This window comes from Cellulomonas taurus (genome assembly GCF_012931845.1).
GTDB lineage: Bacteria > Actinomycetota > Actinomycetes > Actinomycetales > Cellulomonadaceae > Cellulomonas > Cellulomonas taurus.
Map to the genome: position 1 here is coordinate 686450 of NZ_CP051884.1, position 56064 is coordinate 742513.

Annotated in this window: 60 protein-coding genes and 1 tRNA gene (2 of these 61 only partly in view); 28 read left to right on the top strand and 33 right to left on the bottom strand. The window is 70.7% G+C overall.

Annotation, left to right across the window (positions count from 1 at the left end; translation table 11 throughout):
• The 6 genes from HGK68_RS03100 to HGK68_RS03125 all read left to right on the top strand — a co-directional run.
• On the top strand, positions 1-792 hold the 3' portion of the coding sequence (locus tag HGK68_RS03100) for an NAD(P)/FAD-dependent oxidoreductase (RefSeq protein WP_169164636.1). The gene continues 633 nt to the left of window position 1, outside the view; the window shows 792 of its 1425 coding nt (coding positions 634-1425); its start codon lies beyond the left edge, outside the window; it ends in the stop codon at positions 790-792.
• A 72-nt stretch (positions 793-864) separates the two neighbouring features.
• Positions 865-938: transfer RNA gene (locus HGK68_RS03105), tRNA-Leu, on the top strand.
• Positions 939-1028: 90 nt separating this feature from the next.
• On the top strand, positions 1029-1367 hold the full coding sequence (locus tag HGK68_RS03110; protein WP_169164637.1) for a PadR family transcriptional regulator: 339 nt from the start codon (positions 1029-1031) through the stop codon (positions 1365-1367).
• Positions 1364-1693: a DUF1048 domain-containing protein gene (locus HGK68_RS03115; protein ID WP_169164638.1), complete on the top strand. Its 330-nt coding sequence runs from the start codon at positions 1364-1366 to the stop codon at positions 1691-1693. The genes HGK68_RS03110 and HGK68_RS03115 overlap by 4 nt, the downstream gene beginning before the upstream one ends.
• A gap of 7 nt (positions 1694-1700) precedes the next feature.
• Positions 1701-2453: an ABC transporter ATP-binding protein gene (locus HGK68_RS03120; RefSeq protein ID WP_169164639.1), complete on the top strand. Its 753-nt coding sequence runs from the start codon at positions 1701-1703 to the stop codon at positions 2451-2453.
• The gene (locus HGK68_RS03125) at positions 2450-3202 is read left to right on the top strand and encodes an ABC transporter permease (protein ID WP_169164640.1); all 753 of its coding nucleotides are present in this window, start codon (positions 2450-2452) and stop codon (positions 3200-3202) included. The genes HGK68_RS03120 and HGK68_RS03125 overlap by 4 nt, the downstream gene beginning before the upstream one ends.
• Position 3203: 1 nt before the next feature.
• Here the strand turns inward: HGK68_RS03125 and HGK68_RS03130 are convergent, their stop codons facing one another.
• Positions 3204-3506: a DUF3467 domain-containing protein gene (locus tag HGK68_RS03130; protein WP_169164641.1), complete on the bottom strand. Its 303-nt coding sequence runs from the start codon at positions 3504-3506 to the stop codon at positions 3204-3206.
• 56 nt (positions 3507-3562) lie between these two features.
• Between HGK68_RS03130 and HGK68_RS03135 the strand changes: the two genes are divergently transcribed.
• On the top strand, positions 3563-3835 hold the full coding sequence (locus HGK68_RS03135) for a sulfurtransferase TusA family protein (protein ID WP_169164642.1): 273 nt from the start codon (positions 3563-3565) through the stop codon (positions 3833-3835).
• Positions 3836-3851: 16 nt separating this feature from the next.
• Here HGK68_RS03135 and HGK68_RS03140 read toward each other — a convergent pair whose 3' ends face one another.
• Both HGK68_RS03140 and HGK68_RS03145 read right to left on the bottom strand, forming a co-directional pair.
• Positions 3852-4724: a siderophore-interacting protein gene (locus tag HGK68_RS03140; RefSeq protein ID WP_246260549.1), complete on the bottom strand. Its 873-nt coding sequence runs from the start codon at positions 4722-4724 to the stop codon at positions 3852-3854.
• A gap of 70 nt (positions 4725-4794) precedes the next feature.
• Positions 4795-5253: a MarR family winged helix-turn-helix transcriptional regulator gene (locus HGK68_RS03145; protein ID WP_169164643.1), complete on the bottom strand. Its 459-nt coding sequence runs from the start codon at positions 5251-5253 to the stop codon at positions 4795-4797.
• A gap of 112 nt (positions 5254-5365) precedes the next feature.
• Between HGK68_RS03145 and HGK68_RS03150 the strand changes: the two genes are divergently transcribed.
• Positions 5366-6604 carry an MFS transporter gene (locus tag HGK68_RS03150; protein WP_169164644.1) on the top strand — a complete coding sequence of 413 codons (1239 nt, stop codon included), beginning with the start codon at positions 5366-5368 and terminating at the stop codon, positions 6602-6604.
• Between the two features lie 7 nt (positions 6605-6611).
• On the opposite strand, the gene HGK68_RS03155 is transcribed toward HGK68_RS03150, so the two are convergent.
• The 4 genes from HGK68_RS03155 to HGK68_RS03170 are packed head-to-tail and all read right to left on the bottom strand — an operon-like array spanning position 6612 to position 10465.
• Positions 6612-7241: a response regulator gene (locus HGK68_RS03155; RefSeq protein ID WP_169166919.1), complete on the bottom strand. Its 630-nt coding sequence runs from the start codon at positions 7239-7241 to the stop codon at positions 6612-6614.
• Between the two features lie 44 nt (positions 7242-7285).
• Positions 7286-8665 (bottom strand): sensor histidine kinase, encoded by a 1380-nt coding sequence (locus HGK68_RS03160; RefSeq protein WP_169164645.1) that lies wholly within the window; start codon positions 8663-8665, stop codon positions 7286-7288.
• 10 nt (positions 8666-8675) lie between these two features.
• Entirely contained in the window at positions 8676-9527 is an 852-nt protein-coding gene (locus tag HGK68_RS03165; protein ID WP_169164646.1) for an ABC-2 transporter permease, read from the bottom strand.
• Positions 9524-10465 carry an ABC transporter ATP-binding protein gene (locus HGK68_RS03170; RefSeq protein ID WP_169164647.1) on the bottom strand — a complete coding sequence of 314 codons (942 nt, stop codon included), beginning with the start codon at positions 10463-10465 and terminating at the stop codon, positions 9524-9526. Before HGK68_RS03170 ends, HGK68_RS03165 begins: the two co-directional genes overlap by 4 nt.
• Before the next feature lie 241 nt (positions 10466-10706).
• Between HGK68_RS03170 and HGK68_RS03175 the strand changes: the two genes are divergently transcribed.
• Entirely contained in the window at positions 10707-11588 is an 882-nt protein-coding gene (locus HGK68_RS03175) for a Bax inhibitor-1/YccA family protein (protein ID WP_169164648.1), read from the top strand.
• Between the two features lie 103 nt (positions 11589-11691).
• Complete coding sequence (locus tag HGK68_RS03180; protein WP_169164649.1) at positions 11692-13089, top strand: cystathionine beta-synthase; 1398 nt, start codon at positions 11692-11694, stop codon at positions 13087-13089.
• Here HGK68_RS03180 and HGK68_RS03185 read toward each other — a convergent pair.
• Positions 13079-14317 (bottom strand): FAD-binding protein, encoded by a 1239-nt coding sequence (locus tag HGK68_RS03185; protein ID WP_169164650.1) that lies wholly within the window; start codon positions 14315-14317, stop codon positions 13079-13081. The genes HGK68_RS03180 and HGK68_RS03185 overlap by 11 nt on opposite strands.
• A 117-nt stretch (positions 14318-14434) precedes the next feature.
• Between HGK68_RS03185 and HGK68_RS03190 the strand changes: the two genes are divergently transcribed.
• The gene (locus tag HGK68_RS03190) at positions 14435-14839 is read left to right on the top strand and encodes an FKBP-type peptidyl-prolyl cis-trans isomerase (protein WP_169164651.1); all 405 of its coding nucleotides are present in this window, start codon (positions 14435-14437) and stop codon (positions 14837-14839) included.
• On the top strand, positions 14839-15552 hold the full coding sequence (gene deoD / locus HGK68_RS03195) for a purine-nucleoside phosphorylase (RefSeq protein WP_169164652.1): 714 nt from the start codon (positions 14839-14841) through the stop codon (positions 15550-15552). Before HGK68_RS03190 ends, deoD begins: the two co-directional genes overlap by 1 nt.
• A gap of 57 nt (positions 15553-15609) precedes the next feature.
• On the opposite strand, the gene msrA is transcribed toward deoD, so the two are convergent.
• Positions 15610-16290: a peptide-methionine (S)-S-oxide reductase MsrA gene (gene msrA, locus HGK68_RS03200; RefSeq protein ID WP_169164653.1), complete on the bottom strand. Its 681-nt coding sequence runs from the start codon at positions 16288-16290 to the stop codon at positions 15610-15612.
• Positions 16291-16377: 87 nt separating this feature from the next.
• Between msrA and HGK68_RS03205 the strand changes: the two genes are divergently transcribed.
• The 3 genes from HGK68_RS03205 to ilvA are packed head-to-tail and all read left to right on the top strand — an operon-like array spanning position 16378 to position 19960.
• Positions 16378-17586, top strand: a complete 1209-nt coding sequence (locus tag HGK68_RS03205; protein ID WP_169164654.1) for a cystathionine gamma-synthase — start codon at positions 16378-16380, stop codon at positions 17584-17586.
• Positions 17583-18758, top strand: coding sequence for an AI-2E family transporter (locus HGK68_RS03210; protein ID WP_425483660.1), 1176 nt, complete (start codon positions 17583-17585; stop codon positions 18756-18758). The genes HGK68_RS03205 and HGK68_RS03210 overlap by 4 nt, the downstream gene beginning before the upstream one ends.
• Positions 18755-19960 carry a threonine ammonia-lyase gene (gene ilvA / locus HGK68_RS03215; RefSeq protein ID WP_169164655.1) on the top strand — a complete coding sequence of 402 codons (1206 nt, stop codon included), beginning with the start codon at positions 18755-18757 and terminating at the stop codon, positions 19958-19960. The genes HGK68_RS03210 and ilvA overlap by 4 nt, the downstream gene beginning before the upstream one ends.
• A 51-nt stretch (positions 19961-20011) precedes the next feature.
• On the opposite strand, the gene greA is transcribed toward ilvA, so the two are convergent.
• Together greA and HGK68_RS03225 are read right to left on the bottom strand one after the other, a co-directional pair.
• Positions 20012-20500, bottom strand: coding sequence for a transcription elongation factor GreA (greA, locus tag HGK68_RS03220; RefSeq protein ID WP_169164656.1), 489 nt, complete (start codon positions 20498-20500; stop codon positions 20012-20014).
• Between the two features lie 172 nt (positions 20501-20672).
• Positions 20673-21068 carry a DUF4307 domain-containing protein gene (locus tag HGK68_RS03225; protein WP_169164657.1) on the bottom strand — a complete coding sequence of 132 codons (396 nt, stop codon included), beginning with the start codon at positions 21066-21068 and terminating at the stop codon, positions 20673-20675.
• A gap of 114 nt (positions 21069-21182) precedes the next feature.
• On the opposite strand from HGK68_RS03225, the gene mca reads away from it, so the two are divergent.
• Genes mca through HGK68_RS03240 form a run of 3 tightly spaced genes read left to right on the top strand, consistent with a single transcriptional unit; the run spans position 21183 to position 23199 of the window.
• On the top strand, positions 21183-22031 hold the full coding sequence (mca, locus tag HGK68_RS03230; protein WP_169166921.1) for a mycothiol conjugate amidase Mca: 849 nt from the start codon (positions 21183-21185) through the stop codon (positions 22029-22031).
• A complete protein-coding gene (locus HGK68_RS03235; RefSeq protein ID WP_169164658.1) occupies positions 22028-22387 on the top strand; it encodes a hypothetical protein in 360 nt (119 codons plus the stop codon). Before mca ends, HGK68_RS03235 begins: the two co-directional genes overlap by 4 nt.
• Positions 22384-23199: a carbon-nitrogen hydrolase family protein gene (locus tag HGK68_RS03240; protein WP_206155790.1), complete on the top strand. Its 816-nt coding sequence runs from the start codon at positions 22384-22386 to the stop codon at positions 23197-23199. Before HGK68_RS03235 ends, HGK68_RS03240 begins: the two co-directional genes overlap by 4 nt.
• A 31-nt stretch (positions 23200-23230) precedes the next feature.
• Here HGK68_RS03240 and trhA read toward each other — a convergent pair whose 3' ends face one another.
• On the bottom strand, positions 23231-23902 hold the full coding sequence (gene trhA, locus HGK68_RS03245) for a PAQR family membrane homeostasis protein TrhA (protein ID WP_246260551.1): 672 nt from the start codon (positions 23900-23902) through the stop codon (positions 23231-23233).
• 178 nt (positions 23903-24080) lie between these two features.
• On the opposite strand from trhA, the gene HGK68_RS03250 reads away from it, so the two are divergent.
• Positions 24081-24842 carry an isoprenyl transferase gene (locus HGK68_RS03250; protein ID WP_169164660.1) on the top strand — a complete coding sequence of 254 codons (762 nt, stop codon included), beginning with the start codon at positions 24081-24083 and terminating at the stop codon, positions 24840-24842.
• A 221-nt stretch (positions 24843-25063) separates the two neighbouring features.
• Positions 25064-26374, top strand: coding sequence for an RNA 5'-3' helicase PhoH2 (gene phoH2, locus HGK68_RS03255; protein WP_246260553.1), 1311 nt, complete (start codon positions 25064-25066; stop codon positions 26372-26374).
• Here the strand turns inward: phoH2 and HGK68_RS03260 are convergent.
• Positions 26343-27458: an FUSC family protein gene (locus HGK68_RS03260; protein ID WP_169164661.1), complete on the bottom strand. Its 1116-nt coding sequence runs from the start codon at positions 27456-27458 to the stop codon at positions 26343-26345. The genes phoH2 and HGK68_RS03260 overlap by 32 nt on opposite strands.
• 41 nt (positions 27459-27499) lie before the next feature.
• Here HGK68_RS03260 and HGK68_RS03265 point away from each other — a divergent pair, with 41 nt between their 5' ends.
• On the top strand, positions 27500-27982 hold the full coding sequence (locus tag HGK68_RS03265) for a MarR family winged helix-turn-helix transcriptional regulator (RefSeq protein ID WP_206155791.1): 483 nt from the start codon (positions 27500-27502) through the stop codon (positions 27980-27982).
• Positions 27983-28048: 66 nt separating this feature from the next.
• On the opposite strand, the gene HGK68_RS03270 is transcribed toward HGK68_RS03265, so the two are convergent.
• Both HGK68_RS03270 and HGK68_RS03275 read right to left on the bottom strand, forming a co-directional pair.
• Positions 28049-29464, bottom strand: coding sequence for a class II fumarate hydratase (locus HGK68_RS03270; RefSeq protein WP_169164662.1), 1416 nt, complete (start codon positions 29462-29464; stop codon positions 28049-28051).
• 22 nt (positions 29465-29486) lie between these two features.
• Positions 29487-30140 (bottom strand): carbonic anhydrase, encoded by a 654-nt coding sequence (locus tag HGK68_RS03275; protein WP_169164663.1) that lies wholly within the window; start codon positions 30138-30140, stop codon positions 29487-29489.
• A gap of 128 nt (positions 30141-30268) precedes the next feature.
• Between HGK68_RS03275 and HGK68_RS03280 the strand changes: the two genes are divergently transcribed.
• The 4 genes from HGK68_RS03280 to HGK68_RS03295 are packed head-to-tail and all read left to right on the top strand — an operon-like array spanning position 30269 to position 34707.
• Positions 30269-31558 carry a sugar ABC transporter substrate-binding protein gene (locus tag HGK68_RS03280; protein ID WP_169164664.1) on the top strand — a complete coding sequence of 430 codons (1290 nt, stop codon included), beginning with the start codon at positions 30269-30271 and terminating at the stop codon, positions 31556-31558.
• Entirely contained in the window at positions 31555-32502 is a 948-nt protein-coding gene (locus HGK68_RS03285) for a carbohydrate ABC transporter permease (protein WP_169164665.1), read from the top strand. Before HGK68_RS03280 ends, HGK68_RS03285 begins: the two co-directional genes overlap by 4 nt.
• Positions 32502-33353, top strand: a complete 852-nt coding sequence (locus HGK68_RS03290) for a carbohydrate ABC transporter permease (RefSeq protein ID WP_169164666.1) — start codon at positions 32502-32504, stop codon at positions 33351-33353. Before HGK68_RS03285 ends, HGK68_RS03290 begins: the two co-directional genes overlap by 1 nt.
• A gap of 34 nt (positions 33354-33387) precedes the next feature.
• Positions 33388-34707 carry an ABC transporter ATP-binding protein gene (locus HGK68_RS03295; protein ID WP_169164667.1) on the top strand — a complete coding sequence of 440 codons (1320 nt, stop codon included), beginning with the start codon at positions 33388-33390 and terminating at the stop codon, positions 34705-34707.
• 234 nt (positions 34708-34941) lie between these two features.
• On the opposite strand, the gene HGK68_RS03300 is transcribed toward HGK68_RS03295, so the two are convergent.
• The 16 genes from HGK68_RS03300 to HGK68_RS03375 form a co-directional block, all read right to left on the bottom strand.
• The gene (locus HGK68_RS03300) at positions 34942-35853 is read right to left on the bottom strand and encodes a carbohydrate kinase family protein (protein WP_169164668.1); all 912 of its coding nucleotides are present in this window, start codon (positions 35851-35853) and stop codon (positions 34942-34944) included.
• Between the two features lie 230 nt (positions 35854-36083).
• Positions 36084-36317, bottom strand: a complete 234-nt coding sequence (locus HGK68_RS03305) for an exodeoxyribonuclease VII small subunit (protein WP_169164669.1) — start codon at positions 36315-36317, stop codon at positions 36084-36086.
• Positions 36318-37721, bottom strand: a complete 1404-nt coding sequence (xseA, locus tag HGK68_RS03310; protein ID WP_169164670.1) for an exodeoxyribonuclease VII large subunit — start codon at positions 37719-37721, stop codon at positions 36318-36320.
• A gap of 72 nt (positions 37722-37793) precedes the next feature.
• Positions 37794-38573 carry a prepilin peptidase gene (locus HGK68_RS03315; RefSeq protein ID WP_169164671.1) on the bottom strand — a complete coding sequence of 260 codons (780 nt, stop codon included), beginning with the start codon at positions 38571-38573 and terminating at the stop codon, positions 37794-37796.
• Positions 38570-39238, bottom strand: coding sequence for a hypothetical protein (locus HGK68_RS03320; protein ID WP_169164672.1), 669 nt, complete (start codon positions 39236-39238; stop codon positions 38570-38572). Before HGK68_RS03320 ends, HGK68_RS03315 begins: the two co-directional genes overlap by 4 nt.
• A complete protein-coding gene (locus HGK68_RS03325; protein ID WP_169164673.1) occupies positions 39235-39921 on the bottom strand; it encodes a PilN domain-containing protein in 687 nt (228 codons plus the stop codon). Before HGK68_RS03325 ends, HGK68_RS03320 begins: the two co-directional genes overlap by 4 nt.
• Complete coding sequence (gene pilM, locus HGK68_RS03330) at positions 39921-40949, bottom strand: type IV pilus assembly protein PilM (protein WP_169164674.1); 1029 nt, start codon at positions 40947-40949, stop codon at positions 39921-39923. The genes HGK68_RS03325 and pilM overlap by 1 nt, the downstream gene beginning before the upstream one ends.
• A 117-nt stretch (positions 40950-41066) precedes the next feature.
• Entirely contained in the window at positions 41067-41564 is a 498-nt protein-coding gene (locus HGK68_RS03335; protein ID WP_169164675.1) for a prepilin-type N-terminal cleavage/methylation domain-containing protein, read from the bottom strand.
• 110 nt (positions 41565-41674) lie between these two features.
• Positions 41675-42901: a type II secretion system F family protein gene (locus HGK68_RS03340; RefSeq protein WP_169164676.1), complete on the bottom strand. Its 1227-nt coding sequence runs from the start codon at positions 42899-42901 to the stop codon at positions 41675-41677.
• Positions 42901-44013 (bottom strand): type IV pilus twitching motility protein PilT, encoded by a 1113-nt coding sequence (locus tag HGK68_RS03345; protein WP_169164677.1) that lies wholly within the window; start codon positions 44011-44013, stop codon positions 42901-42903. Before HGK68_RS03345 ends, HGK68_RS03340 begins: the two co-directional genes overlap by 1 nt.
• Positions 44010-45686 (bottom strand): GspE/PulE family protein, encoded by a 1677-nt coding sequence (locus HGK68_RS03350; RefSeq protein ID WP_169164678.1) that lies wholly within the window; start codon positions 45684-45686, stop codon positions 44010-44012. Before HGK68_RS03350 ends, HGK68_RS03345 begins: the two co-directional genes overlap by 4 nt.
• Positions 45683-46243 carry a GTP-binding protein gene (locus HGK68_RS03355; protein ID WP_343037008.1) on the bottom strand — a complete coding sequence of 187 codons (561 nt, stop codon included), beginning with the start codon at positions 46241-46243 and terminating at the stop codon, positions 45683-45685. Before HGK68_RS03355 ends, HGK68_RS03350 begins: the two co-directional genes overlap by 4 nt.
• Positions 46244-46280: 37 nt before the next feature.
• The gene (locus tag HGK68_RS03360) at positions 46281-46640 is read right to left on the bottom strand and encodes a DUF742 domain-containing protein (RefSeq protein WP_169164680.1); all 360 of its coding nucleotides are present in this window, start codon (positions 46638-46640) and stop codon (positions 46281-46283) included.
• On the bottom strand, positions 46640-47089 hold the full coding sequence (locus HGK68_RS03365; protein ID WP_169164681.1) for a roadblock/LC7 domain-containing protein: 450 nt from the start codon (positions 47087-47089) through the stop codon (positions 46640-46642). Before HGK68_RS03365 ends, HGK68_RS03360 begins: the two co-directional genes overlap by 1 nt.
• Before the next feature lie 37 nt (positions 47090-47126).
• On the bottom strand, positions 47127-48773 hold the full coding sequence (locus HGK68_RS03370; RefSeq protein WP_169164682.1) for a sensor histidine kinase: 1647 nt from the start codon (positions 48771-48773) through the stop codon (positions 47127-47129).
• Between the two features lie 221 nt (positions 48774-48994).
• A complete protein-coding gene (locus HGK68_RS03375) occupies positions 48995-50209 on the bottom strand; it encodes a DNA recombination protein RmuC (protein ID WP_169164683.1) in 1215 nt (404 codons plus the stop codon).
• A 53-nt stretch (positions 50210-50262) separates the two neighbouring features.
• On the opposite strand from HGK68_RS03375, the gene ychF reads away from it, so the two are divergent.
• Entirely contained in the window at positions 50263-51348 is a 1086-nt protein-coding gene (gene ychF, locus HGK68_RS03380; protein WP_169164684.1) for a redox-regulated ATPase YchF, read from the top strand.
• A 148-nt stretch (positions 51349-51496) separates the two neighbouring features.
• Here ychF and HGK68_RS03385 read toward each other — a convergent pair whose 3' ends face one another.
• Together HGK68_RS03385 and HGK68_RS03390 are read right to left on the bottom strand one after the other, a co-directional pair.
• Entirely contained in the window at positions 51497-51712 is a 216-nt protein-coding gene (locus tag HGK68_RS03385; RefSeq protein WP_169164685.1) for an isochorismatase family protein, read from the bottom strand.
• The gene (locus HGK68_RS03390; protein WP_169164686.1) at positions 51712-52140 is read right to left on the bottom strand and encodes an iron chaperone; all 429 of its coding nucleotides are present in this window, start codon (positions 52138-52140) and stop codon (positions 51712-51714) included. Before HGK68_RS03390 ends, HGK68_RS03385 begins: the two co-directional genes overlap by 1 nt.
• 389 nt (positions 52141-52529) lie before the next feature.
• On the opposite strand from HGK68_RS03390, the gene HGK68_RS03395 reads away from it, so the two are divergent.
• Together HGK68_RS03395 and HGK68_RS03400 are read left to right on the top strand one after the other, a co-directional pair.
• Positions 52530-54335: an ABC transporter family substrate-binding protein gene (locus HGK68_RS03395; RefSeq protein WP_246260554.1), complete on the top strand. Its 1806-nt coding sequence runs from the start codon at positions 52530-52532 to the stop codon at positions 54333-54335.
• A 192-nt stretch (positions 54336-54527) separates the two neighbouring features.
• On the top strand, positions 54528-56064 hold the 5' portion of the coding sequence (locus tag HGK68_RS03400; protein WP_169164688.1) for an ABC transporter permease. The gene runs 80 nt beyond the window's last position; the window shows 1537 of its 1617 coding nt (coding positions 1-1537); the start codon lies at positions 54528-54530; its stop codon lies off the right edge, out of view.

Below are 56064 nucleotides of genomic sequence, written 5' to 3' on the forward strand. Positions count from 1 at the left end.
CGCTTCGTGCTGGTCGAGGGCTCGCGCCGGATCCTGCCGGAGGTCTCCGAGGAGCTCGGCGGGTACACCCTGGAGCAGCTGCGCAAGCGCGGCATCGAGGTGTTCCTGTCCACCTTCCTGAACTCCTGCGTCGACGGGCATGTCGTGCTCTCGGACAAGACCGAGTTCGACTCCGAGACCATCGTCTGGACCGCCGGTGTGAAGGCCAACCCGGTGCTGGCCAACTCGGACCTGCCGCTGGACAAGATGGGCCGGGTCACCGCCCTCGCCACGCTGCAGATCGCCGACGAGCACGGCAACGTCGTGCCGGACGCCTACGCCGCCGGTGACTGCGCCGCCGTGCCGGATCTGTACAACCCGGGCGCGTTCTGCCCGCCGAACGCCCAGCACGCGCTGCGTCAGGCCAAGCACCTGGCCGACAACCTCGCGCTGGTGCTCCGCTCGGCGCAGCCGACCGACTACAAGCACAAGAACGTCGGCGCCGTCGCCTCCCTGGGCATGTACAAGGGCGTCGCGCAGATGTTCGGCAAGATCAAGGTCCGCGGCTTCTTCGCCTGGGTGCTGCACCGCACGTACCACGTGATGGCGATGCCGACCTGGAACCGCAAGATCAACATCATGGCCGGGTGGACCGCCAACCTGCTGTGGCGCCGTGAGGTCGTCCCGCTGGGTTCGATCCACGACCCGCGCGCCGAGTTCCGTGCCGCCTCCGTGCCCCCGAAGCCGAAGCTGGCTGTGGAGGACCACAGCCCGGTGTCGAGCACCGAGGCGAAGGCTCCGGCCACCGCCTGATCAGGACGCGAACGCCCCGCACATCCACTCGGTGTGCGGGGCGTCGTCATGTCTGCGGCAGGATGGATCCGCGCCCCCGTAGCCCAATCGGCAGAGGCAGTCGGCTTAAACCCGACCCAGTGTGGGTTCGAGTCCCACCGGGGGCACTTCTCATCTCCTCGGTACTCAGTGTTGCCAAGTACCGCTACTCGGCGTAACTTACTACCAGTAGTCAACGACACTGAGTAGGAGGTTCCGTGAGCAAACAGATGACGGAGATGCTCAAGGGCACGCTGGAGGGCATCGTCCTGGCGATCCTCCGCCAGCGCCCGGCCTACGGGTACGAGATCACCGGCTGGCTGCGCGACCAGGGCTTCGAGGACATCGCCGAGGGCACCGTCTACGCGCTGCTGGTCAGGATCGAGAACCGGGGACTCGTGGACGTCGCCCGGGTCCCATCCGAGAAGGGCCCGCCGCGCAAGGTCTACACCCTCAACGCCCAGGGCCGGCAGGCGCTCGACGAGTTCTGGCGCAGCTGGGGGTTCCTCACCGCACGACTCGACCGGCTCCACGACGCGAACGGAGAACGAGCATGACCAGCTGGCTGGATCAGAAGAAGCACTACCGCGCGTACCGGGCGCGGGTGGACGCACTGCCGGAGCCGTACCGGATCGCGGTCGACGCGCTGGAGCGGTACGTGAGCGTGCTCGGCCCGGGCAAGTCCGACCCCCTGCAGCAGGTGTTCGACGATCTCACCGAGCTGTTCGAGCAGGCGGCCGCCGACGGGACACCGGTGCGGGCGGTCGTGGGCGAGGACCCGGTGGAGTTCGCGGAGGAGTTCCTGCGCAACTACCCGGCGGGCGCGTGGATCGGCAAGGAGCGCGAGAAGCTCGCCCAGGCGATCACCCGAGCCGAACGGTAGGCCGACCGTGTCCACCGCGATCACGATCCGCGACCTGCGGAAGTCGTACCGGGATGTCACGGTGCTGCGGGGCGTCGACCTGGACGTCCGGCGCGGCACGGTCCACGCGCTGCTCGGCGCCAACGGTGCGGGCAAGACCACGCTGGTCCGGATCCTCGCCACCCTGACCGCCGCCGACGGCGGGTCGATCACCGTCGACGGCCACGATGTGCGCACCCGGCCGGAGCGGGTCCGGGAGTCGATCAGCCTGACCGGGCAGTTCGCGGCGGTGGACGGTGTGCTCACCGGCCGGGAGAACCTGACCCTGGTCGCCCGGCTCCGTCACCTGCCCGACCCGGGCGGGATCGCCGACCGGCTGCTGGACACCTTCTCGCTCGCCGAGGCCGGGGGCCGACGGGCGGCCACGTACTCCGGTGGCATGCGCCGACGACTCGACATCGCGATGAGCCTGATCGGTGACCCGGCGGTGATCGTCCTGGACGAACCCACCACCGGTCTGGACCCCCAGGCGCGCAACGAGGTGTGGGACACCGTGCGCTCGCTCGCCGCCGCCGGGACCACCGTCCTGCTCACCACGCAGTACCTGGAGGAGGCCGAGCAGCTCGCGGACCGGATCGCGATCCTGCACGAGGGTCGGATCATCCAGGACGGCACCCTCGCCGAGCTCCGCGCCCTCCTCCCGTCGCCGACGGTGGAGTACGTGGAGAAGAAGCCCACCCTGGAGGACGTGTTCCTCACCCTGATCGGAGGACGAGCATGATCGCGGACACGCGGGTGCTGCTGGGCAGATCGTTGCGGCACGTCGGTCGCAGCCCGGACACCATCATCACCACCGCGGTCATGCCGATCGCGTTCCTGCTGCTGTTCGTCTACGTCTTCGGCGGGGCGATCGACACCGGGTCGGCCGGGTCCTACGTCGACTACCTGCTGCCCGGCGTCCTGCTGATCACGGTGGCCTCCGGTGTCGCCTACACCGCGTTCCGGCTGTTCACCGACCTGAGCAGCGGCATCGTGGAACGCTTCCGGTCATTGCCGATCGGTCGCTCCGCGCTGTTGTGGGCGCATGTGCTGACGTCGATGGTGGCGAACGCGATCTCCCTGGCGGTGGTGGTGCTGGTCGCGGTGCTGATCGGGTTCCGATCGACCGCCGGGATCGGGGCGTGGCTGGTGGTCGCCGGGATCGTGGGGCTGTTCACTCTCGCGCTGACCTGGTTGGCGGTGATCCCGGGGCTGACCGCGACCACGGTGGACGGGGCGAGCGCGTTCTCCTACCCGCTGATCTTCCTGCCGTTCCTCAGCTCGGCCTTCGTGCCCACCGAATCGATGCCGGGGCCGGTGCGGGCATTCGCCGACCATCAGCCGGTGACGTCGATCGTCGATGCGATCCGCGGGCTGCTGGCGGGAGAGGCCGTCGGCAGCGAGCTCTGGGTGGCGCTCGCCTGGTGTGGCGGGCTGCTGGTGGTCGCCTACCTGATCGCGCTGCTCGTGTACCGGCGGACGTTCCGCTGACTCAGGCGGATGGCGTCTGCCGGTGCCCGGTCTCGGACTCCCAGGCCGACAGCTGCTGCTCCAGCGCCTTCATGATCTCGAACACCTGGCTCGGCGGGAGCTTCACCCGCGCGATCACCTGCGCGTCGATCTGGGTCACCGGCTGACCGTCGGGGCCCTCAGCGGGGCGACCGGGGCCGACCACCGCGGCGAAGTCGAGGACGAACACGTCCTGGGTGTGCCAGGCGCTCACGAAGTCGGCGTGCACCCCCGTGACCTGGTCCGGCGGCATGGTGATCGACACGTTCGTGGGGCGCGTGGTCATCGCCCCAGTCTGCCGGGTCGTCGTCCGATGTCCAGGGGGTGGCTAGGCTCGGACGCGTGCGGGTGCATCAGCTGGCGGGTGGCGACCTGGGCTGCGCCCGGTTGCTGGTGCTGCTGCGGGCCCGGGTGGCCGAGCTGCCGCCGGGCGACGTGGTGGAGCTGAGCACCAGTGATCCGGTGGCGCCGATCGACCTGCCGGTGTGGTGCCACATGACCGGGCACGAGTACGTCGGTCCGGTCGACGGCCGTGAGCAGCCGACCTACGCGGTCCGGGTGGTCGCCGACGGCCGTGCCACTCAGGACGGATCGCCGTGGCGGTTGGCCGACTGAAGGGCTCCGGGCCGGTTCAGTCCAGTCCTGCCGCCGCCTCGGACTCCTCGATCGCCCGCAACCACTCGCGCTTGCTCGCCCGCCACGCCTCGTCGTCACCGCCCAGCCGCCAGTACCCGGAGATCGACAGGTCGCTGATCGGTACCCCGCGCTCCACTCGCAGGTAGCGGCGCAGTTCGCGGACGGCACCGGCCTCACCGTGCACGAAGCCCTGCACCCGGCCCTCCGGCCAGGGCAGCGACCGCACCGCGCTGATCAGTGACGCCCCGGTCGCACCCGGCTCGGCGATCACCCACTGCACCGGTACGCCGGACGGCGCGGACAGGTCCTGCCGTTCCTGATCGTGCGGCACCTCGATCACCGCGTGACCGCGCGCGTCCTGTGGCAGCCGCTGCAACGCGACCGCGATGGCCGGCAGCGCGCTGGCGTCCCCGGCGAGCAGGTGATGGTCGGCCTCCGGGTCGGGGGAGTAGCCGCCACCGGGGCCGACCACGATCACCCGGTCGCCCACCGCGGCGGTGTCCGCCCACGGCCCGGCGAGCCCCTCGGTGCCGTGCACCACCAGGTCGACCAGCATCCGTGAGCCGTCCCAGTCGCGCACGGTGTAGGTGCGCATCCGCGGTGCCAGCTCCGGGCCGAGTGCCTCCCGGGCGGCCTCCAGGTCGATCCGGCCGTCCGGCAGTGACCACTCAGACAGCACGGCGACTCCGGTGCGGTCCTGCGACCCGGGCAGGAACAGCAGCTTCACGTAGGCGTCGGCATGCGGGTTCGGCTGGAAGTGTGCGGCCAGGGCCGCACCACCCAGGGTCAACCGGACCATCTCCGGCGTCAGCCGTTCGACCTGCTGGACCGTCGCGGGCATTCCGGGCCGGGGTGCCTTGGGCTTCATCACCCGTGCAGCTTAGGTCAGCCTTACCCGTTGCTCGTTGTGACCCCGGCCACCCGCGTGCCCGGTCGACTCAGCCCGCGTGGGCGCGACCCCAGTCGTCGAGGTCCACGTTCAGGCGGTGCAGGGCCGTGGCGAGGGCCGTGCGCTCCTGCTCGGTCCAGTCGGCCAGCACCTCGCGGTAGATCCCGCCGCGAATCTCCCGGGTCTCGGCGAGCGCCGCGCGACCCTCGTCGGTGGCGGCGACCACGGTGACCCGCCGATCCGTGTCGTCGACGGTGCGCGAGACGTGCCCGGCGCGTTCCATCGCCAGCACCTGCCGGGTGACGGTCGAGGGGTCCAGGCGCAGGGCGTCCGCGATCGCGTTGACGCTGCGCGGCCCCTGGGTGGTCAGCACGCCCAGCACCAGATAGGCGGAGCGGTCGAGTTCACCCAGGCGGCGCGGGGACGACCGGCGACTGCGCTCGGCCAGCCGCAGGAGCATCGCGACCTCTGCCTCGACGGTGCTGACGGCGTCCTCGCTCGGCGACATGTTCTCCCTCGTGAACGGCTCCGGGCCCCCTGTGTGACCAGTCTGTCACGCAGCCCCAGGGTAACAGCTGTATGATGCAGGTAATCCCATCGTCGTGTTCCTGAGGAGAGCTGTGCCCAGCCGTCATCCCGAGCCGAACAAGACCGCGATCTACGCGACAGCGTTGACCGCCTTCTTCGCCATCGCCGGCATCGCCATCGTCGACCCGATCCTCCCGGTGATCGGGCAGGAGATCGGCGCCTCCACCTGGCAGATCGAACTGCTCTTCACCGCCTACCTGCTGGTGATGGCGGTCGGGATGATCCCGGCCGTGATCGCCACCGGGAAGTTCGGCTACCGCAAGATCCTCGCCACCGGCGTCACCGTGGTCGCCATCGCCGCGATCCTGGCGGCGCTGTCCGGCAACATCCTCGAACTGTCGGTGCTGCGCGGCCTGTGGGGCCTGGGCAACGCGATGTTCTTCGCCACCGCGATGGTGCTGCTGGTCGCCCTGGCCAACGACCGCGAGTGGGTGGTCGAGCTCTTCGAGACCTGCGTGGGACTCGGCTTCGCCGTCGGCCCGCTGCTCGGCGGTCTGCTCGGCCAGATCTCCTGGCGGATCCCGTTCGCCGCCTGCGGTGTGTTCATGATCCTGGCGCTCGCGGTGTCGATCACCCGGCTGAAGGACCCGGCCGAGGCGCCCAGCGCGCTCAAGCTCGGCGACGTGATGCAGCCGTTCCGCCGCCCGGCCTTCCGCACCCTGTGCGTCGTGACCGGTGCCTACAACTTCGTGTTCTTCGTGGTCCTCGGCTACACCCCGGTGTTCCTGGGGCTGGACGTGATCCCGCTCGGCCTGGTGTTCACCGCCTGGGGCATCGGCCTGGCGCTCGGCATCCTGGTGATCGGCCACCGGCTGGCACACCGGATCGGCGCCGTCGCCACCGTCGGCACCGCGATCGGCGGCCTGCTGGTCGCCCTGGTCCTGCTCGCCACCTCGGTCGGCACCGCCGAGTCGATCGTCGTCCTGGTGCTCGCCGGTGTCTGCATGGGCATCGCCAACGCCAACCTCACCGACCTGGCCCTGGGCATCGGCGGCCAGGACCGGCGCACCACCACCGCGGCGTTCAACCTGATCCGCTGGGGACTGGCGGCCCCCGCCCCCGTGATCGCCGGGCTGCTGCACCCGATCAGCGACGTGCTGCCGTTCTGGGTCGGCGCCGGGGTGCTGGTGATCGGCGTGGTCGCCTTCGTGTGGAAGGGCCACGGGATGGCGCACGCGGTGGGCGAGTCGCTGCCCTGGGCGCGGCGGCAGGCCGACGAGGCGGCCCGCACCGTGGAGCTGACGCCGGAGGAGGCGATCGGGGAGGTGTGAACCGGGGCTACCCGCCCACCAGCCCCGACCGGTAGGCCAGCACCACCGCCTGCACCCGATCCCGCACCTCCAGCTTGGTCAGGATCCGCCCGACATGCGTCTTCACCGTCGCCTCGGACAGGAACAGCCGCTCGGCGACCTCTGCGTTGGACAGCCCTTCGGCCACCGCGAGCAGCACCTCCCGTTCGCGGGCGGTCAGGGTGTCCAGCCGGGGATCGGACATGCCCGGGCTGGGGGCGGTCTGTCCGACTCCGGGCATGTCGGTGGCGAACAGCTCCAGCATCCGGCGGGTGACCCGGGGGGCGATCACCGCGTCACCGGCGGCGACCGAGCGGATCGCGGCGGTCAGGTCGCTCGGCCGGGCGTCCTTGAGCAGGAAGCCGGAGGCGCCCTCGCGCAGCGCGGCGAAGGCGTACTCGTCCAGGTCGAAGGTGGTCAGGATCAGCACCCGGGCGTCCGAGCCGGAGGCGACGATCTGCCGGGTGGCGTCGATCCCGTTCGTGCCGGGCATCCGCACGTCCATCAGGACCACATCGGGTCGCAGCGCGGCGACCTGGGCGACCGCCTCGGCGCCGTCGGAGGCCTCGCCGACCACCTCCAGGTCCGGCTCGTCCTGCAGCACCAGCGTGAAGCCCATCCGCAGCAACGGCTGGTCGTCCACCAGCAGCACCCGGATCGCGGTCACCGGTCCTCCTCGGGGTCGATCTGCAACAGCACCTGCACCCGCCAGCCCGACTGGTGCGGTCCGGCGGAGACGCTGCCACCGTAGACCGCCGCCCGTTCGCGCATGCCGACCAGGCCGCGTCCCGGGCGGGGCGGCGTCGGCAGCGTCGGGGCGTCGTCACCGGAGAGCCGTGCCCGCAGGCGTTCGCCGCGCGGGGCCATCAGGGATTCGGCGGGGGCCCCGCCGGAGCCGGAGTCGGTGACCTCGATCAGGACCTCCTCGGATGTCCTGGCCACGATCACCTCGGCCCGGGTGTGCGGCCCCGCGTGCCGCAGGGCGTTGGTCAACGACTCCTGCACCACCCGGTAGACGGTCAGCGCGAGCGTCGGGTCCTCCGGCAGCGGCGGTCCGGAGGTGGTCAGGTGCACGGTCATCCCGGCGACCCGGAACGACTGCACCAGCTCGTCCAGGTCCTGCGGTTGCGGTTCGAGCGGGACGTCGTTGCCGCGCAGCACCCCGAGCATCCGGCGCATGTCGGTCAGGGCGGTGCGCCCGGTCTCGGACAGCAGTTCCAGCGCCCGGTCGGCGTCGTCCGGGGAGCGACGCATCGCGGTGCGGGCGCCGTCGGAGAGGGCGACCATCACGGTCAGGCCGTGGGCGACGACGTCGTGCATCTCCCGGGCGATCCGGGTCTGCTCGGTGGCGGCGGCGAGGCTCGCCTGCTGCTCGCTGGCGGCCAGGAGCTCCTGGTGGCGGGCCAGGATGCCGTTGACGTGCGCACGCCGACTACTGACGCTGGTGCCGATCACCAGGGCGATCAAGCTGGTGAAGATCAGATTCGACAGTTCCGAGGCGACGTCGGGCTGTACGCCGACACCGAAGGTCATGCTGCCGGAGTTCGGGCCACCGGTCACCGTCGCGGCGGAGGCCACCAAGGTGAGTCCAGCCAGGAGCAGCGAACCGCCGACGATCCACCAGGTCATCCGCGCGGTCCGGCTCGCTGCCACCGTGTACACGCCGAACCCGATCGCGAGAGCGAAGCTGCCCAGTCGGCCACTGATGCCGACGTTGACGGCCGCCAGCAGGGCCAGCGCACCCAGGACCAGCACCGGCGAGCGCCGCCGGAACCACAGCGCCGCCACAGCGATCAAGCCGAGGACGATCACCGCGACCAGCCGCAGGACGGGCATCCCGGATCCGTCCATGGCTCCGTTCACGGCGATCTCGACCACCATCAGCGCGCACACCAGGACATCCGAGGCGCGCGGGTGGGCGGCGAAGTACCGCCGGACCCGGTTCAGTCGCCGGGCGTCGAACTCGGTGAACTCGTTCCCGGACACCACGACGCCCGCACCGGAGCCGGTCGGCTCGGGCACGGGCGTCGTGGTCGAGGTCATCGTCGGCAGCTCAGGCGTCGCGCTTGCGCACCAGCACCAGAGCCGCGGTCAGCAGCACCACACCCCAGGCGATCAGCACTCCGTAGCCCTGCCACGGAGTCAGCACCGTGACGTCGCTGGCCGCCCGCAGCGCGCTGATCGGTTCGGTGGAGGTGGACAGCACCTGGAAGCCGGCATTCGACGGCAGGAAGGGGCTGATCTCGGAGATCCACTTGATGCTCAGCGAGCTGAACAGGGTCTCGATCACCAGGAAGAAGCCGAACACGGTGGCCAGCGCGGCGGCGGACACCCGCAGCAGCGCACCGACCGCGAAGGCGAACAGCGTGACACCCACCAGGTAGAGCGGGATCGCGATCAGCACCCGGCGGTGGATCTCGTTGGACAGGTCGAGCCCGTACTCCGAGCCCAGGGTCGGTGCGATCAGCGCCCAGGACAGCAGGGTGGCGAGCGCGCCGGTGATGAACGCGACCACCAGGACGACCAGGCCCTTGGCCAGCACCGCGTCGATCCGCTTGGGCGCGGCGGCGAAGGTGGAGCGGATCGAGCCGGTCGAGTACTCACCGGTGATGGCGAGCACCGCCAGCACCGAGAGCACCAGCTGACCGATCAGCACGCCGGACTGCAGGAAGCTGGGACCCACCTCCGCGGTGGCCAGGCCCATCTCGGTCGGATCGATGTTCTGCAGGGTGAAGTAGGTGCCCATCCAGGTGAACCCGGCCTGGGCCAGCACCGTGATCGCGACGACCCACCAGGTCGACCGCAGGGTCCACAGCTTGATCCACTCCGAGCGGACCAGCTTGGGGAAGGTGACCGGCTGGCCGACCCGGGACCGGGTCGGGGCGGTTGCGGTGGTGGCGCTCATCGCCGGGTCTCCTCACGGTTCTGCGGCTGCTCGCCGGTGGTGGAGTGGTACTCGACCGCGTCGGCGGTCAGGGACATGTAGGCGGACTCCAGCGACGCCTGCACCGGGGTCAGCTCGTGCAGCACCAGGGCGTTCTGCGCGGCGAGCTCGCCGACCGCCTGGGCGCTGGTGCCGGTGACCTCCAGCAGCCCGGCCTCCAGCGAGGTCACGGTGACCTCCGGCCCGGCGAGCAGCTCGACCAGCCGGGTGGCGTGCGGGCTGCGCACCCGCACCGACTGTCCGGAGGCGCCGGCGACGATGTCGTTCACCGGGGCGTCGGCGATGATCTGGCCGCGGCCGATCACCAGGATGTGGTCGGCGGTCAGCGCCATCTCGCTCATCAGGTGCGAGGACAGGAACACGGTCCGGCCCTCGGACGCCAGGTGCTTGACCAGGTTGCGGACCCAGAGCACACCCTCCGGGTCCAGGCCGTTGACCGGCTCGTCCAGGATCAGGGTGCGGGGGTCGCCGAGCATGGCGGCCGCGATGCCGAGCCGCTGGCCCATGCCGAGGGAGAACCCGCCGACCCGCTTGCCGGCCACCTGGCCCAGGCCGGTCATCTCGATCACCTCGGCGACCCGCTTCTTGCCGATGCCGTGGGTCGCACCGAGGGCGCGCAGGTGGTTGGTGGCCGACCGGCCGGAGTGGACGGCCTTGGCCTCCAGCAGCGCGCCGACCTCGGTCAGCGGCGACTTCAGCTGGGCGTAGGGCTTGCCGTTCACGGTGACCGTCCCGGCGGAGGGGCTGTCCAGCCCCATGATCATCCGCATGGTGGTCGACTTCCCGGCGCCGTTCGGACCGAGGAACCCGGTCACCTTGCCCGGCTGGACGGTGAAGCTGATGCCGTTCACGGCGGTCTTCGCGCCGTATCTCTTCGTCAGGCCGTGGGCCTCGATCATGATGTCCTCGCACAGGTCGGTGATGGCGACAGTGACGAACCTAGGGGTCAGCGGCCCGCCGCCGGAACGGTCCGACGACGGATCTTGGTCGCGGCGGTGCTACATCCGACGGCGGAGGGCCTACCTCTCAAGGATGACCTGCGCTGGTCAGCGTCGCGCGGGAACTGTGCGACGCCCTTCCGCGTTCTAGTCTGAAGACCCAACACAGCCGGTCCGACATCCGAACCGACCCGGAGGACTCATGAGCAACCCGGTGTTCAGCAACAGCGCCGTCTTCGGCGACCCTCGTGCGCAGGGCAAGCGTGGCAACCAGACCCGCGCGGGTCAGCCGCAGCAGCCCGGCTACCTGGAGGGCTACTACACCGGTCAGCCGCAGGCAGCCCCGGGCTCCACCGTCGACGCCGCACAGCTCGACCAGATGTACGGCGCCCCGTCGGCGACCACCCGGGACACCGGGCGGATGACCTACGACGACGTCATCGTCAAGACCGGTGGGCTGCTCGCGCTGCTGGTCGTGGTGGCGGCCGCCACCTGGAACTGGGCACCGCAGCTGTTCTGGGTCGGCGCGATCGCCGGTCTGGTGCTCGGCCTGGTCAACGCGTTCAAGAAGAACCCCAGCCCGCCGCTGATCATCGCGTACACCGTGGCGCAGGGTGTGTTCCTGGGTGGCATCAGCTTCGTCTTCCAGAACATGTACGTCGCCGGTGAGAACGCCCAGCCGATCGTGCTGCAGGCGGTGATCGGCACGATGGCGACCTTCGGTGCCGCACTGTTCCTGTTCAAGTCGGGCAAGGTGCGGGTCACCCCGAAGTTCACGCGCTGGCTGATGATCTCCCTGGTCGGCTACCTGGCCTTCAGCCTGGTCAACTTCGTGCTCTCGTTCTTCATGGGCGGCGACTTCGGCCCGCTGCGCTCCGGCTGGCTCGGCGTGCTGGTCGGTCTGGTCGCCGTGGGGCTGGCCGCCGCGAGCCTGATCATGGACTTCGACTCGATCAAGCGCGGCGTCGAGGGTGGTGCGCCGGCCAAGTTCGCCTGGTCCGCCGCCTTCGGTCTGATCGTGACGCTGGTCTGGCTCTACCTGGAGATCCTGCGCATCCTCGCGATCCTGCAGGGTCGCGACTGACCTCGTCCCGCCGGCGACCCCGGTGCTCGGCCTACGCTGAGCGCCGGGGTCGCGGCATGTCCGCCCCCTCAGCCGTCATCCCATCCGACAGGAGCCACCCACGGTGAAGTACGCCGAGCACATCTCCGACCTGGTCGGCCACACCCCGCTGGTCAAGCTGAACACCGTGACCGCGGGCCTGTCGGCGACGATCCTGGCCAAGGTCGAGTACTTCAACCCGGGCGGGTCCGCGAAGGACCGGATCGCCGAACGAATGGTGGAGGCGGCCGAGCAGTCGGGCGAGCTGCGCCCCGGCGGCACCATCGTCGAGCCGACCAGCGGCAACACCGGGGTCGGTCTGGCGCTGATCGCCCAGCGCAAGGGTTACCGCTGCGTCTTCGTCTGCCCGGACAAGGTCGGCAAGGACAAGATCGACGTGCTGCGCGCCTACGGCGCCGAGGTCGTCGTCACCCCGACCGCCGTCGCCCCCGACCACCCGGACTCCTATTACTCGGTGTCCGACCGGCTGGTGACCGAGATCGAGGGTGCCTGGAAGCCGAACCAGTACGCGAACCAGCACGGACCGGCCTCGCACTACGCCAGCACCGGGCCGGAGATCTGGGCGGACACCGACGGCACCGTCACGCACTTCGTCGCGGGCGTCGGCACCGGCGGCACGATCACCGGCACCGGCCGCTACCTGCACGACGTGTCGGCGGACCGCGACTCCGGCCCGGTCCAGGTGGTCGGCATCGACCCGCTGGGGTCCATCTACTCCGGTGGCGACGGGCGGCCGTACCTGGTCGAGGGGGTCGGCGAGGACTTCTGGCCGAGCACCTACGACCCGAGCGTCCCGGACGAGATCATCGCGGTCTCCGACGCGGACTCCTTCGCGATGACCCGGCGGCTGGCCCGGGAGGAGGCGCTCCTGGTCGGCGGCTCCTGCGGCATGGCGGTCGAGGGCGCGCTGCGCCTGGCGCGCCGACTTCAGGACGAGGACCCGGCGGCAGCCGCCCGCGCGGTGATCGTGGTGCTGCTCCCGGACGGCGGGCGTGGCTACCTGGCGAAGATCTTCAACGACTCCTGGATGCGGTCCTACGGCTTCCTCACCGGTGGCGACGGTTCGACCGTCGGCGACGTGCTGCGCACCAAGGACGGCTCGCTGCCCTCGCTGGTGCACACCCACCCCACCGAGACCGTCCGCGACGCGATCGAGATCCTGCACGAGTTCGGCGTGTCCCAGATGCCCGTGGTCGGCGCCGAACCGCCGGTCAGGATCGGCGAGGTCGCCGGGTCGGTCTCCGAGCGCGATCTGCTGGACGCCGTCTTCGCCGGGAAGGCCCAGCTCTCCGACCGGGTCGACCGGCACATGGCCGACCCGCTGCCGCTGATCGGTGCGGGGGAGTCGGTGGAGTCGGCGCAGCAGGCGTTGCAGTCCGACGACGCGCTGATGGTGGTCGAGGACGGTCAGCCGGTCGGCGTGCTGACCCGGCACGACCTGCTGGCGTTCATCACCCGCTGAGCCCGGCCAGGAAGTCGTTGCCGAACTTCCCGCTCGGGTCCAGTCGCCGCACCAGCTGCCGGAAGTCCGTCCAGCGCTGCCAGCTCGCGGCCGGGTCGACGGCGTGGAACAGCTTCCCCCAGTGCGGCCGTGCCCCCAGCGGGTACAGCGCCGCCTCGATCGCCGGCAGCACCGCCTCGACCTCCCGTTGACGCGGCTGCCAGGTCAGGTGGACCCCGATCCGGTCGTCGCCGTAGGCGCTGCTCAGCCAGAGGTCGTCGGCGCTGACCGTACGCAGCTCGGAGACCTGGAGCAGGGGCGTGACCAGGTGGCTGAGCGAGCGCATCGCCTCGATCGCCGCCACCGCGTTCCGTCGGGGCACCAGGTACTCGGACTGCAGCTCGTCGCCGTTCGACGGGGTGAAGGCGAGCCGGAAGTGCGGCAGCCGCTCGTGCCACGGCCCGGGGACGCCGAGCTGCTCGGTGCAGTTGACCGGGTCGATGCCGGGCAGCGGGTGCACCGGGCCGGGGGCGGGTCGGGCGCCGAACAGGTCGTCGCGGCGCCGGTACGTCGTGCCGGGCACGAGTCGGGTCTTGCGCCACACCTGGTTCACGGCGGCTCCGGCCCAGTCGGTGAACAGGCTGACCGAATCGGCCGACTCGATGATCGTGTCCAGGTGGGTGGCGACCGCCTCCCACGGGAGGTCGAGGTGCACCTCCTGGGCGACGTCGTAGGTCGGCTCGATGTCCAGGACCACCCGGGCCACGACCCCCAGTGCGCCGAGCGCGACCACGGCGCCGGGGAAGTCGTCGTCGCCCCGGCGCAGCGCCAGCAGCTCACCGTCGGCGGTCACCAGGTCGAGCCCCGCCACCGCCGCGGCCAGATTCGGCGACCCGGAGCCGTGGGTGCCGGTGGACACCGCGCCCGCCACGCTGATGTGCGGCAGGGACGCCAGGTTGTGCAGCGCCCAGCCCTGCCGGTGCAGCTCCTCGGCGACGGTGCCGTAGCGCGCCCCGCCGGAGACGGTCACGGTGCGGGTATCGGGGTCGATCTCCACGGCGGCGGGCAGCGCGTCCAGGCGGACCAGGTCGTGGCGGGTGTCGGCGATCCGGTTGAAGCTGTGCCCGGTGCCGAGCGCCCGGATCTGCGCCGAGTCCGCGACGATCGCCCGCAGTTCCTCGACCGATGACGGCCGGTGCAGTCGCTCGTGCCGGAAGTCGACGTTCCCCGCCCAGTTGGTCAGCGCCATCGCTCGCCCTCTCCTCCGCCGTCGTTGGCTGCGGCGACCGTAACCCGGGTTCGCCCCTCGGCGCAGGAACCAGGCAGGATGGTCCGGACCGCGCGCATTCGACTTCGAGGAGCACCCATGTCCGCCACCCTGCCCCAGGCCACCGGATCCTTCGGTGACAAGCCGACCCTGACCTTCCCCGAGGGTGCCGCCCCCGCCGAGCTGGAGGTGCTGGTCCTCGAGCCGGGCACCGGTGAGCTGGTCGAGGCCGGCGACGAGATCGAGGTGCACTACCTCGGCCAGAGCTGGAACGGGAACGTCTTCGACAACTCCTACGACCGCGGTTCGTCGATCAGCTTCCCGATCGGTGTGGGCGCCGTGATCGGCGGCTGGGACGAGGGCCTGGTCGGTCAGCCGGTCGGCTCGCGCCTGCTGCTGTCGATCCCGCCGCACCTGGGCTACGGCGACCGCGGCGTCCCGCAGGCGGGCATCCGCGGCGGGGACACCCTGGTGTTCGTGGTCGACATCGTCGGCACCCACTGATGGCCACCGCGCACATCGCCGCGGAGAACGGTGACTTCGCGCCGGATGTGCTGATGCCCGGCGACCCGCGCCGCGCCAAGCGGATCGCGGAGACCGTGCTGGAGGACGCCCGCCTGGTCACCGAGGTGCGCGGGATGCTCGGCTACACCGGCACCTACCAGGGCCGTCCGGTCTCGGTGATGGGGTCCGGGATGGGCATCCCGTCCATCGCGATCTACGCCACCGAGCTGTACCGGTTCTTCGGGGTCGAGCGGATCATCCGGATCGGCACCGCGGGGGGCATGGCACCGTTCCTGAACGTGGGTGACGTGGTGATCGGCACCGCGGCGCACACCGACTCGGACGTGCTGCGTCGCCTGGTCCCCGGGGCGCACTACTCGGCCACCCCGGACTTCGGCCTGGCGTCCGCCGCCTACGCCGCCGCCCAGCAGCAGGGCGAGGGCGCTGTGTACGCCGGGGCGATCTTCAGCTCGGACTCGTTCTACAACAACGAGCCGGAGCTGCGCGCCGGCCTGGTCGCGCACGGCACCCTCGGGGTGGAGATGGAGGCGGCCGGGCTGTACGGCGTCGCCGACCGGGAGGGCAAGAAGGCGCTGGCCATCTGCTCGATCTCGGACCTGATGTTCCGGGCCGAGGAGCTGTCGGCCGCCGAGCGCGAGCAGCTCTTCGACCGGGCGGTGCAGCTGGGCCTGGCGGCCTTCGCGAACGCCTGACCGGTTCCACGACGAAGCCCGGCACCCCGCTGCGGGATGCCGGGCTTCGTCGTGTGCTCAGGCGGAGGCGATGCCGTCCACCGGTCGCGGGCAGGACACCCCGGTGCCACCCAGACCGCAGTACCCGTTCGGGTTCTTGTCCAGGTACTGCTGGTGGTAGTCCTCGGCGTAGAAGAACTGCCCCGCCTCGGCGGCGGGCCGGATCTCGGTGGTGATCGCCCCGAAGCCGGAACGGGCCAACCGCTCCTGGAACGCCTGCCGGGTCTCCTCGGCGACCGCCGCCTGCTCGGGGGTGGTGGTGTAGATCGTCGACCGGTACTGGGTACCGGCGTCGTTGCCCTGCCGCATGCCCTGGGTCGGGTCGTGACCCTCCCAGAACGCGCGCAGCAGATCGGCGTCGGAGATCACCGTCGGGTCGTAGGCCACCAGCACCACCTCGGCGTGCCCGGTCAGACCGGTGCACACCTCCTCGTAGCTGGGGTAGGGCGTGAAACCGCCCTGGTAGCCGACCGCGGTGGTCACCACGCCGGGCAGCTGCCAGAAGACGCGCTCCGCGCCCCAGAAACAGCCCAGGCCGAACACGATGGTCCGGGTGCCCTCCGGCCAGGGTCCCTGGATCGGGGTGCCGAGCACGGTGTGCGTGCTGGGGACGTGATAGGCGTAGTCGTCGCGGCCACGGAGGGCACGCTCCGGGGTCACCATGGTGGTCTTGAGTGCGGAACCGAACAGCCAGTTCATCTCGGGGCTCCCCTCCTTGCGGGTCCGCGCTCCTCAACCGGCGACATCGCCGTGTCATTCCCGCCGCGGAACGCCTAGCCTGTGCTGGTGACGAACCACGAGCAGGACTGGTCCGAGGCAGGCTTCTCCACCCGGGCGATCCACGCCGGTCAGGCACCGGATCCGACCACCGGCGCGGTGGTGACACCGATCTACCAGGTGTCGACCTACGCCCAGGACGGCGTCGGGGGGCTGCGCAACGGCTACGAGTACTCCCGGTCGGCGAACCCGACCCGCGACGCGCTCCAGGAGGCACTGGCCAGCGCCGAGCGTGGTGGCGCCGCCTTCGCCTTCGCCTCCGGACTGGCGGCCGAGGACACCCTGCTGCGTGCGGTGCTGCGTCCCGGTGACCACGTGGTGATCCCGAACGACGCCTACGGCGGCACCTACCGGCTGATCGCGCGGGTGTTCGGGCCGTGGGGGATCGAGCACACCCCGGCCGACCTGTCCGACGCCGACGCGGTCGCCGCGGCGATCCAGCCCGGTCGCACCAAGCTGATCTGGGCCGAGACCCCGACCAACCCGCTGCTCGGCATCGCCGACATCGCGGCGCTCAGCGGCCTGGCCCGCGGTGCCGGGGCGCTGCTGGTGGTCGACAACACCTTCGCCACCCCGTACCTGCAGCAGCCGCTGGCGCTGGGTGCGGACGTGGTGGTGCACTCCACCACCAAGTACATCGGGGGGCACTCGGATGTGGTGGGCGGCGCCGTCATCACCGCCGACGGCGCACAGCTTCCGGTGGGCCTGACCGGTCCGACCGGCAGCCAGGCGCTCGCGGATGCCGTGGCCTTCCACCAGAACGCCTCCGGCGCGATCGCCGGGCCCTTCGACGGCTGGCTGACCCTGCGCGGGCTCAAGACCCTGTGCGTGCGGATGGACCGGCACAGCGCCAACGCCGCCGCGGTGGCGGCGTTCCTGGAGCAGCGGGCCGACATCCCCGCGGTGATCTACCCCGGGCTGCCCTCCCACCCGCAGCACGAGGTCGCCGCCCGGCAGATGTCCGGCTTCGGCGGCATGGTGTCCTTCCGGGCCGGCAGCGCCGAGCGCGCGGCGGAGATCTGCGCCAAGACCCGAGTGTTCACCCTGGCCGAGTCGCTGGGCGGGGTGGAGTCCCTGATCGAACTCCCGGCCCGGATGACCCACGGCTCCGTGGTCGGCACCGCGCTGGAGGTGCCGGACGACCTGGTGCGACTGAGCGTCGGCATCGAGGACGAGGCGGACCTGATCGCCGACCTGACGCAGGCGCTGGCGTCGTGAGGAGCCGCCGCCGTCCGGTGCTGCACGAGGGTGACCTCGCCACCGGGCACACCCCGCAGGGCTGGACGGCCGAGCAGTCGGTGACCCCGGCGGTGCGAGCAGCGGCGTCCTGGTCCTGGCGGTTCCTGCTGATCGCCGGTGCGGCCGCCGCCGCCTTCTGGCTGATCGGCTACTTCCAGGTGATCGTGGTGTCGGTCGCGGTGGCGCTGCTGCTCACCGTGCTGCTGATGCCGGTGGCCTCCTTCCTGCGCCGACGGCTGCACTTCGGCCGCACGCTGGCCGCCATCACCTCGGTGATCGGGCTGCTGGCGGTGGTGGCCGGGCTGGTGGTGCTGGCCGGCCGGTCGATCGCCGCCGGGTTCGGCGACCTGAGCGACCAGGCTTCCGAGGGTGTCGACAAGCTGCTGAACTGGCTGGAGACCAGCCCGTTGCAGGTCACCTCGATGCAGGTCAGCGACCTGGTCGACCAGGGCCGCCAGCAGTTGCAGGACAACGCGTCCAGCCTGCTCTCGGGCGCGCTGTCGGTGACCACCACGGTCGGGCACGTCGCCGCCGGTGCGCTGATCGCGCTGTTCTGCACCTTCTTCTTCCTGCGTGAGGGCCGCACCGTGTGGTCCTGGGTGGTGAACCTGCTGCCCCGCAGCGTCCGGGAGCGGGTGCACCAGGCGGGCCGTCGCGGCCTGGTCACGCTGAGCGCCTACACCCGCACCCAGATCCTGGTCGCCCTGGTGGACGCGACCGGCATCGGCATCGGCGCCGCGATCCTCCAGGTGCCGCTCGCCCTGCCGCTGGCGACGCTGGTCTTCGTCGGGTCCTTCATCCCGATCGTCGGCGCGATCGTGACCGGTGCGGTGGCGGTGCTGGTCGCCCTGGTCGCGCACGGTCCGGTGATCGCGCTGATCATGCTCGGCGTCGTGCTGCTGGTCCAGCAGTTGGAGGGGCACATCCTGCAGCCGTTCCTGATGGGCCACGCGGTGTCCCTGCACCCGGTGGCGGTGCTGCTGGTGGTGACCGCCGGGTCGATGGCGGCCGGGATCGTCGGCGCCCTGTTCGCGGTGCCGATCGCCGCGGTGCTCAACACGGTGGTCCTCTACCTGCACGGCCACGACAAGTTCCCGCAGTTGGGGGTCGACGACCACGTCGAGCTCCGCCGACCGAGAGCCGACGCGTGACGTTCCTGGACGACGTCCGGGCGGCGACCGAGCTGCTCGACGGTGTGGTCACCCGCACCCCGGTCGAGTTCTCCCGCGCGCTGAGCCAGATCGCCGGGACGGACGTCTACCTCAAATGCGAGAACCTGCAGCGCTCCGGGTCCTTCAAGGTGCGCGGCGCCTACGTGCGGATGGCCCGGCTGAGCGCCGAGGAGCAGGCGCGGGGCGTGGTCGCCGCCAGTGCCGGCAACCATGCCCAGGGCGTGGCGCTGGCCGCCGCCAAGCTCGGGATCGACGCGGTGGTCTACATGCCGATCGACGCCGCGCTGCCCAAGATCGCCGCGACCCGGGAGTACGGCGCCGAGGTCCGGTTGCACGGGGTGACGGTCGATGAGGCGCTGGCCGCCGCCCGTGCGGAGTCCGAGCGCACGGGGGCGGTGCTGATCCACCCCTTCGACCATCACGACGTCGTGGTCGGTCAGGGCACCCTCGCGCTGGAACTGGTCGAGCAGGTGCCCGACGCGGCGACCGTGCTGGTGCCGGTCGGCGGTGGCGGTCTGGTCGCCGGGATCCAGGGTGCGCTCGCCGAGCTGCGACCGGACATCCGGGTGATCGGCGTCCAGGCGTCGCGTGCCGCCGCGTACCCGATCTCGCTGGCGGCGGGGGAGCCGACCACCGCCACCGAACTGCACACGATGGCCGACGGCATCGCGGTGGGCACTCCGGGTCTGGTGCCCTTCGACCTGCTGCACCGGCACGGCACCGAGGTGCGCACCGTCTCCGAGGAGGACCTGTCCCGCGCGCTGCTGCTCACCGCCGAGCGCGCGAAGCTGCTGGTCGAGCCGGCCGGTGCCGCCGGGGTCGCGGCGGTGATGGCCGGGGGCCACGGTGCCTTCGCCGGGCCGGTGGTCGTGGTGCTCTCCGGCGGCAACATCGACCCGCTGGTGCTGCTCCGGGTGGTGCGGCACGGTCTCGCGTCCTCGGGCCGCTACCTGCAGCTGCGGGTCCGGCTGCACGACACCCCGGGCGCGCTGGCCGGGCTGCTGCGTGAGCTGGCCAAGCTGGGCACCAACGTGATGCACGTGAACCACACCCGGACCGGCGTCGACCTGGACGTCGACGAGGTCGAGGTCGAGCTCCAGGTGGAGACCAAGGGCCCCGAACACTGCGCCGGGGTGCTGGCCCGGCTGCGGGACGACGGGTACCGCCTGGCCGAACACTGAGAGAGGCCCGCCGCGAGTGGTCGCGTGCGGGCCTCTCTCAGCGAGGGCGTTTCAGCCGGTGAACGGCTTCGCGCTGATGATCGTCACCGGGATGTCCTTGCCGTTCGGCGCGACATAGGTGGTCTTGTCGCCGACCTTGTGGCCGTTGATCGACTCACCCAGCGGCGAGGTGGGGGAGAACACGTCGATGTCGGCGGTGCCGGCGATCTCCCGGGAGCCGAGCAGGAACGTCATCTCGTCCCCGGCGACCTCCGCGACCACCAGCATGCCGGGCTCGACCACACCGTCGTCCGGCGGGGTGCCGATCTGCACGTTGCGCAGCTTGGCCTGCAGCTCGCGGATCCGCGCCTCCTGCTTGGCCTGCTCCTCGCGTGCGGCGTGGTAGCCGCCGTTCTCCTTCAGGTCGCCCTCGTCACGAGCAGCGGCGATCCGCTCGGTGACCTCGGCGCGACCCGCACCCTCGAGGTGCTCCAGCTCCGCCTTGAGGCGGTCGTAGGCCTCCTGCGTCAACCAGGTGGTGGCCTGCGTCGTGTCGGTCACGTCCCACTCCTTCCAGCAACGGGCGCACCCCAGGCGGGTGCGCTCGAGAAGAATCGCCTCGCCCCGACGTGCATGCGTGTCCGCGTCGGGTGGGAACGGGTGCTCCGCCTCACGGTCGCATCGACGGTCTCGTCGGACCGAGGCGGCGTCTTGAATCGGCCATGATAGCGAACTACTGGGCCTCGCACCCGTGTACGACGGCGGTGACGGCCTCCTCCGCGGTGGGCACCGTGGTGGTGACCCGGGTGGTGCGCTCGGTGGCCGGACCCACGGTGACCTGCTGGACGCCGACCTCGGCATGACTGGAGCTGAGCGCCTGCACCCGGCAGACCGCGACCGCCCCGGGCTCCTGGATCACGTCGAAGGTGATCTCCACCGCCGTGCTGCCGTCGATCCGGTAGCCGACCTCGTTCCACCGCACCGCGGTCCCCGCGGCACCCAGTCCGATCCAGACCACCAGGGCCAGTCCGACCGCCGCCAGCGCACCGATCGCGATCCGGGCGGCGCGCCGCCGCGTCGGGCTCGGCGGGGTGCCGTAGCGGCCGAGGGGCGGGTGGGTGTCGGTCACGGGGTGACTCCGGTTCGATCGGCTGTGCGGATGCGATCATTGTCCCCTGTCGGGTCCGGACCCGACGACGCGACCAGAAGGAAGCCACGCCACGTGACCGAGCAGCTCCGCCTGATGGCGGTCCACGCCCACCCGGACGACGAGTCGAGCAAGGGCGCCGCCACCACCGCACGTTATGCAGCCGAGGGGGTGGAGGTCCTGATCGTCACCTGCACCGGCGGCGAGCGGGGCGACATCCTCAACCCGCACTACCCGGCCTTCACCGGCACCCCGGAGGAGATGGGCCGGATCCGCCGCGCCGAGATGGCCGCCGCCGCTGACGCGCTCGGTGTCCGGCAGCAGTGGCTCGGCTTCGTCGACTCCGGGCTGCCGGAGGGCGACCCGCTGCCGCCGCTGCCGGAGGGCTGCTTCGCCCTGCAACCGCTGGAGGTGGCCTCCGAGCCGCTGGTCCGCGCGGTGCGCGAGTTCCGTCCTCAGGTGATCACCGCCTACGACCCGACCGGCGGGTACCCGCACCCGGACCACATCATGACCCACCGGGTGGCCTTCGAGGCCTTCCACGCGGCGGGCGACCCGGAGCGCTACCGGGACTCCGGCGAGCCGTGGACCCCGTCGAAGCTGTACTACAACCACGGCTTCTCCATGAAGCGGCTGCGCACGGTGCACGAGGCGATGATCGCCCGCGGTCTGGAGTCGCCCTTCGGGGAGTGGGTCGAGTCCCGCGCCGCCCGGGAGATGCCCGAGCGCGAGGTCACCACGCTGATCCCGGTCGCCGACTACTTCGACCACCGCGACGCGGCGCTGCGCGCGCATGCGACCCAGATCGACCCGGAGGGCTTCTTCTTCGGGATCCCCCGGGAGCTGGAGCGCGAGGTCTGGCCCTGGGACGAGTACGAGCTGGCCGAGTCCCGGGTGCCGACCACCCTGCCCGAGGACGACCTGTTCGCCGGGATCCGGGCATGACCGCCGCGGCGCTGCACGGGGCGCTGCTGCAGGTGTGGGCCGAGGTGTCGCCCAGCCCCAGCCCGAGCACGCTGGAGATCCCGCCGGAGGACCAGACGTCGCCGGGTCTGCTCGGCTTCCTGGTCACCTTCGCCGCGGCGCTCGCGGTGATGGCGCTGGGCTACTCGCTGGTGCGCAAGCTGCGCAAGGTCGAGCGGCGTGGGCAGCAGCTGGAGGCGGACGAGCGGGCGGCCACTGAGCAGTCGGGCACGCAGCAGTCGGGCATCCAGCAGTCGGCGGACGAGCAGTCGGGCGCCCAGCAGTCGGCCCCCGACCGGACGCCCACCGAGCGGCCCCAGGACCCGGACGTCCGATGACCGCCGCCCCGGTCCGTCCCGCCGTGCGGCTCACCGTCGGCCAGCTCCGGGCGAGTGACGACCACGCCGCCAACCGGGAGACGGTGCGCCGGGCGATCGACACCGCCGCCCAGGCCCGTGCCGACCTCCTGGTGCTGCCGGAGTACGCCAGCGGCTTCGACCCGCGGGGCACCGGACCGGAGCACGCCGAGCCGCTGGACGGGGAGTTCGTCACCCTGCTGCGCGAGCAGGCGTCGCGCAGCGGGGTGGCGGTGATCGCCGGGACGATGCTGCCCGGTGACGGCGAGCGTGCCGTCAACGCGGTGGTCGCCGTGGACGGCACCGGGGAGCTGGCCGGGGTCTACCGCAAGGTGCACCTCTACGACGCCTTCGGCCACCGGGAGTCTGACCGCCTGCTGCCCGGCCCGGTGGACGCGCCCCCGCTGGTGCTGGACGTGGCGGGTGTCCGGGTCGGGGTGATCACCTGCTACGACCTGCGGTTCCCGGAGTCGGCGCGGCGGGTGGTGGACGCCGGTGCCCAGGTGCTGGCGGTCCCGGCCGCCTGGGCACCCGGACCGTTGAAGGCGATGCACTGGCGCACCCTCGCCGTGGCCCGGGCGATCGAGAACACCGTCGTGGTCGCGGCCGTCGGGCAGGCAGGTCCGGGCACCACCGGCCGGTCCCTGGTGATCGGGCCGGACGGCGAGGTCGGGCTGGAGCTCGGCGATCAGCCGGAGCTGCGCACCGTCGACCTGGACCCCGGCCTGCTGGCCGAGGTGCGGGCGGGCAACCCGTCGCTGGCGAACCGCCGCTATCGGGTGGTGCCCGCCTGACCCGTGCCGCGGTGCCGACGCGGCAGGACGGTCAGCGCAGGACCGCGAGGCAGACGGCGGTGAAGTGGCACACGATCCCGACCACGGTCAGGGAGTGGAAGATCTCGTGGAAGCCGAACCAGCGCGGGCTCGGGTTGGGCTTCTTGAGGGCGTAGACCACCGCACCGACCGTGTAGGCGAGGCCGCCGACCGCGACCAGCCACACCACCGCCGGGCCGCCGTTCTCCGCGCGCCAGAACGACGGCAGGAACCAGACCGCCACCCAGCCCAGCGCGATGTAGCTCGGCACGTAGACCCAGCGCGGCGCCCCGAGCCAGAACACCCGCGCCAGCACGCCGACCAGGGCGCCTGCCCACACCACGATCAGCAGCGGCCGGGTGGTCGAGGTCGGCAGCAGGGCCACCGCCAGCGGGGTCAGCGTCCCGGCGATCACCAGGAAGATGTTGGTGTGGTCGAGGCGGCGCAGCACCCCCGCCACCCGTGGCGACCAGGTGCCCCGGTGGTAGACGGCGCTGGTGCCGAACAGCATCATCGCCGACAGGCCGAAGACCGCACACGCCCAGGTCAGCGCGACCGTCGGCGCGGACACCACCAACAAGATCGACGCCACCGTCACCAGCGGGAACATCCCGGCGTGGATCCAGCCACGCAGCGTGGGCTTGATCGCGGCGGCGAGCTGATCGGCGGTCTCGGCGACCTTCACGGCGACCTCCTGGGGCTGACGGATCGAATGGCCGGGACGAGCGTAACTTACGGGACCGTAGGTTACGGCGCTCTGCACAGATCCTCCCCGTGCGGCGCCGGGCACCGGCGCTGATCCGCCCCGTCGCTGCCGGTACGGTGATCCCCGTCCACTCCGACCTCGCCGAGGAGCAGCCACCGTGCGCCTGCCACACCCGTTGTACGGGCTGTACGAACGGCGCTTGGCCGCCTCGTTGCCCCGGGAGCAGCTGCCCCGGCACATCGGTGTGATCCTGGACGGCAACCGGCGCTGGGCGCGCAGCCTCGGCGAGTCGACCGCCACCGGTCACCGGCGTGGCGCCGACCGGATCGCCGACGTGCTCGCCTGGAGCGAGGAGGTCGGCGTCGAGGTCGTCACCCTGTGGATGCTCTCCACCGACAACCTCACCCGGGACCCCGCCGAGCTGACCCCGCTGCTCGGCATCATCGAGGACGCGGTGCGCGAACTGGCCGCCACCCGGCGCTGGCGGCTGCAGGCAGTGGGGTCGCTCGACCTGCTGCCCGAGCACACCGCCGCGGTGCTGCGGGACGCGGAGGCCGCCACCGCCGACATCACCGGGCTGCACGTGAACGTGGCGATCGGGTACGGCGGACGGCGGGAGATCGCCGACGCCGTCCGGTCCTACCTGCGCGAGCGAGCCGCCGACGGCGCCACCCTGGACGAGATCGCCGCGAGCTTCGACGTCGAGCACATCGCCGACCACCTCTACACCAAGGGCCAGCCCGACCCCGACCTGGTGATCCGCACCTCCGGTGAGCAGCGCCTCGGCGGCTTCATGCTCTGGCAGAGCGTGCACACCGAGTTCTACTTCTGCGAGGCGTACTGGCCGGACTTCCGGCGGGTCGACTTCCTGCGCGCGATGCGCGACTACGCGGCCCGGGACCGGCGCCGGGGTCGCTAGCCGTCGGCGGAGGTAACGCGCAGGTGAATTCTCCGGTGTGAGCCGCGACACACCCGACCGGTGCCGCAGGTCCGCGACGGCCCGGGCTTAGCGTCGCCGCAACGGATGGCACCCGCCGTCCTCGGGAGGCCGACCCATGGAGCATCAGCTTCGCGGAGGAGGGCCGGATCCGGCTCGATTCCGGGTCCGGTCGCTCGCACTCCGTCGCTAGGGAGTCAGCCGTGGTCAGCACTCCGGGCACTCGGACCCACGTCATCGACACGTCGGTCCTGCTTTCCGACCCGCGGGCGGTCACCCGCTTCGCCGAACACGACGTGGTGCTGCCGCTGGTGGTGATCACCGAGCTGGAAGGCAAGCGCCATCACGCCGAACTCGGGTTCTTCGCCCGGGCGGCCCTGCGGATGCTGGACGAGCTGCGGCTCACGCACGGCGGGCTGGACGCGCCGATCCCGATCGGTGACCAGGGCGGGATGCTCTGGGTGGAGCTGAACCACACCGACCCGAACGCGCTCCCCGCTGGTTTCCGCCTGGGTGACAACGACTCCCGGATCCTCGCCGTCGCCGCCAATCTGGCGAAGGAGGGCAAGGACGTGACGGTGGTGTCCAAGGACCTGCCGATGCGGGTCAAGGCGTCCGCGATCGGGCTGCGGGCGGAGGAGTACCGGCACGAGCTGGCCGCCGAGTCCGGGTGGACCGGGATGGACGAGGTGCAGCTGTCCGAGCAGCAGATGGCCGACCTGTGGGAGCACGAGTCGCTGCCGCTGCTCGACGTCGGCGCCGACGACCTGCTGTGCCACACCGGGCTGGTGCTGCACAGCCCCCGCGGATCGGCACTGGGCCGGGTCACCGCCGACAAGCAGATCCAGCTGGTGCGTGGCGATCAGGACGTGTTCGGCCTGCACGGTCGGTCGGCGGAGCAGCGGGTGGCCATCGACCTGCTCCTCGACCCGGAGATCGGCATCGTCTCCCTCGGCGGTCGCGCCGGGACCGGGAAGTCGGCGCTCGCGCTGTGCGCCGGGCTGGAAGCGGTGCTGGAGCGACGGCAGCACCGCAAGGTGATGGTCTTCCGGCCGCTGTACGCGGTGGGCGGCCAGGAGCTCGGCTACCTGCCGGGCAGCGAGGCCGAGAAGATGAACCCCTGGGCGCAGGCGGTCTTCGACACCCTGGGGGCGCTGGTCAGCCGCGAGGTGGTCGAGGAGGTGATGGACCGCGACCTGCTGGAGGTGCTGCCGCTGACCCACATCCGCGGCCGCTCGCTGCACGACGCCTTCGTGATCGTCGACGAGGCGCAGTCCTTGGAACGCAATGTGCTGCTGACGGTGCTGTCCCGGATCGGCCAGTCCTCGCGGGTGGTGCTCACCCATGATGTGGCGCAGCGGGACAACCTGCGGGTCGGGCGGCACGACGGCGTCGCGGCCGTGGTGGAGAAGCTCAAGGGCCACCCGCTGTTCGGCCACATCACGCTGACCCGCTCCGAGCGGTCGCCGGTCGCCGCGCTGGTCACCGAGATGCTGGAGGGCCTGGAACTGTGACCGCCGGGGTCTCGGCCACCGGGTCGCCCGACTCGGTGGCCGGGGCTCCGGGACGGGCGGCTATCACCGCGACGGCGACACCGATCACCGCGCCGACCAGCGTGTCCAGCCCGCGGTCGACCGCCAGCGTCACCGGGTCGGTGGCCCCGCCGATCGAGGTCATCAGCAACGCCATCGGGGTGATCGTGAGCATCGCCAGCCCGTAGTGCCGTCCGACGATCAGCTCCGTCACCACCTGCAGCACCACCACCAGTGCCGCGACCGCCCAGAACGGCAGCGGGGCCGCCAGCAGCGGCACCGCGATGGCCGCGCCACCCAGGGTGCCGAGCCCGCGCTGGATCGCTCGCTGGCCCATGTGGTGCACGTCCCGCCCGTGCAGCACGGCCGTCGCCCCCATCGCGGCCCAGGCCGGGTGCCCCCAGCCCGCGACCTCGGCGATCGCGCCCGCCGCGACCGAGGCGCAGAACACCAGCAGCCCGGAGCTGAGAGCGGCGGAGTCCGGCAGCAGGTCGCGCAGCCGGGGTGCGCTGCCCAGCGGCTGGCGGCGGACCAGCCGGAGCACGCCGTCGGCGTTGCACACCAGCAGCGCGATCACGGCGCCGACCAGGGTGGTCACCGTGCGCTCGACGAGCGCTCCCTCACCCCCGGGTGCGAGCCCCGCACCCGCGGCGAACACGATGATCGTCCCGCCGGGCGGCCCGCTGCGCAGGGCCGCGCAGGCAGCCGTCGCCAGGGCAGCGATCACTGCGACCGCCAGCAGCAGGACGACGGTGGGTGCGTCCCACCCGGTCAGGACGGTGCCAAGGGCGATGGTCGCGACGAGCGAGGCTCCGGCCAGGGTCATCAGCCGCCAGCGCCAGGCCGGCTCCTCGTCCCGGCCGTACAGCGAGGCGAGCGCGCCCAGGGCGGCGAACCCGGCCAGGTCGGCGTGCCCCGCCAGCGCCACGACCAGGAACGACACGGTCACCGTGATCCCGCAGCGCACGGCGCCGCCGAGGGTGCCGGACATCCGGTGGAACCGCATCGCGGCGCGGAACTGGTCGGGGTGGGCGAGGTCGCGGATCAACAGCAGGCGATGGGGCACCCGGAGATTCTACCCGAGTGTTTCACTGGTAAACTATCAAGGTGGACTACGTCGACCGCCTGCGCTCGGACTGGGCGCGCACAGCACCGGAGCTGGACACCGCGCCCGCGGAGGTGACAGCCCGGATCGCCCGGATCGCCGCGTTGGTCACCGCGGGGGTGGACGAGGCGCTGCGTGACGCCGGGATCACCCGGGGGGAACTCGACCTGCTCAGCGCCCTGCGTCGGGCCGACCGGCCGATGCGCGCCGCCGAGGTGTCCACCGTGACCCAGGCATCCGGCGCGGCCATCACCAAGCGGGGCGATGCCCTGGAACGCGCCGGGCTGATCGAGCGCACCGTGCCCGACCGGGACCGTCGAGGCGTGCTGCTCTCGCTCACCGACCAGGGCCGCGCCGCCGTGGACCGGCACATCCCGGCGCGCACCGAGGTCGAACGCGCCGCCCTCGCGGACCTCGATCCGACCGAGCAGGCACAGCTCGCCGCCCTGCTCTCCCGGATCCTGACCCGCATCGACCCGCACTAGCGCGCAGCCGCCGCCCGGGCCGTCCCCTGATGCACCGAGTGCGGGACAGCCCGGGCGCGCGCCGGCTCAGCGCGCGGGGCGGGTCATCGACAGCAGGTCGAGCGCCTTGTCCAGCTGCTCCTCGGTGAGCTCGCCACGGGCCACGTACCCGAGGTCGATCACCGCCTCGCGGACGGTGATCTGCTGGGCCACCGCGTGCTTGGCGATCTTCGCCGCCGCCTCGTAGCCGATCACCCGGTTCAGCGGCGTGACGATGGACGGCGAGGACCCGGCGTACGCCCGACCGCGCTCGACGTCGATCTCCAGCCCGTCGATCGTCTTGTCGGCCAGCACCCGCGCGGCGTTGGCGATCAACCGCTCGGACTCCAGCAGCGCCTGGCCCATCACCGGGATCTGCACATTCAGCTCGAAGGTGCCGCTGGCCCCGGCCCAGCCCACCGTGGCGTCGTTGCCGACCACCCGGGCGCAGACCATCAGTACGGCCTCGCAGATCACCGGGTTCACCTTGCCGGGCATGATCGAGGACCCCGGCTGGAGGTCGGGGATCCGGATCTCGGCCAGTCCGGTGTTCGGCCCCGACCCCATCCACCGCAGGTCGTTGCAGATCTTGGTCAGGCTGACGGCGATCGTCCGCAGCGCACCGGAGAGCTCGACCAGCCCGTCCCGCGCGCCCTGCGCCTCGAAGTGGTCCCGGGCCTCGGTCAGCGGCAGGCCGGTGTCCTCGGCGAGCAGCTCGATCACCCGCTGTGGGAAGCCGTTCGGGGTGTTGATCCCGGTGCCGACAGCGGTGCCACCCAGCGGCACCTCGGCCACCCGGGTCAGCGCGGCGGTGACCCGCTCGATGCCGTACCGGATCGCCGCCGCATAGCCGCCGAACACCTGGCCGAAGGTGACCGGGGTGGCGTCCATCAGGTGGGTGCGACCGGCCTTCACGTCGTCGGCGTGCCGGGCCGCCACCCGCTCCAGCGACGTGGCGAGGTGGTCCAGTGCCGGCACCACGTCGTTGACCAGTCCGGCGGTGGCCGCGACGTGCACCGAGGTCGGGAACACGTCGTTCGACGACTGGGACGCGTTCACCTGGTCGTTGGGGTGCACGTCGCTGCCCAGCGCCCGCGACGCCAGGGTCGCCAGCACCTCGTTCATGTTCATGTTGGAGCTGGTGCCGGACCCGGTCTGGAACACGTCCACCGGGAAGTGCGCGTCGTGCCGTCCCTCGGCGACCTCGTCCGCGGCGGCGACGATGGCCTGCGCGACGGCGGGGTCGACGATGCCCAACTCGGCATTGGCCCGCGCCGCGGCCTTCTTCACCCGGGCGAGTGCGGCGATGTGCCCGCGCTCCAACCCGGTGCCGGAGATCGGGAAGTTCTCCACCGCACGCTGGGTCTGGGCGCGGTACAGGGCATCGGCCGGGACCCGGACCTCACCCATCGTGTCGTGTTCGATCCGGTACTGACCGGCGGCGTCATCGGCGCTAGTGCTCATGGCCGGTCATCCTGCCATCCGATCAGCGCTGCGGCTGCTCGCCCACGTCGCCGATCGCGGAGGTCAGGCGGGCCACCCCGTCGGAGAGCGCGTACTCCACGCCGACGACCGCGACCCGGCCCTCGTCGATAGCCTCGGCGATGGACACCGAGTACCCGCGCAGCATGTCCACCGTGTGCCGGACGTGCTCGTGGCCCAGCTCGGCCGCGGACACCTTGGTCAGATCGGTCTGACCGCCGTTCGGGTCGTGCGCCAGGGACACGATGGACGGGATCACCCGGTCCACCACGGCCCGCACGAAGCCGCGTGCCTGCTCACCGGTGGTCAGCGCGGCGGTGGCGGCGGCGACGGCGCCACAGGACTCGTGGCCGAGCACCACGATCAGCGGGGCACCCAGGATCTCCACGCCGTACTCGATCGACCCGATCACGGTGGTGTCCAGGACGTGCCCGGCGGTGCGCACCACGAACAGGTCGCCCAGGCCCTGGTCGAAGATGATCTCGGACGCCACCCGGGAGTCGGAGCAGCCGAACAGCACGGCGAACGGGTGCTGCGAGGAGGTGACCTCGTTGCGCCGGTCGATGCCCTGCGAGGGGTGCTCCATCTCGCCGCGGACGAAGCGGTCGTTGCCTTCGCGCAGTGCGGTCCAGGCCTGGGCGGGGGTGAGCTGCGACATGGGCCCATCGTCCCACGCGCGACGCGCACAGCTCGCTCTTTCGACGTCCACCGGTGGCACACCACCTGCACACGGGGTAGCACTGAGCCAGACAACCCCGCACACGCAATCCATGAGGCAGGTGACTGGTGCAGAGACGGTCGAAGGCGATCGCCGCGGCAACGGGGGTGGTGCTGGCGGCGACGCTGGCCGCCTGTGCCCCCTCCGACGACACCCCGGTGCTGACCTGGTACACGAATCCGGACGCCGGGGGGCAGGCGGCGCTCGCGGCGCAGTGCACCGAGGCGGCCGACGGTGCCTACCGGATCGAGGTCTCGGTGTTGCCCCGCGAAGCGAGCTCCCAACGGGAACAGCTGGCCCGGCGGCTGGCGGCGTCCGACTCCTCGATCGACCTGATGAGCCTGGACCCGCCGTTCATCCCGGAACTGGCCAACGCCGGCTTCCTGGCACCGGTGCCGGACGACGTGGCCCAGCGGGTCAGCGAGGACGTCGTCCAGGGTGCGCTGACCGGAGCCAGCTGGAACGACGAGCTGGTCACGGTGCCGTTCTGGGCCAACACCCAGCTGCTCTGGTATCGCACATCGGTGGCGGAGGCCGCCGGTCTGGACATGTCCACGCCGGTGACCTGGGACCAGGTGATGGACGCGGCCACGGACCAGGACAAGACCCTCGGCGTCCAGGGCATCAAGGCCGAGGCGCTGACCGTGTGGATCAATGCCCTGGTCGAGTCGGCCGGCGGCCACATCGTCGAGACCCCGGAGGCCGACGCCGAGGACGTCGAGCTCGGCCTGGACTCGGACGCCGGGCGGGAAGCGGCGCGGATCATGGGCGAGATCGGCACCGAGCGCCTCGGCGGCGCCGGGCTGCCCACCCAGGACGAGAACGCCTCGCTGTCCCAGTTCCAGGGGGACTCCGGCTCCTTCATGGTCAACTGGCCGTTCGTCTGGCCGGCCATGCAGGGCGCGGTGGACGACGGCACGCTGGACCAGTCGTTCCTCGACGACGTGGGCTGGGCGATCTACCCCCAGGTCACCGAGGGCGAGGACGCGGCACCGCCCTACGGCGGGATCAACCTCGGGGTCGGGGCGTTCAGCGAGCACACCGACCTCGCGTACCAGGCCGCCGAGTGCATCGTGGCACCCGAGAACCAGGCGGCGTACTTCGTCTCCGACGGCAACCCGCCGTCGAACACCAAGGCCTACGACGACCCGGAGGTGCAGGACACCTTCCCGATGGCGGACGAGATCCGTCAGTCGTTGGAGCAGGCAGCGCCCCGGCCGCAGACCCCGTACTACAACGAGGTGTCCCAGGGGCTGCAGGAGACCTGGCACCCGGCGACCTCGGTCGACCCGGACACGACGCCGACCATCTCCACCGATTTCATCCTGGCCGTGCTGCGAGGGGAGCGACTGCTGTGAGCGTCGACGTGAAGGCGGCCACCCCCGCCACCACCAAGCCCCGCAAGTCCGACCGGGCGAAGGCGGAGGCCCGGCTCGGCTGGCTGCTGGCCGGACCGGCGTTCGTGGTGATGCTGGCCGTCACCGCCTACCCGATCCTGCAGGCCGTGTACGAGTCGCTGTTCCGCAACCGGCTGACCGCCCCGGGCGACCGCGGATTCGTCGGCCTCGGGAACTACGGCGTCATCCTCGGCGACTCGCTGTTCTGGCAGTCGCTCGGCGTGACCACCGGGATCATGCTCATCACGGTGCTGATCGAGGTCATCCTCGGCTTCGCTCTGGCCCTGGTGATGCACCGGGCGGTGCTCCGGCTCCGCGGTCTGCTGCGCACGGCGATCCTGGTGCCCTACGGCATCATCACCGTGGTCTCGGCCTTCGCCTGGTTCTACGCCTTCAGCATCGACTCGGGCTACGTGAACACCTGGTTCGACTGGCTGCCCGGGATCGACCAGGACCTGAACTGGTTCGCCCACACCGGCACCAGCCTGTTCGTCATCATCGCCTCCGAAGTGTGGAAGACCACCCCGTTCATCTCCCTGCTGCTGCTCGCCGGCCTGGCGCAGGTGCCCAGCGATCTGGAGGAGGCCGCCCAGGTCGACGGCGCCACCTGGTGGCAGCGGATGAAGCGGGTCGTCCTGCCGAACATGAAGGCGGCGATCATGGTCGCCGTCCTGTTCCGGGCACTGGACGCATTCCGGATCTTCGACAACGTCTTCATCATGACCAACGGCGCGAACAACACCACCGTGCTGTCACTGCTGGCCTACCGGACGTCCATCGGGCGGCTGGAGATCGGCCTCGGCTCGGCCATCTCGGTGCTGTTGTTCATCTGCGTCATCATCATCTGCTTCATCGCGATCAAGATCTTCAAGGTCGACCTCGCGGGTGCGAGAGGGGAGCGCTGATGGGCGGCGCACTGAGTGGCAAGCAGAAGGTCGCCTGGGCGGCGATCACCCTGGCGGTGCTGGTCTACGCACTGTTCCCGGTGATCTCGATCATGGCCACCTCGTTCAAGCTGCCCAGCGACCTGAACTCCGGCAATTTCCTGCCGACGACCTGGACGCTGTCCAACTACGAGCAGATCCTCGGCCCGGACGGGTCGGCGCAGGAGCTCTTCCTGTCCGCGCTGCGCAATTCGGTCGGTATCTCCCTGATCGCCACCGCGATCTCCGTGGTGCTGTCCACGCTGGCCGCCTACGCGATCGCGCGGCTGGAGTTCCCGGGCCGCAAGCTGATCCTGACCACGGCGCTCGCGGTCTCGATCTTCCCGGTGATCTCGATCGTCACCCCGCTGTTCAACCTCTGGCGGTCGATCGGGCTGTACGACACCTGGGCCGGGCTGGTGATCCCGTACCTGTCGCTGACCCTGCCGATCTCGATCTGGACCCTGACCGCGTTCTTCCGGCAGATCCCGTGGGAACTGGAGCAGGCGGCCCAGGTCGACGGTGCGACCACCTGGCAGGCGTTCCGGAAGGCCATCGTGCCGCTGGCGGCCCCCGGAGTGTTCACCACCGCGTTGATCGCGTTCTTCATCGCCTGGAACGACTTCGTCTACGGCATCTCGCTGACCTCCACCGAGGCGGCCCGACCGGTGCCCGCCGCCCTGGCGTTCTTCTCCGGCGCCTCCCAGTTCGAGGACCCGACCGGCGCCATCTCCGCCGCCGCCGTGGTCGTGACCATTCCCGTGGTCGTCCTGGTGCTGCTGTTCCAGCGCCAGATCGTCTCCGGGCTGACCCAGGGCGCGGTCAAGGGCTGAGGCCCGCGACCCGCTTTCCACGAAGGAGCTGAACATGGCATCCATCACCCTCACCGACATCGTCAAGAAGTACGGCGACGGCTACCCGGCGGTGAACGGCGTCAGCCTGGACATCAAGGACGGCGAGTTCGTCATCCTGGTCGGACCCTCCGGCTGCGGGAAGTCGACCCTGCTGCGGATGATCGTCGGCCTGGAGGACATCACCTCGGGCGAGCTGAAGATCGGCGACCAGGTCGTCAATGAGAAGGCCCCCCGCGACCGCAAGCTCGCGATGGTCTTCCAGAACTACGCGCTCTACCCGCACCTGACCGTGTTCGAGAACATCGCGTTCCCGCTCCGGCTGCAGAAGGGGCAGTACACCGAGGAGCAGATCAAGGACCAGGTGGAGTTCGCCGCCGACACCCTGGAGCTGCGCGAGCACCTGGACCGCAAGCCGGCCAACCTCTCCGGTGGTCAGCGACAGCGGGTGGCGATGGGCCGCGCGATCGTCCGGGACGCGCAGGCGTTCCTCTTCGACGAGCCGCTGTCCAACCTGGACGCCAAGCTGCGGGGCCAGATGCGCACCGAGATCGCTCGGATGCAGCGCCGCCTGGGCACCACGACGGTGTACGTCACCCACGACCAGACCGAGGCGATGACCCTCGGCGACCGGGTGGCGGTGCTGCGCAAGGGCGAACTGCAGCAGGTCGCCAGCCCGCGCGCGCTCTACGAGCAGCCGCGCAACCTGTTCGTCGCCGGGTTCATCGGCTCACCGCCGATGAACTTCCTGCCCGGCCAGATCTCCGGCGACACCCTCACCCTGCCCTTCGGCGACGTGCCGCTGGACGACCGGCTCCGCGCCGCGATCGGGGACCGTGACCTGGTGATCATCGGCTTGCGCCCGGAGCACGTCGAGGACGCCAAGGTGCTCGACGACCACAAGCGCGGCACCGGGGTCACCTTCACCGCCGAGGTGGACGTGGTGGAGTGGCTGGGCGCCGAGCTGTACGCCTACATCCCCTTCGACACCCACGACGACGTCGCGAAGAAACTCGAGGAGCTGGACCGCGACCTGGACGGTGAGGGGATGCGCACCCAGGCGATCGTCGCCCTGGGCTCCGAGAGCCGGGTGCGTGACGGTGCGGATGCCGAGCTGTGGTTCGACCCGACCCGGCTGATGGTCTTCGACCCGGAGTCCGGCGAGAACCTGACCTACGACGACTCCGCCGCGTCCCGGATCGACTCCGAGACCGAGGAGGACCGCCGCGCCGCACTGGAACGTGCGCAGCGCGAGGCGGCGAAGCAGGGCGATGGCACGACCCGGACGGAGGGCGCAGGGGGACAGCCGAACGGTCGGCATCGTCAGGCGTCCTGAACCCGGCGCCACGACGGCCCGCCCTCCCCGACGGGGACGGCGGGCCGTCGCACGCCCCCAGCACGCCACGAGCAGGGTACTGCCGGGCTGCGCATGCGCGAGTTCGGCACTTCCGCCCTGAGTTCGGCACCTCAGTCAACGACCTCGGGGCCGAAGTGCCGAACTCGCCAGGCGCGGGCGGGCGCTGGTGGGCGCGGGCGGGTGCTGGTGGGCGCGGGTGTGGTCGGGTGGGGGTCAGTCCAGCTCGGCGGCGGTGGGCGGGTTCGCCCCGGCGCGGGAGACCGTGATCGCGGCGATCCGCACGCAGCGCACCAGCACCTCCTGCACCGTCTCCAGGTCGATGGCGCGCAGCGCGTCCCGCCGGTCGGCGCCGATCAGCCCGGCCGACCACAGCCCGTCGATCAGGCCGGACATGAACGAGTCGCCCGCCCCCACGGTGTCAGCGACCTGCACCCGGGGTGCGGTCACCGCCAGTTCCTCGCCGGTCGCCGTCACCGCCAGCGCCCCCTCGCCGCCGAGGGTCACCACCACCAGCGCCGGACCGCGGGTGGCCCAGTCCCGGGCGATCTCCTCTACCGGCAGACCGGGGTGCAACCAGGCCAGATCCTCGTCCGACACCTTCACCACATCCGACAGGCCGATCAGATGCTCGACCAGCGGCAGCGTCACCTCCGGCGACTCCATCAGCGCCGGACGCAGATTCGGGTCGTAGCTGATCGTCGCGGTGTCCCGCTGGGCCGCCAGCAGATCGGCCACCTTCGCCCCGCCCGGGGCCAGCACGGCACCGATCGACCCGGTGTGCACGACCACCGGCTCCCCGACCTCGACCTCCGGCAGATCCCAGCTCAGGTCGAAGTCGTAGCTCGCCGATCCGTCGGCATCCAGGTGCGCGGTCGCCACCGGCGTGCGCTCGGGTCCGCCGGTCCCGGTCAGCACGCGGACCCCCGACTCCGCGAGATGTGCCCGGACCAGGTCGCCATGCGTGTCGTCGGCCAGCCAGGTGAGCAGCTCCGCGTCCCGACCCAACCGGGCCAGGCCGAGAGCCACGTTCGCCGGGCTGCCGCCGGGGTGTTCGGTGCGGTCGCCGTCGGCGCGGACCACCGCGTCGACCAGTGCTTCGCCGATGATCAGGGCGGTGTCGGTCACGGGTGACTCCTTCGTCGGTCCGGTCGGTCAAAGGGAACGGGCGGTCAAGTGGAACGGTCGGTCAGGTGGAGCGGTCGGAACGGTGAGGCGGTGCGTCCGGGGGACCGGCCGGACCGAGGCTGCGGCCGGTCCGGGGCTGCGGCCGGGGCGGGGCTGCGGCTGGCCCGGGACCACGGTGAGTCCGGAGAAGGGTTCACCCGGGCCGGCTGCCGGTCGGTCGCTGGTGGCGGTCAGTCCTGCGCGGTGGCTGCGTCGGCGTCCCGGGCGGCGTCCAACCGCTTCCGTGCGCCGTCCAACCACTGCTGGCACCGGGCGGCCAGCGCCTCGCCGCGCTCCCACAGGGCCAGTGACTCCTCCAGTCCGGCACCGCCCGCCTCCAGCCGGGAGACGACGGCGATCAGCTCGTCGCGGGCCTGCTCGTAGGACAGCGCTGCGGTGTCGGTGCTCTCGGTCACGGGGTCCATCTAACCAACCTCCGGCGACCCGGTGCGCTGCCCGGCTTCGGTCGGCGTAGGGCTCTGCCCGGCTTCGGTCGGCGTGGGGGTCTTCCCGGCTTCGGCCGGCGTGGGGTCCGCGGAGGCGACCGGCCCGGACGTGGCCGCCGGGCGTCGCTTGCCCGGGGCGACCGCGAGCACGGTGGCCATCAGCTCGCCCTCCGCGACCCGGATCCGCAGGCTGTCCTTCGCGGCGACCGCGGTCGCCTGCCGGACCACGCTGCCGTCGGAGGTCTGCACCACGGCATACCCACGGTCCAGCGTCGCGGCGGGGGAGAGCGCACGGACCTGCGCGCCCAGCGCCGTGACCTGGTGCTCGGCGCTGCTCAGCGCGTGGTCGAGGCACCGGCGCGCCGAGTCCCGCATCCGGTGCAGCTCGGTGCTCCGGTCGTCGATCATCGACTGCGGCCGGGCCAGCACCGGTCGGGACCGCAGCTGCGCCAGGCCGTCCGCCTCCCGCCGCACCCGGTGTTCCACCGCCGACCGGATCCGATGCCGGGCCTGATCGATCCGGGCGCGTTCCTCCCCGACATCCGGCACGATCCGCTTGGCGGCATCGGTCGGGGTGGACGCCCGGTAGTCCGCGACCAGGTCGAGCAGCGGGGTGTCGGTCTCGTGTCCGATCGCGGACACCAGCGGCGTCCTGCACGCGGCGGCGGCGCGGATCATCGACTCGTTGCTGAACGGCAGCAGGTCCTCCACCGCGCCACCGCCGCGGGCCACCACGATCACTTCGACCCGCGGGTCCTGGTCCAGCTCGGCGATGGCCTGCGACACCTGGGGCACCGCGCTGGCCCCCTGCACCGCGACCTCGCGGATCTCGAACTCCACCTGCGGCCACCGGGCGCGGGCGTTCACCACCACATCGTGTTCGGCCTTCGACTCCCGCCCGCACACCAGGCCGATCACCCGGGGCAGGAACGGCAGCGGCACCTTGCGCTCGGCGTCGAAGAGTCCCTCCGACGCCAGCACCCGCTTGAGGTGCTCGATCCTGGCCAGCAGTTCGCCGACCCCGACCGCCCGCACCTCGTTCGCCGACAGCTGCAGGGTGCCGCGTTTGGTCCAGAACACCGGCTTGGCGTGCACCACGACGTGCGCGCCCTCGGCCAGCGGCGTGCTCACTGCGTTCAGCACCCCGGCGGTCATCGACACCGGCAGCGACATATCCACATCGGTGTCGCGCAGGGTCAGGAAGGCGATCCCGGCCCCGGGACGACGATTGAGCTGGACGATCTGCCCCTCGACCCACAACGGCGACATCTTCGCCACGTAGTCGGCGATCTTCGCCGAGAGCAGGCGGACCGGCCACGGACTCTCGGCGGTGGTGTCGAGGGCACGCTCGGGCAACGGACGCGGAGGCGTGGGGGAGGACACGATGTCAGCCTAGGACCCGGATCCCACAGCGCCCGACCTGCACTCCGACCACCCGGTCCACGACCGCACGGCTTAGAACCCGATCAGGCCCAGGTACGCCGACCAGATCGACCGCCCCGCCACGATGCCCACCGCCGCGCCCAGCAGCATCCACGGCCCGAACGGGATCCCGCTGCCCTTCGTCGCCCGGCGCGCGATCAGCAGACTGACGGCGAACACCCCTCCGAGCACGAACCCGGCGAAACCACCGACCAGCAGCATCGGCCAGCCGAACCAGGTCAGGTACAGCCCGAGCAGCCCGGCGAGCTTCACGTCACCCAGCCCCATGCCGCCCGGGTAGACGAGCGCCACGACCAGGTAGAACCCGCACAGCGCCAGCCCGCCCAGCACCGCCCGCAGCAGCGCGCCCCAGTCGGACACCCCACCCGGGTTCCACGACGCCACCGCGAGCAGCAGCACCCCCACCCCGATAGACGGCAGCACGATCACATCCGGCAACCGGTGCACGTCCAGGTCGATCAGGGCCAGCGCCACCGACACCGCCACCAGGAAGAGCAGCGCCGGCAGCGACCAGGACGCTCCGGTCCACCGGGCGGTCAGCGCGAACAGGACGGCCGTCCCGGCTTCGACCAGCGGATACCGCGCACTGATCGGCCCCCGGCAGTCCCGGCACCGGCCCCGCAGAACCAGCCAGGACAGCACCGGGATGTTGTCCCAAGCCCGGATCCGGTGGCCGCAGCGCGGGCACGCACTGCGGGGGAGCAGCGACCCGTGCTCCGGGACCCGATGCACCACCACATTGAGGAACGACCCGACCAGCAGCCCGAACACCCCGGCGAGCAGCGGGATCATTCGGTCGTCGACGTCTGGCTCGGCGTGGTGTCGGCGGACTCGGTGGCTGTGGGAGCTGCCGCCTCGGCGTTCAGCACGTAGGCGTAACCGGTGATGTCGAAGGTCGACGTGCCGTCCGCGTCCACGGTGCCCCAGGACAGTGACGACAGCAGGAACAGTCGCTGATCGCCACTCTGCAGGCCACCGGCATAGGCCTGGGCCTGGTCGAAGTTCCCGAGCACCGTCAGCGACACCGGGACCGCGAACATCCCGGCCGGCGGCGCGGGCAGGGCCGGAGCCGCGGTGCCCGCCGGGCTGTCGGGCAGGACGAAGGACTCCGTGACCGCCGACGGTTCCCCGATGGTCACCGCCTGGACGGTGGCACCGGAGGACGCGGCCAGGCTGTCCAGCAGCCGGGCGAACTCGGGCAGCGCGATGTCACTGGGGAACTGCGCGTTCAGCGTCGCCAGCTCCGCGTTCAGCTCGTCACGGCGCTGCGCGTCGGCCGCCAACCCGTTGACCTGGATCTGCAGCAGCGAGTTCGCGTCCTCGGTGGTGGTCTGCTCCTCGTTGAGGGCACTGATCGAGGTCATCCGGGGCGACAGCACCAGCAACCACGCGGCAGCCGCCAGCACGAGCGCGACCAGCGCGGTCCCGGCGATCCATGTGGTGCGGTTGGCGTTCACGAGGCGTCCTCCAGGTAGGCACGGGACAGTGCCTCGACATTGATCACGACCGACGACGAGACCGTGTAGTAGCTGGGCCCGCCGTCATCGCCCGTGGTGAGCGTGGCGCTCCCGAACACCGCGTCCATGAACCCGGGGATGCCGTTCAGCGCCTCCAACCAGGCAGCGGTGTCCGGCAGCGACGAGAGCTGCATGGTGAACTCGATGCTCCCGATGCCCTGGGTCGCCAGCGGTGACGTGGCGGTGAAGCCGTTCCCGTCCATGGGGGTGGTGCCGGTGGCCGAGAACGAGGTGATCGTTCCCTCGGCCGGGAGCGCCGCCTCGATCTTCGCGATCAGGTCGACCCACGTGATCTCGGTGCCCATCCCGGCTCGCACGGCGGTCTCCGCCTGCGTGATGTCGGACTTGAGCGCCGAGATGTCGGCATACCGTTCCAGCTCACCCTGCAAGCGGTCGGACTCGTCGCTCGCCAGATCGACCGCATGCTTCGCCTGGGTCTCGGCGATCACGCTGTACCCGCAGACCAACGCCAGGATCGCGGCGAACACGACCATCCCGAGGAACAGCTTGCTCCGCAGGATGCGCAGTTCCTCCGCGGCCCGGGCCGATGCCGGGAGCAGGTTGACGCCCTGGGTGGTGTAGTCGATCACCAGCGGGCCGGCCGTCGACGTCTTCTTCGCCATCAGGCAGCCGCCCCCTGGGCCAGGCCGACGGCGACCGGCAGCACCGGCTGCCGGTCGGCGGCCACCCCGGCGTTCGGACCCACCACCGTCTGACCGAAGGCCATCGGCACTCCGAGCTGGGTGGCGAGCTGCTGCCCGAGCCCCGGCACCAGACTGCCCCGGCCGGTCAGCAGCACCCGGTTCAACGGCCGACCGGTCGACCCGGTGTAGAACGAGAAGCTCGCCCGGATCGACTCGCCCAGCGACTGGATCCGGCGCCGCATCGTCTCCTGCGCCGGCACGAGTTCGGGATTCTGCGCGGGGGCCACCCCCACCGAGCGCTTCACCTGCTCGGCCTGCTGCTCGCTGACGGCCATCGCCTGCTGCACGGCATGGGTCAGATCGTCCGAACCGGTCGGCAGAGTGCGGTACTGCCGCAGCAGCCCCTGGTCCGTCACCACGATGTCGGTGATGTTCGACCCGATGTCCACCACCCCGACCACCTCCTGCGCCAACGGTCCGTGCACCAGCGACCGGGCCAGTGCGAAGGCGTTCAGATCCACCCGGCTCGGGGTCAGCCCGGCCGCCGCCACCGCCGAGGTGTTCGCCTCCACCGTCTCCTCCGGCGCGGCGATCAACATCCCGTCGACGGTGCCGTCGCCTGCCATCGACACCGGGTGGAAGTCCAACAGGCACTCCTCGACGGCCACCGGGAGCAGGTCCTGCACCGGCGCGTACCGCAACGACCCGCGCAGCTGATCCAACGGCATCGCCGGCAGATTCAGCTCGCGCACGAACACCCGCTGGTTCCCGACCCCCAGCACCACCGACCGGGTACTGAACCGCTCGCGCTTCCACAGCGACCGCACCGCGGCGGTCACCGCACCGGCGCGCGCGACCTCGCCGTCACGCATGGCGCCGGCGTCGAGCGGCTCCTCGCCGAACTTCACCAGACGGGGGGCATTGCCACGCCCACCGGAGAGCTCGATCTCCGCGGCTCGGACAGCGCGGCTGCCCAGGTCGAGGCCGACCACACGGGTCTTGGCCATGGGGGTCCTTTCTGTCAGGGGGTGTCAGGGGAGGGGAGTGCTGCATTGCCGGATGAGCGCGGGAGTCGGACCGCGACGATGGTGCGAGCCGACTCCCACACACAGCGGGGAATGCGATCAGTTGTTGATGTTGGTCGAGGTGTCGCCCGCGACGTCCTGGCACTTGCCCTGCTTCAGGCCGCCGGTCGCGGAGTACTGCCAGTTCTTGTTCTGACCGTTCTCGGCGTGGACCCAGACGCACCAGTTGTCCCGGCTCAGGGTTCCACCTGCCGGGATCGTCACGACGTTCTGCACCGCAACGCCGTCAGAAACGGCACCCAGGTCCTGATCGGTCACACCCGTTCCGGTCGCTGTCATCGAGTAGTGGCCGCCCTGCGAACCCGTGATGGTGATTTTTGTCGGCTGGCTGTCCACGAACACCGTGGCAATCTCCTTGCCCAGGGTCGACACATCGGACTTCGCCGCGGTGTCGACGGCCTTCTGCCGCTGGCTCATGAACATCGGGATGGCAATCGCCGACAGGATGCCGATGATGATGATCGCGACCAGCAGCTCGATCAGGGAGAAGCCGGACTCCCGGTCGCTGTCGATGCGCTCGTTGATGCGTCGAAGCATGAGAAACTCACTCACATTCGTTGTCGTCGTGTGTTGATTTGCCGGTGAAGACGGCACCCCTCGCGCACCGGGGACCGGCGCCCCCGATGCGGCCAAACGGAAACAGTGCGTTATTGCACCGTGTCCGACATCGTGAAGATCGGCATGTACAGCGCGATCAGCATGGCCCCGACAATGACGCCGATAAAGACGATCATCAGGGGTTCGAGAATGCTGGAGAGTGCGGCGGCCGTGGTGTCGACCTCGGCGTCGTAGAAATCCGCGACCTTCGTCAGCATCACGTCGAGCGATCCGGAGTCCTCGCCGACTGCCACCATCTGGCGGAGCATCGTCGGGAAGATCTCTTCCTTCTCGATCGCGGTGGCCAACGGGACGCCGGTGCGGACCGCCTCGCGCACCCGGTCCACTGCCTGCTCGATCACCAGGTTCCCGGCGGTGCCACCGACCGTCTCCAGCGCCGGGACGATGGGGACGCCGACCCGGACCATCGTCGCCAGGTTGCGGGCGAAGCGGGCCATGCCGACCTTCTGCTGCAGGACGCCGAAGATCGGCGCCTTCAGCTTGATCGGGTCGACCTTCTCCCGGACGGCGATGTCGTGGCCGTGGTTGCGCCACCACCAGATCCCGACGCCGATGCCGATGGCGATCGGAATCCCGCCGACCCGGATGAACGCGGCTGCTTTCACCAGGATCTGGGTGGCCCAGGGGAGGTCGGCCCCGGCGTCGGCGAAGATGCCCTCGAACACCGGCACGATGAACAGCAGCATCGCGGTGACGGCGACCACCGCCATGATCAGGATGACGACCGGGTAGACCATCGCGCCCTTCACCGCCTGCTTGAGGGCGAGTTCGCGTTCCAGGATGGTGGCGACCGCGCTGAGTGCCTCGGCCATGAACCCGCCGCTCTCGCCGGCTTTGACCATCGCCAACGTGACCGGTGTGAACACCTTGGGGTGCTTCGCCATCGCCACCGACAGTTCGAGACCGTCGGCGACGTCCTGGGCCACCGGTTCCAGGATCGTCGCCAGCGGCTGTCCCTCGGACTGCAGCTGCAACACCGTCAGCGCACGCGGCAGGCTCAGCCCGGCGTCCACCATCGTGGCGAGTTGTCGCAGGGCCAGTGCCACGTCCTTCGGCTTGGCCCGCTTGCTCCCGATGGTGATCTCGCGGTTCAGACCCGAGGTCGAGACCGGGGTGATCGTGGTGGCCGACAGTCCGAGTTCCCGTAGTCGCGCGGCGACAGCCTGTTCGCTCGGCGCTTCGATCCGCCCGGTGAGCGGCTTCCCATCCTTGCCGAGAACCGTGTACTCGTAGCTCTGTGCCTGGGCGGTGGCCATCAGTAGCCACCCCCGGCGGTGCCACGGCCCTGGACGACGTGCGTCGAGTGCCCGGTCATCTGGGCCAGCTGGTCGACCTGGCGCGCCCGGGACACCGCCTCGTCGAAGGTGATGTCGCCGCTGCGCACCAGCGTCGCGAGCGACTGGTCCAGCGTGTGCATGCCCTCGTCCGAGCCGGAGTGCAGCACCGAGTACAGCTGGTGCATCCGGCCGTCGCGGATCAGCGCGCGGACTGGATTGTTCGCCACCAGGATCTCGGTGGCGATCGCGCGGCCCATCCCGTCGGCCTTCCGACAGAGCGTCTGCGACACGATTCCCTGCAACGCGTTCGCCAGCTGGGTGCGGACCTGGGTCTGCTGGTCGGAGGGGAACTCGTCGACCACACGGTTGATGCTGGAGGCGGCGTCCTGGGTGTGCAGCGTGCCGAACACCAGGTGCCCGGTCTCGGCCGCCCGCAGCGCGATGGAGATGGTCTCGGCGTCCCGCATCTCGCCGATCACGATGATGTCCGGGTCCTGGCGCAGCGCGTGCACCAGGGCGGCGGCGAAGGAGTGGGTGTCGGTGCCGACCTCGCGCTGGGTGACGATGCACCGGCGCGAGCGGTGCAGGAACTCGATCGGGTCCTCGATCAGCACGATGTGATCGCTGCGGGTGCTGTTCGCCAGATCGATCAGCGAGGCCATCGTGGTCGACTTGCCGGAGCCGGTGGGCCCGGTGACCAGCACCAGACCGCGCGGGAGTCCGGCGAAGCGCTCCACCACCCGCGGGACCCCGAGCTCGTGCAACGGCTTGATGACCGACGGGATGATGCGGAAGGCCGCGCCGAGCCCGTCCCGCTGCTGGTAGTAGTTCACCCGGAAGCTGGTGCCCTGGGGGATGGTGTGCGAGAAGTCGAGTTCGAGGTCGTCGTCGAATCGCCCTCGCTGCCGCTCGGACAGGATGCCGAGCAGGGTGTCGCGCAGCACCTCGTCGGTCAGCACCGGCCATTCCGGGGCGGGCGCCATCGATCCGTGGACGCGGAAGGCGGGCGGCAGCCCGGCGGCCAGGTGCACGTCGGAGGCCCCCGCGGTCACCGCCTGCCCCAGCAGTGTGTCGAGGTCGATCGTCGTCATGCGACCACCCGCAGCACCTCGTCGAGCGAGGTGAGCCCCGCCGCAGCCTTCTGCCACCCGTCGGTGCGCAGCGTGGACATCCCGTTGCGCAGCGCGGCGTTCGTGATGTCCCCGACCGGGGCGTGGGTCAGGGCGAGCCGCTCGATGTCCTCGTTCATCGTCATCACCTCGTGCAGCGCGACGCGGCCTCGATAACCAGTGTTCGAGCAGGCCACGCACCCACCCGGCCGGTACAGCTCGGGCAGCGGTTCGCCCTCCAGCCAGGGGAACCCGGCCGCCTGCAGCTCCTGCGGGGTCGGCACGTAGGGCTCCCGGCAGCGACCGCACAGCCGACGGGCGAGCCGCTGGGCGACCACGCAGTCGAGTGCGGAGCCGACCAGGTACGGCTCGATCCCCATCTCGACCAGTCGGGTCACCGCCGAGGGCGCGTCGTTGGTGTGCAGCGTGGACAGCACCAGGTGGCCGGTCAATGCGGCTTCGACCGCGATCTGCGCCGTCTCGTGGTCGCGGATCTCACCGAGCAGCACCACATCGGGGTCCGAGCGCAGGATCGAGCGCAGCGCTCCGGCGAACGTCAGGCCCGCCTTGGGGTTCACCTGCACCTGGTTGATCCCCGGCAACCGGTACTCGACCGGGTCCTCGACGGTGATCACGTTGATCTCCGGCTTGGACACCGCGTTCAGCGTCGCGTACAGGGTGGTCGACTTGCCCGAACCCGTCGGACCGGTGACCAGGATCATCCCGTAGGGCTTGGTGTACGACTGCTGGTAGGTCGCGAGGTTGTGATCGAGGAATGCCAGGTCCGTGAGGTCCAGCGACGCGGTGGAGTTGTCCAGGATGCGCATGACGATCTTCTCGCCCCACACCGTGGGCAGCGTCGCCACGCGGAGGTCGATCTTCTTGCCCTCGTGGGTGACCGACATCCGGCCGTCCTGCGGCTTGCGCTTCTCGGCGATGTCGATGTCGGCGAGGATCTTGATCCGGGAGATGACACCGGCCGAGATCTGCTTGGGTGCCCGCTGCATCTCGTGCAGCACCCCGTCGATCCGGTAGCGCACCCGTAGGTCGTGCTCGGTCGGTTCGACGTGGATGTCGGAAGCGCGGTCGGAGATCGCCTGGGTCACCAGCAGATCCACGTAGCGCACCACCGGGCTGTCCTCGGTGACGGACTCGCCGACCATCGACAGGTCCGTGTCATCGGCCGTCGCCGCTGCACTGCTCATCGAATGGCCGATGCCGGCGATCTCCGAGTCCGAGCGGATGTTCCGGTTGATTGCCCGGCCCAGTGCCGCGGCGGTGGCGAGCACCGGGACGACCTCGGTGCCGAGCACCGCCTTCGCGTCGTCGAGGGCGAGGACGTTGCCGGGGTTCGCGGTGGCGACCAGCACGGCATCGCCCTCGCGCCCGATCGCCAGGATCGAGTGACGGCGGCAGAGTCGCTCGGGCAGCAGACCCGCGGTCGAGGGGTCGACCAGGTACTCGTCCAGGTCCACGAACCGCAGGCCGGCCTGCTCGGCCAGAGCGGACATCAGCTGAGCCTCGGGGACGAGACCGTCCTCGAGCAGTGCCTGGACGAGGCCACGGCCGTTGAGCTGCTCCGGGCTGGAGGCCCGTTGCAGATCGGTCGGCGAGACGATGCCGCGCTCGACCAGGATGTCGGCGAGGTGGGTCATGACACGTTCCTTTGCGGGGCAGGGGTGGTGACGCCGGGCGCGAGGCGGTTCATCGCGTGGGCGACCACCTGGATCAGGGAGTCCTTGGTCGCTTCCCGGGACCGTGCGTCGGTGTAGAACAGCGGCACGTCGGGGCCGACGGCGAGGGCGCCGCGGATGTCGGCGAGCGTGTGGCGTGCGAGGCCGTCGAAGCAGTTCACGGCGACCACGAACGGCAGCCCGCGGGACTCGAAGTAGTCGACGGCACCGAAGCTCTGTTCCAGCCGCTCGCTGTCGACCAGCACCACCGCGCCGACGGCACCGCGGGCGATGTCGTCCCACATGAACGCGAACCGGTCCTGACCCGGGGTGCCGAACAGGTACAGCCACAGTCCGTTGGACAACGTGATCCGCCCGAAGTCCATCGTCACGGTGGTCGAGTCCTTGCCCGGCACCGCGTCGAGTTCGGCGGCCAGGGCGGACATCGCCACCTCGGTGCTGATCGGCTCGATGTCGGAGATGGACTCGATGAAGGTGGTCTTCCCGGCCCCGAAGCCACCGGCGACGACGATCTTCACGACCGCCGGTGCCGTCGACTGATGCGGCCGGCGCCGCTCAGAGGTCGTGGATGCCATCGAGCACACTCGCGAGAAGAGTCAGTTGCGCGGCGACGTCGCCCGTCGGTGCGGGGGTCAGCGAGGTCGGGCCGAGCAGCCGCACGACCCCGGTGTTCACGAGGTCGAGGGTGAGCACCTGAGCGGTGCCGAGCGGCACGTCGAGATGGCCCGCCAGCTCGGCGACCGTCAGGTACGAGTTGCCCAGCACCCGCAGCACCTCGGCGACCTGTCCGGTATGGGGGAGCGCGGCGATCTCGGTGTCGGCGACCAGGAGCGTGTCCAGGGCGACGCCCGGTGCTGCCAACCGGCCACCGGTGCGCACGTAGGGGCGCACCTCGGACGGAGCGACGGCGCGCATCAGACCATCACCTGCCGGGTCGGGCCGTCCACCGGCAGCGCATGACGCAGGCTGGCGGCGAGCTGCGGGGTGAGGAGGGTGTCCGTCTTCTTGGCCAGCAGGGCCATCGTGTAGCCGACCGTGCCGATGTCGGCGGTCGCGTCGGTGCCGAAGGCGAAGATCGAGCCGTCGCGAAGCGTCATCAGCACCAGGGCGCCGGAGTCGTACTCCACCACCGCCTGCTCCACCACGGTTCCGTCCACCAGGCGTGCAGCACCCCGGGCGAGGCCGGACATCCCGGAGGCGACGGCCGCGAGCTGGTCGCCGGCTGTCCGGTCGACACTGGTCGAGGCGGTGATCAGCAGGCCGTCCCCGGAGGCGAGGACGCCGAATCGCACACCCTTGAGGTGCCGCACGGTGTCGTCGATGAGCTGCGGGAGCGTCGTCGGCGAGGGCGGTGAGTCGGGCACGGTGCTTCCTCGGGATCGATGCGGACGGGTGGCGGTGTCAGTCACGGGACCGGCGGCCCCGGCCGACACCGGATCGGAAGGAGGAGAAGCGGCCGCGCACCGTGTCCGGATCGCGGTCCGCGGGCCCGGCGCCGACCGGCTGCAGTTCCGGTGCGGGGGCCGGTGTCCGGGGCTGCAGCTCGCTGGGCGAGGCCGGTGCAGCAGGGCTGTAGCCGGACAGCCGACTCAGTTCTGCCAGGACCTCGTCCCGGACCGACGACGACGCGGTAGCGCTGACACCGGCACCCGCGGGGACGATCCAGCCGTCCTGCGGTGCCTGCTGGGTGCTCGGCATCGGGTCGAAGGTGCCCAGCGACGAGGGTGCCGCTGCCACCGGTTCGCCGAACCCGAACTCGGGGGCGGGGCTCGGGGCGCCGGCGGTGTGGGTCGGCTGCTCGAAGCCGGACGACACGGGTGCGAAGGCGGGACCGGGCAGTTCCACCGGCGGGGCGGGGACGACCGGGGTCGACTCGGCGGAGATCAGGGCGTCGAAGCTCGGTTCGGCCAGGCTCGCATGCGGGGTGACCGGTTCGATCGGCTGCGGTGCGGCAGGACTCCCGAACGTGGCGTCCACGGGCGACGGGCCGGACGTGCCGAGACCCGCGGTGCCGAAGGGGTTGTCGGCCAGGGCCGGTTCCCAGGTCGGCGCGGCGGGCTGCGCCGGGACGCTCGGCGTCGGCTCGATCTCGGCGCGGTGGTGGCCGACGCTCGCTCGTTGCAGCAGCAGGCGTCCTGGCACAGCAACACGGGCCGTGGTGCCGGTGGGAGTCGAATCGAGGGTGATCGAGCAGCCGAGGCGGTGGGCCTGACGTCCGGCCACCAGGAGCCCGGTGGCGCCGGTCGTCGACGATCGGCGGCCGGTGAGGGCGTCCTGTGCGGCGGTGAGGGTGGTGGCGTCCATCCCGCCGCCGAGGTCGCTGATCGTCATGACCAGACCGTCGGCCGCAGGCTCAACCCGTGCCGTCACGGGAGTGCTCGCGGGTGCGAACCGGGTGGCGTTGTCGAGCAGCTCGGCCAACAGATGCGACAACGGGGCGACGTGATCGGCGTGGATCATCGGGTCGATCTGCGCATCGACCTCAACCCGCGCGTACTCCTCGATCTGGGCGCAGGCGGCACGGAGGGTCGCGGTCGCGGTCAGGTCCTCGGTCGCGCGCCGCTCCGGCGCCAGGTCAGCCAGCACCAGGGCGGACTCGGCACCGCGGCGCAGCCGCAGGGTGAGGTTGTCGATCTGGAACAGGACGGCGAGCTGGTTCTCCCGGTCCTCGCGCTTCTCGAGGCCGTCGAGCAGTTCGAGCTGGCGGGCGAGGAGGCCGAGCTGATGGTTCATCGTCGCGATGCCGACGCTCGGACCAGCGGTGGATCCGGTGGCGCCCGTCGCGGTGTCCGTAGGGGCCTGGACCGGTGCGTCGAAGGCGACCGACGGCCAGGAGGCGGTGGCTTCCGGCTGGTGGCTCTCCGGGGTTGCCGCGTCTGCGGCCAGGACCCGGGAGCCCGAGCGTCGCGGTGCTCCGGACTTCTCCAGGTGCCGGACCCGGCTGATGAGTCGGGCCTGAACGGCGACGACGGCCAGGCTGATCAGGGTCAGGCCGGCCAGTACGCCGATGAGGTAGGGCATGTCCATGTGCGCCTGGCCCTTTCGCATGAGTGGTCGTGGTCGAGAGGCCGCACCCTGCGGGGAACAGGGAGGCGGCGGTCTCGACGACGCCTCGTGCGGCAGTCGCCCAGTGAAGTCATGGGATGCCCACCCCTACAGGGACGGGTCGGTCATTGCGTAGCGATCACGCCGGCCCTGAGTGGGGCGTTCGGCGAATTTGAGTGGGTACCTAGCGGATCGTTCTGGCACCGCACCTACCGGGGTCAGTGCTATTGATCGGTAGCACCGTCGAACCGGTGGTGGACCGGCGCGGGGGTGTCCAGCGGGGCGTCGACGACCTGGAGGTCGGCGAACCGTCGTGCGCTCACCAGGACCCTGGATTCCAGGGAGGCGACCGACTGGTTGTAGGCCACCGCCGCCGCGTCCAGGCTGCGGCCGATCTTGCCCAGATGGCCGCTGAACGTGGCGAGCCGACCGTGCAGTTCCTTGCCGAGGTCCAGCACCGCCTGCGCGTTGTCCGCCAGCGCGTCCTGCTTCCAGGCGTAGGCCACCGTGCGCAACAGGGCCAGCAGGGTCATCGGGGTCGCGATCACCACGCCCTGCTCGAACGCCCGCTCGACGATCGCCGGGTCCTGGTCCAGGGCCGCGTGCAGGAACGCCTCGGCCGGCACGAACATCACCACGAACTCCGGCGCCGGACCGAACTGGTCCCAGTACCGCTTGGCGGCCAGCTGGTCGACGTGCCGCCTCAGTTGGGTGGCGTGCGCCGCCAGCCGTCGCTCCCGCTCGTGCGGCTCGGTCGCCTCCACCGCCTCCAGGAAGCCGAGGAACGCCACCTTGGCGTCCACCACGATCCGCTTGCCCCCGGCCAGATGCACCACCAGGTCCGGGCGCAGCAGGCCGTCGTCGGTCCGGACCTGTTCCTGCTCCACGAAGTCGACGTGCGGCACCATCCCTGCCGCCTCCACCACCCGGCGCAGCTGCACCTCGCCCCAGCGGCCGCGGACCTGCGAGGCGCGCAGGGAGGTCGCCAGTCGGTTGGTCTGCTCGCGCAGCTCGTTCGCCTCGATCCGCATCAGTCGGACCTGCTCGCCGATCGCGGCAGCCCCTTCCGCCCGCGCCTGCTCGGCGGCACGGAGCTCCGCCCGGACCGCGTCCAGGGTGCGCGCCATCGGATCGACCATCGACCGCACCGCCTGCTCGCGTTGGGCCAGCTCCCCGTTCTGCTCCTGGTGCCGCGCCGCCAACGACTGGTGAGCCAGCGCCAGGAACTGCTCCGAACTCTGGCTCAGGGCGTCGGCGGCCAGCGCCCGGAATCGCTCGCCGTCGTCCGGGCGCGCGGTCTCGGCCACCGCACGCCACCGTGCGGCCTCCACCTCGGCCCGTCGCAGGCGATCGGCGGATCGGCCCTGCGCCACGAACCAGCCGATCAGCACACCGACCGCCAGGCTCCCGACCAGCGCGAACACCAGGGAGAACGTCATGGTCAGCACCCTGCCAGCACCCACCGACATCCGGCCCCGTAGGATGGACTCCCGTGGCACTCACCATCGGCATCGTCGGCCTGCCCAACGTCGGCAAGTCCACCCTCTTCAACGCCCTGACCCGCGCGCAGGTGCTCGCGGCGAACTACCCGTTCGCCACCATCGAGCCGAACGTCGGCGTGGTCCCGCTGCCCGACCCGCGGCTGAACACCCTGGCGGAGATCTTCGGCAGCCAGAAGATCCTGCCCGCGACCGTGTCCTTCGTGGACATCGCCGGGATCGTCAAGGGCGCGAGCGAGGGGGAGGGGCTGGGCAACCAGTTCCTCGCCAACATCCGTGAGGCCGACGCGATCTGCCAGGTCACCCGCGCCTTCGCCGACCCCGACGTCGTGCACGTGAACGGCCGGGTCGACCCCAAGGACGACATCGAGACCATCGCCACCGAGCTGGTGCTCGCCGACCTCCAGACCCTGGAGAAGGCGATCCCGCGGCTGGAGAAGGAGGTGCGCGGCAAGAAGGCCGATCCCGCCGACCTCGCCGCCGCCCAGGCTGCGCTCAAGGTGCTGGAGACCGGACAGACCCTGTTCCAGGGTGCCAAGGCCGCCGGGCTCGACCTCGCCGACGTCGCGGGCCTGCAGCTGATGACCGCGAAGCCGTTCATCTACGTCTTCAACACCGATGACGCGGGCCTCGCCGACACCGCCATGCAGGACGAACTGCGTGCGCTCGTCGCCCCCGCCGACGCGATCTTCCTGGACGCCAAGTTCGAGTCCGAGCTGGTCGAGCTGGACGAGGACGAGGCGCGGGAGATGCTGACCGAGAACGGGCAGGAGGAGTCCGGCCTGGACCAGCTCGCGCGGGTCGGCTTCCACACCCTCGGCCTGCAGACCTACCTCACCGCCGGTCCCAAGGAGTCCCGCGCCTGGACCATCCACCAGGGCTGGACCGCCCCGCAGGCGGCCGGTGTGATCCACACCGACTTCCAGAGGGGCTTCATCAAGGCCGAGGTCATCTCCTTCGAGGACCTGGTCGAGGCCGGCTCCGTCGCCGCCGCGCGTGCCGCTGGTAAGGCGCGGGTGGAGGGCAAGGACTACGTGATGGTCGACGGGGACGTGGTGGAGTTCCGCTTCAACGTGTGAACAGCTCGGCGGGGTCGCTCACCACGCGACCTCGTCGGCCGCCACCGCCCGCACCACCTGCCCCGGGTACCGCAGACCCCGGAAACAGTGATGGTGCTGGGCGATCACGTCCTCGGCGCGGACCACGCCGTCCGCGGTGGGCACGTCCTCAGAACACCAGGTGGTCAGCCGCGTTGAGGGCCAGCGCCCATCCCGCCGACCCTCGTTCCAGCCCCGACCCCTCGTGCTGCACCCAGACGACCGGCACTCCGGCGGCCCGGGCACGGTCGGGCAGGGGCCGGGTGGCGTCCAGCACCGAAGCCAACCGGACGCAGCCGTCCAGGACGCCCTCCTGCCGGTCGACGACGACCAGAGCGTCCGGCATCAGCCGACGGCCCGCACGATCAACTCGGCGATCCGCTGCTCGTCCTGCGGCCGCAGGCTCGTGATCGCGTAGGAGTTCGGCCACATGGTGCCCTCGTCCAGGGCCGCGACGTCGTTGAAGCCGAGGGTCGAGTACCGGGCCTTGAACTTGCTCGACGGCTGGAAGAACAGCAGCACCTTGCCGTTCTTGGCGTAGGCGGGCATGCCGTACCAGGTGCGGTGGCTGAGGGTGGGCGCGTGCTCGACGACCAGGGCGTGGATCCGCTCCGCGATCGCGCGGTCGTCGTCGGGGAGCTCGGCGATCTTGTCGAGCAGGTCCTGTGCGGGGTCGGTTGACTTCTTCTTGCGCATCTCCGCCGCGCGTTCCTTCATCGCCTGGCGTTCCTCGGCGGTGAACTGCTCGACGTCCTCGTCACGCTTGGCGTTCATGGTCCGGTCCTCTCGGGGATGCAGCCGACCGGCACATCGTAGGGCGGGGGGTCCTCGTCGCGAGGTCGATAGCACATGCGACCGAGCTGCCGCTGGGCGGGGCGGGATTTCGACCGACTGTCGAGACGGTCGCGTGGCGAGTCGGCATGTTTCTGGTGTGTTTCCACCCTGTGTCGTCTCGAATACTGGACACTACTGCTCAGTATCGATCCGGTAACGATCACCCTCTGAACCGCACTGTGTCCGTTTTGTCCCAGGTCGGCTCACTAGCGTGTCCACATCCATGGCGGGACCGTGCGTCCGCCGCGCCCAGCATCACGGGGCGTCGGCGAGTGTCGGGCGCCACCTTTTCAGGAGGAACATTGAAGATCAGGCGAATTGGAGCCGCAGTGGCGGCCGTCGCGGCGGGCGCCCTGGTGCTCACCGCGTGCTCGGGCCCCGACACCGGCTCCGAGATCAGCGAGACCACGTCGGTCAACGTGGGCTGGAACGAGCCGTTCCGCTCCACCAACAACCTGACGGCGAACGGCAACGCCACGGCGAACGCCAACATCATCTACCTGACCACCTCGTTCTTTAACTACTACGACGGTGACCTGAACCTCGCGAAGAACGAGGACTTCGGCACCTACGAGGTGACCAGCGAGGACCCGCTGACCGTCAAGTACACGGTCAACGAGGGTGTCGAGTGGTCGGACGGCACGCCGGTCGACGCTGCGGACATGATCCTGTTCTGGGGCGCCCAGAACGACGGCTTCGACACCGTCGCGGGCGACGAGCTCGAGACCGACGCCGACGGCAACCCGGTCGTGGGCGACGGCGACGTCTACTTCGACTCCTCCTCCCCGGCGATGACCGCCGTCTCCCAGTTCCCGGAGATCGGCGACGACGGCCGCTCGGTCACCTTCGTCTACGACGAGCCGCGCTCCGACTGGGAGAACGGCATGAACCAGCCGTCCCCGGTCGCCGCGCACGCCGTGGCGAACATCGCCCTCGGCATCGAGGACCCGACCGAGGGCAAGCAGGCCATCGAGGACGCGTTCAAGAACAAGGACAACGCGGCTCTGGCCAAGATCGCCGACGCGTGGACCAACGCGTTCAACTTCACCTCGATGCCGGACAACCCGCTGCTGTACCTGTCCTACGGGCCGTACATCATCAGCGACTACGTCGAGGGCCAGTCCCTGACCCTGAAGCGCAACGAGAACTTCGGCGACTGGGGCCCGAACCCCAAGGTCGACGCGATCACCATCCGTTACTCGGAGGACCCGCTGGCCTCGGTCACCGCGCTCCAGAACGGTGAGGTCGACCTGATCGCCCCGCAGTCCTCGGTGGACGTGCTGTCCACCCTGGAGACCCTGGACAACGTCTCGTACACCACCGCCCCTGAGGGCACCTACGAGCACGTCGACCTGACCTTCAACAACGGTGGCCCGTTCGACCCGGCGACCTACGGTGGCGACGCCGAGAAGGCCCGCATGGTCCGCGAGGCGTTCCTCAAGACGATCCCGCGCCAGGAGATCATCGAGAAGCTGATCAAGCCGCTGCAGGACGACGCGACCACCCGTGACTCCCAGCTGTACGTGCCGGGCTCCCCGGACTACGACACGGTGATCGCGGACAACGGCTCCGACATGTGGGCCGACGTCGACATCGAGGGTGCCAAGGCGCTGCTCGCCCAGGCCGGCGTCACCACCCCGGTGGACGTGCGCTTCCTGTACGGCAAGTCCAACGTGCGTCGTGCCAACGAGTACCAGCTGATCTCGGCGTCCGCGACGCAGGCCGGCTTCAACGTGATCGACAACGGTGACGACACCTGGGGCACCATCCTGGGTAACGGCTCCTACGACGCGGCGCTCTTCGGCTGGCAGTCCACCTCGACCAACGTCCTGAACGCCGAGGCGAACTACATCACCGGCGGCCAGAACAACTACGGCGGCTACTCCAACCCGGAGATCGACGACCTGTGGTCGCAGATCGCGGTGAGCACCGACGACGACCAGACCGTCGGCCTGGCGACTCAGGTGGAGCAGAAGCTGAACCAGGACGCCTTCGGTGTCACCATCTTCCAGTTCCCGGGTGTGGTCGCGAACCGCGACGTCCTGCAGGGCGTCTCGAGCATCGCGCTCTCCCCGACGATCTTCTGGAACTACTGGGACTGGGAGATCAGCGCGTCCGACTCGGCCACCGAGTGACGTTCTGACCCAGATCTAGCGCTACGGCACGGGGGTACCGCGGCACCCGCCGCGGTACCCCCTCTGCTGTGCCTGATCTGCATCTTTACCCGCCCAGGGAGGACCGTCCCAGCGCCGGTGACAGCAGTCGGCCACGAGCCGCGTAGAATCGCCGACCGCGAGTACTCCCCTTCCCGTAAGGTCCACGACCCCATGGCCACCTCTGTGACGACCCGTGCCTCCGGCGCGCCATCCGCGCCCGACACAACGGTCACCGCGCGAACTTCCTGGTTCCGGAACATCGCGCCCACCCTCATCTTCTTGGCGCGACGGCTGCTGTCGTCGGCCGTCGTGCTGCTGGCCGCGACCTTCGTCGTGTACCTGCTGCTGGCATTCGCGCTCGACCCGCTCGAGGACCTGCGCACCAGCACCCAGCTGAACAAGGAAGCCCTGATCGAGGCGCGGACGCGTCAGCTCGACCTCGACACCCCGCCGGTGATCCGCTACTTCAAGTGGCTCGGAGCACTGCTGACCGGGGACATGGGCACCGCCTTCCGTTCCGGCCAGAGCGTCACCTCGATGCTCGGCAACGCGCTGCCGAACACGGTGCAGCTGGTCGCCCTGTCGGTCGTGATCGCGATCGGCCTGGGCGTGCTGGTCGGCATCGTGTCCGCCCTGCGCCAGTACACCCGCTTCGACTACAGCGTCACGTTCCTGTCCTTCGTGCTGTACTCGCTGCCCTCCTTCTGGGTCGCGGTGCTGCTGAAGCTCTGGGGCGCGATCGGCTTCAACGACTTCCTCGCGGACCCGAGCATCCCGCCGCTGGTGATGGTCATCGTCACGCTGGTCTCCGGCGTGATCTGGTCGTCGATCATCGGCGGCAGCACCCGGACCCGCTGGATCTCCTTCGCGGCATCGGCCGTGGCGACCGTCGCGGCGTTGTTCTTCCTCAGTGAGACCAACTGGCTGCTCGACCCGGGCCTCGGGATCGCCGGCGTCGCCGTGATCGGCGTGGGCATCGCCTTCGCCGTGGTCGCGCTCAGCGCCGGGGTGCAGAACCGCCGCGTGCTGTACGCCAGCCTGGTGATGGTGGCGATCGGCACCGCGCTGTACTACCCGCTGCAGTACGCGTTCGTGTACGGCTCCTGGTGGCTGATGCTCGGCCTGCTGGTCACCGTGGCGATGGTGGGCGTGGTCGTGGCCAAGCTGTTCGGCGGCTGGGAGGTGTCGCAGACCGCTCGGGCCGCGATCATCACCGGCATCGGCGTCGGCGCGCTGATCTTCATCGACCGCGTGATGCAGGTGTGGCTGAACTACACCAGGGCGTCGCAGATCAACCACCGGCCGATCGCCACGATCGGTTCGGCCACCCCGGGTCTGTCCGGCGACTTCTGGGTCAAGAACCTGGACACGTTCACCCACCTGCTGCTGCCGACGATCGCGCTGATCCTGATCTCCTTCGCCAGCTACACCCGGTACTCCCGGGCCAGCCTGCTCGAGGTGATGAACCAGGACTACATCCGCACCGCGCGGGCCAAGGGCCTGCCGGAGCGGGTCGTGACCATGCGGCACGCGTTCCGCAACGCGCTGATCCCGCTGGCGACGGTCATCCCGCTGGACATCGCCTCGCTCTTCGGTGGCGCGATCATCACCGAGCGTGTGTTCGCCATCCCCGGCATGGGCACGATGTTCATCAAGGCGCTGAACGAGCGTGACCCGGACCCGATCATGGGGTACTTCCTCGTGACCG

Coding starts and splice junctions, on each gene's coding strand:
- HGK68_RS03115 (WP_169164638.1), top strand. CDS start 1,364: ATGACCAGCTGGCTGGATCAGAAGAAGCACTACCGCGCGTACCGGGCG.
- HGK68_RS03125 (WP_169164640.1), top strand. CDS start 2,450: ATGATCGCGGACACGCGGGTGCTGCTGGGCAGATCGTTGCGGCACGTC.
- HGK68_RS03130 (WP_169164641.1), bottom strand. CDS start 3,506: ATGACCACGCGCCCCACGAACGTGTCGATCACCATGCCGCCGGACCAG.
- HGK68_RS03140 (WP_246260549.1), bottom strand. CDS start 4,724: ATGAAGCCCAAGGCACCCCGGCCCGGAATGCCCGCGACGGTCCAGCAG.
- HGK68_RS03145 (WP_169164643.1), bottom strand. CDS start 5,253: ATGTCGCCGAGCGAGGACGCCGTCAGCACCGTCGAGGCAGAGGTCGCG.
- HGK68_RS03155 (WP_169166919.1), bottom strand. CDS start 7,241: ATGGGCTTCACGCTGGTGCTGCAGGACGAGCCGGACCTGGAGGTGGTC.
- HGK68_RS03160 (WP_169164645.1), bottom strand. CDS start 8,665: ATGACCTCGACCACGACGCCCGTGCCCGAGCCGACCGGCTCCGGTGCG.
- HGK68_RS03165 (WP_169164646.1), bottom strand. CDS start 9,527: ATGAGCGCCACCACCGCAACCGCCCCGACCCGGTCCCGGGTCGGCCAG.
- HGK68_RS03170 (WP_169164647.1), bottom strand. CDS start 10,465: ATGATCGAGGCCCACGGCCTGACGAAGAGATACGGCGCGAAGACCGCC.
- HGK68_RS03175 (WP_169164648.1), top strand. CDS start 10,707: ATGAGCAACCCGGTGTTCAGCAACAGCGCCGTCTTCGGCGACCCTCGT.
- HGK68_RS03185 (WP_169164650.1), bottom strand. CDS start 14,317: ATGGCGCTGACCAACTGGGCGGGGAACGTCGACTTCCGGCACGAGCGA.
- HGK68_RS03190 (WP_169164651.1), top strand. CDS start 14,435: ATGTCCGCCACCCTGCCCCAGGCCACCGGATCCTTCGGTGACAAGCCG.
- deoD (WP_169164652.1), top strand. CDS start 14,839: ATGGCCACCGCGCACATCGCCGCGGAGAACGGTGACTTCGCGCCGGAT.
- msrA (WP_169164653.1), bottom strand. CDS start 16,290: ATGAACTGGCTGTTCGGTTCCGCACTCAAGACCACCATGGTGACCCCG.
- mca (WP_169166921.1), top strand. CDS start 21,183: ATGGCGGTCCACGCCCACCCGGACGACGAGTCGAGCAAGGGCGCCGCC.
- HGK68_RS03235 (WP_169164658.1), top strand. CDS start 22,028: ATGACCGCCGCGGCGCTGCACGGGGCGCTGCTGCAGGTGTGGGCCGAG.
- HGK68_RS03240 (WP_206155790.1), top strand. CDS start 22,384: ATGACCGCCGCCCCGGTCCGTCCCGCCGTGCGGCTCACCGTCGGCCAG.
- HGK68_RS03270 (WP_169164662.1), bottom strand. CDS start 29,464: ATGAGCACTAGCGCCGATGACGCCGCCGGTCAGTACCGGATCGAACAC.
- HGK68_RS03275 (WP_169164663.1), bottom strand. CDS start 30,140: ATGTCGCAGCTCACCCCCGCCCAGGCCTGGACCGCACTGCGCGAAGGC.
- HGK68_RS03290 (WP_169164666.1), top strand. CDS start 32,502: ATGGGCGGCGCACTGAGTGGCAAGCAGAAGGTCGCCTGGGCGGCGATC.
- HGK68_RS03295 (WP_169164667.1), top strand. CDS start 33,388: ATGGCATCCATCACCCTCACCGACATCGTCAAGAAGTACGGCGACGGC.
- HGK68_RS03305 (WP_169164669.1), bottom strand. CDS start 36,317: ATGGACCCCGTGACCGAGAGCACCGACACCGCAGCGCTGTCCTACGAG.
- HGK68_RS03315 (WP_169164671.1), bottom strand. CDS start 38,573: ATGATCCCGCTGCTCGCCGGGGTGTTCGGGCTGCTGGTCGGGTCGTTC.
- HGK68_RS03325 (WP_169164673.1), bottom strand. CDS start 39,921: ATGGCGAAGAAGACGTCGACGGCCGGCCCGCTGGTGATCGACTACACC.
- pilM (WP_169164674.1), bottom strand. CDS start 40,949: ATGGCCAAGACCCGTGTGGTCGGCCTCGACCTGGGCAGCCGCGCTGTC.
- HGK68_RS03335 (WP_169164675.1), bottom strand. CDS start 41,564: ATGCTTCGACGCATCAACGAGCGCATCGACAGCGACCGGGAGTCCGGC.
- HGK68_RS03340 (WP_169164676.1), bottom strand. CDS start 42,901: ATGGCCACCGCCCAGGCACAGAGCTACGAGTACACGGTTCTCGGCAAG.
- HGK68_RS03345 (WP_169164677.1), bottom strand. CDS start 44,013: ATGACGACGATCGACCTCGACACACTGCTGGGGCAGGCGGTGACCGCG.
- HGK68_RS03350 (WP_169164678.1), bottom strand. CDS start 45,686: ATGACCCACCTCGCCGACATCCTGGTCGAGCGCGGCATCGTCTCGCCG.
- HGK68_RS03360 (WP_169164680.1), bottom strand. CDS start 46,640: ATGCGCGCCGTCGCTCCGTCCGAGGTGCGCCCCTACGTGCGCACCGGT.
- HGK68_RS03370 (WP_169164682.1), bottom strand. CDS start 48,773: ATGCGAAAGGGCCAGGCGCACATGGACATGCCCTACCTCATCGGCGTA.
- HGK68_RS03375 (WP_169164683.1), bottom strand. CDS start 50,209: ATGACGTTCTCCCTGGTGTTCGCGCTGGTCGGGAGCCTGGCGGTCGGT.
- HGK68_RS03385 (WP_169164685.1), bottom strand. CDS start 51,712: ATGCCGGACGCTCTGGTCGTCGTCGACCGGCAGGAGGGCGTCCTGGAC.
- HGK68_RS03390 (WP_169164686.1), bottom strand. CDS start 52,140: ATGAACGCCAAGCGTGACGAGGACGTCGAGCAGTTCACCGCCGAGGAA.